50 protein-coding genes and 1 pseudogene (2 of these 51 only partly in view) are annotated in these 57,671 nt (G+C 41.5%); 35 read left to right on the plus strand and 16 right to left on the minus strand.

Annotated elements, in window-relative coordinates:
* Nucleotides 1–1,133, minus strand: the beginning of a protein-coding gene (locus A0128_RS02655) for a transglycosylase domain-containing protein (protein ID WP_069606113.1). The gene continues 1,306 nt to the left of window position 1, outside the view; the window shows 1,133 of its 2,439 coding nt (coding positions 1–1,133); it begins with the start codon at nt 1,131–1,133; the stop codon falls past the left edge of the window.
* Nucleotides 1,134–1,715: 582 nt separating this feature from the next.
* Entirely contained in the window at nt 1,716–3,572 is a 1,857-nt protein-coding gene (locus tag A0128_RS02660) for an OmpA family protein (RefSeq protein ID WP_069606114.1), read from the minus strand.
* A gap of 111 nt (nt 3,573–3,683) precedes the next feature.
* Between A0128_RS02660 and A0128_RS02665 the strand changes: the two genes are divergently transcribed.
* The 3 genes from A0128_RS02665 to A0128_RS02680 all read left to right on the plus strand — a co-directional run bounded on the left by A0128_RS02665 (nt 3,684) and on the right by A0128_RS02680 (nt 8,627).
* Nucleotides 3,684–5,318 (plus strand): ABC-F family ATPase, encoded by a 1,635-nt coding sequence (locus A0128_RS02665; RefSeq protein WP_069606115.1) that lies wholly within the window; start codon nt 3,684–3,686, stop codon nt 5,316–5,318.
* Between the two features lie 358 nt (nt 5,319–5,676).
* Nucleotides 5,677–7,917 carry an adenylate/guanylate cyclase domain-containing protein gene (locus A0128_RS02675; protein ID WP_069606117.1) on the plus strand — a complete coding sequence of 747 codons (2,241 nt, stop codon included), beginning with the start codon at nt 5,677–5,679 and terminating at the stop codon, nt 7,915–7,917.
* A 332-nt stretch (nt 7,918–8,249) separates the two neighbouring features.
* Nucleotides 8,250–8,627, plus strand: coding sequence for an LA_3696 family protein (locus A0128_RS02680; RefSeq protein WP_069606118.1), 378 nt, complete (start codon nt 8,250–8,252; stop codon nt 8,625–8,627).
* A gap of 13 nt (nt 8,628–8,640) precedes the next feature.
* On the opposite strand, the gene rdgB is transcribed toward A0128_RS02680, so the two are convergent.
* Both rdgB and A0128_RS02690 read right to left on the minus strand, forming a co-directional pair.
* Nucleotides 8,641–9,234, minus strand: coding sequence for an RdgB/HAM1 family non-canonical purine NTP pyrophosphatase (gene rdgB / locus A0128_RS02685; protein WP_069606119.1), 594 nt, complete (start codon nt 9,232–9,234; stop codon nt 8,641–8,643).
* A 9-nt stretch (nt 9,235–9,243) separates the two neighbouring features.
* Nucleotides 9,244–9,582 (minus strand): STAS domain-containing protein, encoded by a 339-nt coding sequence (locus tag A0128_RS02690; RefSeq protein ID WP_069606120.1) that lies wholly within the window; start codon nt 9,580–9,582, stop codon nt 9,244–9,246.
* 346 nt (nt 9,583–9,928) lie between these two features.
* On the opposite strand from A0128_RS02690, the gene A0128_RS02695 reads away from it, so the two are divergent.
* The 6 genes from A0128_RS02695 (at nt 9,929) to A0128_RS02720 (ending at nt 17,496) form a co-directional block, all read left to right on the plus strand.
* Entirely contained in the window at nt 9,929–11,038 is a 1,110-nt protein-coding gene (locus tag A0128_RS02695; RefSeq protein WP_069606121.1) for a catalase family protein, read from the plus strand.
* 25 nt (nt 11,039–11,063) lie between these two features.
* Entirely contained in the window at nt 11,064–11,948 is an 885-nt protein-coding gene (locus tag A0128_RS02700) for a hypothetical protein (protein ID WP_245667190.1), read from the plus strand.
* 69 nt (nt 11,949–12,017) lie between these two features.
* On the plus strand, nt 12,018–12,992 hold the full coding sequence (locus A0128_RS02705; RefSeq protein WP_069606122.1) for a class I SAM-dependent methyltransferase: 975 nt from the start codon (nt 12,018–12,020) through the stop codon (nt 12,990–12,992).
* Nucleotides 12,989–15,319: an FAD-binding oxidoreductase gene (locus A0128_RS02710; RefSeq protein ID WP_069606123.1), complete on the plus strand. Its 2,331-nt coding sequence runs from the start codon at nt 12,989–12,991 to the stop codon at nt 15,317–15,319. The genes A0128_RS02705 and A0128_RS02710 overlap by 4 nt, the downstream gene beginning before the upstream one ends.
* 149 nt (nt 15,320–15,468) lie before the next feature.
* Entirely contained in the window at nt 15,469–16,392 is a 924-nt protein-coding gene (locus tag A0128_RS02715) for an MBL fold metallo-hydrolase (RefSeq protein WP_083244035.1), read from the plus strand.
* A gap of 33 nt (nt 16,393–16,425) precedes the next feature.
* Nucleotides 16,426–17,496, plus strand: coding sequence for an NAD-dependent epimerase/dehydratase family protein (locus tag A0128_RS02720; protein WP_069606124.1), 1,071 nt, complete (start codon nt 16,426–16,428; stop codon nt 17,494–17,496).
* A gap of 171 nt (nt 17,497–17,667) precedes the next feature.
* Here A0128_RS02720 and A0128_RS02725 read toward each other — a convergent pair whose 3' ends face one another.
* The 3 genes and pseudogenes from A0128_RS02725 to A0128_RS02730 all read right to left on the minus strand — a co-directional run bounded on the left by A0128_RS02725 (nt 17,668) and on the right by A0128_RS02730 (nt 20,315).
* The gene (locus A0128_RS02725; protein WP_069609061.1) at nt 17,668–18,762 is read right to left on the minus strand and encodes an SH3 domain-containing protein; all 1,095 of its coding nucleotides are present in this window, start codon (nt 18,760–18,762) and stop codon (nt 17,668–17,670) included.
* A gap of 164 nt (nt 18,763–18,926) precedes the next feature.
* Nucleotides 18,927–19,046, minus strand: a pseudogene (locus A0128_RS22510) (hypothetical protein); the annotation flags it as partial.
* A 174-nt stretch (nt 19,047–19,220) separates the two neighbouring features.
* Entirely contained in the window at nt 19,221–20,315 is a 1,095-nt protein-coding gene (locus A0128_RS02730) for a sensor histidine kinase (protein WP_069609062.1), read from the minus strand.
* A gap of 498 nt (nt 20,316–20,813) precedes the next feature.
* On the opposite strand from A0128_RS02730, the gene A0128_RS02740 reads away from it, so the two are divergent.
* The 7 genes from A0128_RS02740 (at nt 20,814) to A0128_RS02775 (ending at nt 26,967) form a co-directional block, all read left to right on the plus strand.
* On the plus strand, nt 20,814–22,100 hold the full coding sequence (locus tag A0128_RS02740) for a phosphoinositide-specific phospholipase C-related protein (RefSeq protein WP_069609063.1): 1,287 nt from the start codon (nt 20,814–20,816) through the stop codon (nt 22,098–22,100).
* Nucleotides 22,101–22,618: 518 nt separating this feature from the next.
* On the plus strand, nt 22,619–23,920 hold the full coding sequence (locus A0128_RS02750) for a GAF domain-containing SpoIIE family protein phosphatase (RefSeq protein ID WP_069606127.1): 1,302 nt from the start codon (nt 22,619–22,621) through the stop codon (nt 23,918–23,920).
* Between the two features lie 135 nt (nt 23,921–24,055).
* Nucleotides 24,056–24,730 (plus strand): response regulator, encoded by a 675-nt coding sequence (locus A0128_RS02755; protein ID WP_069609064.1) that lies wholly within the window; start codon nt 24,056–24,058, stop codon nt 24,728–24,730.
* A gap of 210 nt (nt 24,731–24,940) precedes the next feature.
* On the plus strand, nt 24,941–25,378 hold the full coding sequence (locus A0128_RS02760; RefSeq protein ID WP_069609065.1) for a Spy/CpxP family protein refolding chaperone: 438 nt from the start codon (nt 24,941–24,943) through the stop codon (nt 25,376–25,378).
* Complete coding sequence (locus A0128_RS02765) at nt 25,368–25,919, plus strand: RNA polymerase sigma factor (protein ID WP_069606128.1); 552 nt, start codon at nt 25,368–25,370, stop codon at nt 25,917–25,919. The genes A0128_RS02760 and A0128_RS02765 overlap by 11 nt, the downstream gene beginning before the upstream one ends.
* Nucleotides 25,912–26,181 (plus strand): hypothetical protein, encoded by a 270-nt coding sequence (locus A0128_RS02770; RefSeq protein ID WP_069606129.1) that lies wholly within the window; start codon nt 25,912–25,914, stop codon nt 26,179–26,181. Before A0128_RS02765 ends, A0128_RS02770 begins: the two co-directional genes overlap by 8 nt.
* A 408-nt stretch (nt 26,182–26,589) precedes the next feature.
* Nucleotides 26,590–26,967 carry a hypothetical protein gene (locus tag A0128_RS02775; protein WP_069606130.1) on the plus strand — a complete coding sequence of 126 codons (378 nt, stop codon included), beginning with the start codon at nt 26,590–26,592 and terminating at the stop codon, nt 26,965–26,967.
* A 111-nt stretch (nt 26,968–27,078) separates the two neighbouring features.
* On the opposite strand, the gene A0128_RS02780 is transcribed toward A0128_RS02775, so the two are convergent.
* The 3 genes from A0128_RS02780 to A0128_RS02790 are packed head-to-tail and all read right to left on the minus strand — an operon-like array spanning nt 27,079 to nt 31,018.
* Nucleotides 27,079–27,951 carry an efflux RND transporter periplasmic adaptor subunit gene (locus tag A0128_RS02780; protein ID WP_069606131.1) on the minus strand — a complete coding sequence of 291 codons (873 nt, stop codon included), beginning with the start codon at nt 27,949–27,951 and terminating at the stop codon, nt 27,079–27,081.
* 2 nt (nt 27,952–27,953) lie between these two features.
* Nucleotides 27,954–30,260: an ABC transporter permease gene (locus tag A0128_RS02785; RefSeq protein ID WP_069609066.1), complete on the minus strand. Its 2,307-nt coding sequence runs from the start codon at nt 30,258–30,260 to the stop codon at nt 27,954–27,956.
* A gap of 29 nt (nt 30,261–30,289) precedes the next feature.
* On the minus strand, nt 30,290–31,018 hold the full coding sequence (locus A0128_RS02790; protein WP_069606132.1) for an ABC transporter ATP-binding protein: 729 nt from the start codon (nt 31,016–31,018) through the stop codon (nt 30,290–30,292).
* 136 nt (nt 31,019–31,154) lie between these two features.
* On the opposite strand from A0128_RS02790, the gene A0128_RS02795 reads away from it, so the two are divergent.
* From A0128_RS02795 to A0128_RS02815, 5 genes are all read left to right on the plus strand, one after another.
* Nucleotides 31,155–32,291, plus strand: a complete 1,137-nt coding sequence (locus A0128_RS02795; RefSeq protein WP_069606133.1) for a helix-turn-helix domain-containing protein — start codon at nt 31,155–31,157, stop codon at nt 32,289–32,291.
* Nucleotides 32,292–32,385: 94 nt separating this feature from the next.
* Entirely contained in the window at nt 32,386–33,276 is an 891-nt protein-coding gene (locus A0128_RS02800) for a YHYH protein (RefSeq protein ID WP_069606134.1), read from the plus strand.
* Nucleotides 33,263–33,823: a toxin-antitoxin system YwqK family antitoxin gene (locus A0128_RS02805; protein ID WP_069609067.1), complete on the plus strand. Its 561-nt coding sequence runs from the start codon at nt 33,263–33,265 to the stop codon at nt 33,821–33,823. Before A0128_RS02800 ends, A0128_RS02805 begins: the two co-directional genes overlap by 14 nt.
* Nucleotides 33,824–33,841: 18 nt before the next feature.
* The gene (locus tag A0128_RS02810; RefSeq protein ID WP_069606135.1) at nt 33,842–34,561 is read left to right on the plus strand and encodes an SCO family protein; all 720 of its coding nucleotides are present in this window, start codon (nt 33,842–33,844) and stop codon (nt 34,559–34,561) included.
* A gap of 278 nt (nt 34,562–34,839) precedes the next feature.
* Nucleotides 34,840–35,193, plus strand: a complete 354-nt coding sequence (locus tag A0128_RS02815) for a single-stranded DNA-binding protein (protein WP_069606136.1) — start codon at nt 34,840–34,842, stop codon at nt 35,191–35,193.
* Nucleotides 35,194–35,354: 161 nt separating this feature from the next.
* Here A0128_RS02815 and A0128_RS02820 read toward each other — a convergent pair whose 3' ends face one another.
* Nucleotides 35,355–36,299, minus strand: coding sequence for a bile acid:sodium symporter family protein (locus tag A0128_RS02820; protein ID WP_245667191.1), 945 nt, complete (start codon nt 36,297–36,299; stop codon nt 35,355–35,357).
* Between the two features lie 115 nt (nt 36,300–36,414).
* Between A0128_RS02820 and A0128_RS02825 the strand changes: the two genes are divergently transcribed.
* From A0128_RS02825 to A0128_RS22005, 9 genes are all read left to right on the plus strand, one after another.
* Complete coding sequence (locus A0128_RS02825) at nt 36,415–36,978, plus strand: phosphoribosyl-AMP cyclohydrolase (protein WP_069606137.1); 564 nt, start codon at nt 36,415–36,417, stop codon at nt 36,976–36,978.
* 57 nt (nt 36,979–37,035) lie between these two features.
* Nucleotides 37,036–38,052 carry an endolytic transglycosylase MltG gene (gene mltG, locus A0128_RS02830; RefSeq protein ID WP_069606138.1) on the plus strand — a complete coding sequence of 339 codons (1,017 nt, stop codon included), beginning with the start codon at nt 37,036–37,038 and terminating at the stop codon, nt 38,050–38,052.
* Nucleotides 38,053–38,378: 326 nt separating this feature from the next.
* Nucleotides 38,379–38,636, plus strand: coding sequence for a hypothetical protein (locus tag A0128_RS02840; protein ID WP_069606140.1), 258 nt, complete (start codon nt 38,379–38,381; stop codon nt 38,634–38,636).
* Between the two features lie 411 nt (nt 38,637–39,047).
* Nucleotides 39,048–40,472, plus strand: a complete 1,425-nt coding sequence (locus tag A0128_RS02850) for a sugar phosphate nucleotidyltransferase (protein WP_069609069.1) — start codon at nt 39,048–39,050, stop codon at nt 40,470–40,472.
* Between the two features lie 41 nt (nt 40,473–40,513).
* The gene (locus A0128_RS02855; RefSeq protein WP_069606142.1) at nt 40,514–41,551 is read left to right on the plus strand and encodes an NAD-dependent epimerase/dehydratase family protein; all 1,038 of its coding nucleotides are present in this window, start codon (nt 40,514–40,516) and stop codon (nt 41,549–41,551) included.
* The gene (locus A0128_RS02860) at nt 41,548–42,252 is read left to right on the plus strand and encodes a glycosyltransferase family 2 protein (RefSeq protein WP_069606143.1); all 705 of its coding nucleotides are present in this window, start codon (nt 41,548–41,550) and stop codon (nt 42,250–42,252) included. Before A0128_RS02855 ends, A0128_RS02860 begins: the two co-directional genes overlap by 4 nt.
* A 3-nt stretch (nt 42,253–42,255) precedes the next feature.
* Nucleotides 42,256–43,452 carry an AZOBR_p60025 family cell surface glycopolymer formation protein gene (locus tag A0128_RS02865; RefSeq protein WP_069606144.1) on the plus strand — a complete coding sequence of 399 codons (1,197 nt, stop codon included), beginning with the start codon at nt 42,256–42,258 and terminating at the stop codon, nt 43,450–43,452.
* Nucleotides 43,453–43,591: 139 nt separating this feature from the next.
* Nucleotides 43,592–44,347: a tetratricopeptide repeat protein gene (locus tag A0128_RS02870; RefSeq protein WP_069606145.1), complete on the plus strand. Its 756-nt coding sequence runs from the start codon at nt 43,592–43,594 to the stop codon at nt 44,345–44,347.
* A gap of 143 nt (nt 44,348–44,490) precedes the next feature.
* A complete protein-coding gene (locus A0128_RS22005) occupies nt 44,491–44,667 on the plus strand; it encodes a hypothetical protein (RefSeq protein WP_156781756.1) in 177 nt (58 codons plus the stop codon).
* Nucleotides 44,668–44,771: 104 nt separating this feature from the next.
* Here A0128_RS22005 and A0128_RS02875 read toward each other — a convergent pair whose 3' ends face one another.
* On the minus strand, nt 44,772–47,774 hold the full coding sequence (locus A0128_RS02875) for a DUF2339 domain-containing protein (RefSeq protein WP_069606146.1): 3,003 nt from the start codon (nt 47,772–47,774) through the stop codon (nt 44,772–44,774).
* A gap of 223 nt (nt 47,775–47,997) precedes the next feature.
* Here A0128_RS02875 and A0128_RS02880 point away from each other — a divergent pair, with 223 nt between their 5' ends.
* The 3 genes from A0128_RS02880 to A0128_RS02890 all read left to right on the plus strand — a co-directional run bounded on the left by A0128_RS02880 (nt 47,998) and on the right by A0128_RS02890 (nt 51,285).
* The gene (locus tag A0128_RS02880; protein ID WP_069606147.1) at nt 47,998–49,674 is read left to right on the plus strand and encodes an acyl-CoA dehydrogenase family protein; all 1,677 of its coding nucleotides are present in this window, start codon (nt 47,998–48,000) and stop codon (nt 49,672–49,674) included.
* Between the two features lie 694 nt (nt 49,675–50,368).
* Nucleotides 50,369–50,626, plus strand: coding sequence for a hypothetical protein (locus tag A0128_RS02885; protein WP_069606148.1), 258 nt, complete (start codon nt 50,369–50,371; stop codon nt 50,624–50,626).
* Between the two features lie 218 nt (nt 50,627–50,844).
* Nucleotides 50,845–51,285, plus strand: a complete 441-nt coding sequence (locus tag A0128_RS02890; RefSeq protein WP_069606149.1) for a proline and serine-rich protein 1 family protein — start codon at nt 50,845–50,847, stop codon at nt 51,283–51,285.
* 1,136 nt (nt 51,286–52,421) lie between these two features.
* Here the strand turns inward: A0128_RS02890 and A0128_RS02905 are convergent.
* The 3 genes from A0128_RS02905 to A0128_RS02915 form a co-directional block, all read right to left on the minus strand.
* Entirely contained in the window at nt 52,422–53,570 is a 1,149-nt protein-coding gene (locus tag A0128_RS02905; RefSeq protein WP_069606151.1) for an adenylate/guanylate cyclase domain-containing protein, read from the minus strand.
* A gap of 97 nt (nt 53,571–53,667) precedes the next feature.
* Nucleotides 53,668–53,976, minus strand: coding sequence for a 7(1) septoil knot domain-containing protein (locus tag A0128_RS02910; RefSeq protein WP_083244038.1), 309 nt, complete (start codon nt 53,974–53,976; stop codon nt 53,668–53,670).
* 67 nt (nt 53,977–54,043) lie between these two features.
* Nucleotides 54,044–54,358: a 7(1) septoil knot domain-containing protein gene (locus A0128_RS02915; protein ID WP_156781896.1), complete on the minus strand. Its 315-nt coding sequence runs from the start codon at nt 54,356–54,358 to the stop codon at nt 54,044–54,046.
* Between the two features lie 94 nt (nt 54,359–54,452).
* On the opposite strand from A0128_RS02915, the gene A0128_RS02920 reads away from it, so the two are divergent.
* Entirely contained in the window at nt 54,453–54,854 is a 402-nt protein-coding gene (locus A0128_RS02920) for a YvaD family protein (RefSeq protein WP_069606153.1), read from the plus strand.
* A 143-nt stretch (nt 54,855–54,997) separates the two neighbouring features.
* Nucleotides 54,998–56,557 (plus strand): SDR family NAD(P)-dependent oxidoreductase, encoded by a 1,560-nt coding sequence (locus tag A0128_RS02925; RefSeq protein WP_069606154.1) that lies wholly within the window; start codon nt 54,998–55,000, stop codon nt 56,555–56,557.
* A 374-nt stretch (nt 56,558–56,931) separates the two neighbouring features.
* Here the strand turns inward: A0128_RS02925 and A0128_RS02930 are convergent, their stop codons facing one another.
* A protein-coding gene (locus tag A0128_RS02930) for a UvrD-helicase domain-containing protein (protein ID WP_069606155.1) crosses the window boundary here: on the minus strand, nt 56,932–57,671 show its 3' portion. The gene runs 562 nt beyond the window's last position; 740 of the gene's 1,302 nt are visible here — the last part of the coding sequence; its start codon lies off the right edge, out of view — the gene reads right to left on this strand; its stop codon occupies nt 56,932–56,934.

The following is a 57,671-nucleotide window of genomic DNA, read 5'->3' on the forward strand; positions in this document are numbered from 1 at the left end:
ATTCCTTCTCTCAGAGATTTTTCGGCGGCGTCCTGCTTTTCGTAATCGAGGGTTGTGTAGACGTTCATTCCCCTTGTTTCGATATCGATTTCAGAAAAAGTATCCAGGATGTGTTGACGAATTCCGTAGTTGAAATCGGGGGCGAGGTTTACGGTAAAATCCTTATCGAATCCATATCTTGCGATATCGGATGAATAGAATTCTTTTTCTCCGTCTTTTGTGATTTCGATTTTATAAATTGCTTTAAACTTCTTGATATTGGATTCTATAAGATTTGAAAAATTCTTTCCTACTTTGGAAGGATTTGGATTTAATTGTGCGTTATCCGCCATCGGAACCAAAACCAACTTTTGTCTTTTTAGCGCGGTTTTGAGACTTCGAACCGGATTGTAATTGGAAGGAGCGGGAATGATTCCTACGAGCATCGCAGCTTCTTCCGGAGTGAGTTCGGCCGCCGCCTTGTTAAAATAATAACGGCTCGCTTCTTCCACTCCCGTGTTGCCTTCTCCCAAAAAGATTCGATTGAGATACATCGCAAGAATCGTATTTTTATCAAATTGGCTTTCTAGATAAAAGGTACAGTAGAATTCCGTAATCTTATTGAAGATATTTCTCGCGCCGAGATCGAGTGTGAGTTTTGCTAATTGCTGCGTAAGAGTGGAACCTCCCTGTTTTTGAAACGTGGTGAGATTGATGATCAAGGCTCTTAAGAGCGCGGTGTAATTGATTCCGTGGTGGTTGTAAAATTCTCGATCTTCGGAAGAGAGAAGGGCCCAAACGATATTTCCGTGTTCGGCGAGATTGTCCGTACGGATCGGTTTGAACTTTCTTCTGGAAAATTCTCCGATCAATTTTCCGTTGCGATCTAAGATTCGGATCGGACGAATCTGGTTTACCTCGTAGTAGTTTGTGACTTCATTCTTAAACTTATCGAGATTGGAAACGACCTCGTCTTTTTTTGTCAACCAGACCACGTAAGAGCCGCCGATCAAAAAGGAGCTTACGGCGAGCGCGGCGATTCCACCGTATCTTAGAATTTGTTTCCAGTGAGCCTTTGAAAAGAGGAAGAGGTTTTGAATACCCTCCTTAAGCGAATGAAAAATGGAAAATAATTTCTCGTTACCGGATGCCATCGTTTCCTCTTATCTGGATTGATCTCAGAGAAAGACAATAGAAACGATAGAATCCTTGTAAAGTATTAGAATTCTTTCCGATGAGTTTCCGAGGACTCGTGGCCAAAGTAAATCTTAGAATTTGTCAAATAATTTTTGGAGAATGGGGTTTTGTCGGAACTCCGACAAGGGTTGATTTAGAAAGCCGAACGTTGGATACTCTAAGATGTTCTGTGGGAACCTCCCTAAAAAACGGATTTTTGTTTTGAAACTTTGAAACAGGTCGGAACTCCGAGGATTTTGCAGAAGTCGACTTTGAAACAAACGGTAGCGAAATCTTAGAAATTTTCCGAATCCTTAGGAGTTCCTACATCTTCTTCCCTGCAAGGAGATGAATTCTTTGATAAAAACTATTTTGGAGAAGAACAAATGTGGGAACTCCACCAAAATTTACAATCTTGAGTGAAACTCGCGTTCAAATGTTCCTTTGTTTCGCTAAAAGGTGTATAAAATTGAATCCAAACTTTTGTGGGAACTCCCATAAAAGCCCATTTTCAACACAGATCCTTCGAATTAGAAATCAGTGTGGGAACTCCCAACTTCTCATTTCTTTTTCAAAATCGTAAAGTTCACCCTTCGATTCTTCTTCCGGTCTTCGTCCGAATCATTTTTATTCAAGGGAACGCTGTCTCCAAAACCGCGAGTCTGGATTCTTTCCATCGGAATCGAATGTTTTTTGGAAAGATATTCCGCGACGGCTAACGCGCGTTTTTCGGAAAGGAGGAGGTTGTCTTTTTTCTTACCTACGTTATCCGTATGACCTTCGATTTGAATTTCAATTTCGGGGTTTTCTTTAACGATCTCGGCCAGTCTGTCCAGTTCCGGAACGGATTCTTGAGCGATTTGAAAGCTCTTTGTTTCGAAAAATAAGTTATTGATTTGAATCGTTCCTCGTTCTCGGATCGGAGGCAATTGTAAGACGACTTCCACGTTTTCGGGAATTTTTTTCTTGGAGCTCAAATTTAGATTTTGGGAAACGGGAAGATATCCTTTCTTTTGAGCGTAAAAACCGTAATTCTCTCCGAAAGGGAGGACGATCGAAAAGTTTCCGTTGGAAGGATCGCTTTTTGCGCTTCCGATCTTCTCATGAGACTTTAAGGATTCGTAATGTATATCGGCCGAGAGAGGGTTTCCGTCGGTGTCTACGACCTTGCCGTTGATGACAACGACCTTATCGGGGCGCATCTCTTTCGGAAGATACGCCATAAACAACTGTCCTTCTTTGCTGATATAAGCCCAGTCGCTGTTTGCGGGAATGGAAAAGAAATTCACACCTTTTAGATTTTCAGAAACTTCGGTAGGTTTGGTCCATTGGTCCCATCCTTCTCCGATTCTTTTTGTCATATAAATGGAAAGTCCCTTGTGTCCGTCGCTGGAAAAGTAAAGAGTTCGGTCGTCGCTCGCAAGAAAAGGAGCCATCTCTTCGTGTTCCGAGTTGATCACTTCTCCTAAATTCATTCCTAGAGGAAAGGTTCCATCGGATAACATCTTACTCACGTAGAGATCCAACTTTCCCTTTGCGTCTTTGTGTTGCGAAGAATAGATCAAAATTCTTCCCGAAGAAGAAAGTGTGGAGCCGCCGAAAACTTCCTGGCTCGAATCGTTTTTCTTTCTATATAAATTATAAAAATCAGGAAATTTTAATATACTAGGCTTCGACCAAGATTCTTTTTCTTTAAAACTCTTATAAAGAGGAACTCTTCTTGTGATCTGTCTCGACTTGTCGTCGTATTCGTTTCTGAGTTCTTCGATTTTTTTTCTGTATTCGTTTGAGTTTTTGGAAGAACGCGCGGCCGCTTCTCCTTTGGATTCGAATTCTTTACCGAGTTCGTCCAACAATTCTTTTTCACCAAACGTTCCGAAGACGAATAATTCGTTTCCTCCGGGAAGCGCGGAGATCACAGCGGAAGGCATCTCGTTGTTCAGAGGAGAACCCATTTCTTTTCCGTCTTCCCAAAATCCTCTTTCGTCCAGTTTGGAATACCAGATCTTCTGAGTTCCGGACTTGCCCCGTTTGATATAAGCGGTCCAAAAAAGATGTTTTCCATCGGGAGAAGCGTTCGGATTGAACGCGAAAATATTATGATTTACGTAGTCAGGAATTTTTTTGATCGTCCATGGTTTGATCTCGCCCGAGTTGAGAAAGGGATAGATTTCGTATCGAATCGGATTGCACGTGGAACCTTTCATGTTGCAAAGAATCCGAACGGTCTTATCGTTGAGTTTGGAAAGTTCGGCTGTAATTTCGTTCGATTCGATCGGAATGAATGCATTCTCCGTGCTCAATAATTTTCCAAACTGCAGAATCTTTCCCGTAAAGATTTTATCTTCAGCCTGAAGGCCAGTTAGGAAGGGAAAACTTAGGATCAAAGGAAGAATGGATCGAAGTTTTGAACGCATACATTCTATTCTTCGGTAGAATTTCAAAACTTCTTAATTCTCCTTTTTCTTGGCAAAAAACCCTACCTTGAAAATCATGGTCATGATTCTCCCCCTGGCAGGTATTCTCAGATGATCAGCACTTCCGGATTAACCCTAAACTTTGGTAAAAAAATTCTTTTTGAGAACGTCACGGTTAAATTTAAGGAAAACTGCCGCTACGGATTGATCGGTGCAAACGGCTCCGGTAAATCCACCTTTATGAAAATTCTCGCGGGCTTGGAACAAGCCGCCAACGGCGCGGTTTCCATCGATGCCGGAGTCAAAGTTGGATATTTAAAACAGGATCACTACGAGTTCGAAAACGAAACCGTACTCAATACCGTGATCATGGGGAATAAAGATCTCTGGGAAGTTTCTAAGGAAAGAGATGAAATCTATTCCAAGCCAGAGATGTCCGACGAAGACGGAATGAGAGTTTCGGAACTCGAAGAAAAATACGGAGAACTCGGCGGTTACGAAGCGGAAAGTACCGCGGGAGAACTTCTGGAAGGTTTGGGAATTCCCACTCCGAGTCATACGCAGACTCTTTCTTTTTTGACCGGGGGTTTTAAACTCCGAGTATTATTGGCGCAAGTATTGTTTCAAAAACCGGAAGTTCTTCTTTTGGACGAGCCTACCAACCACTTGGATATCAAGACCATTCACTGGTTGGAAGAATTCTTAACAAACTATCGCGGCGTCGTCATCGTGATTTCCCACGACCGTCACTTTATCAATTCGATCGCGACTCATATCGCGGACTTAGACTACCAATCTCTTACGATTTATCCGGGAAACTACGACGAATATATGGAAGCTTCTACGATGGCTCGGGAAAGACTTTTAGACGAGAACAAACGTAAGAAAGAAAAGATCGCCGAACTTCAAGAATTCGTAACTCGTTTTAGTGCCAACGCGAGTAAATCAAAACAGGCGACTTCGAGACAAAAGCAGATCGAGAAGATCAAACTCGACGACGTAAAACCTTCTTCTCGGGTTTCTCCTTATATTCGTTTTAAAATTAAAAAACCTTTGGGCAAGGACGTGATTCTCGCGGACAATATTTCCAAAACCTATGATCGACCTATTTTTAAAGATTTTACAACCAACATCACAAAGGGCGAAAAGATAGCAATCATCGGGACCAACGGGGTGGGGAAGACCACTCTTCTGAAAACTCTGATGAAACAACTCGAACCCGATTCCGGAAAAGTTTTGATAGGAGATTCCGTTACAGCTTCTATCTTTCCTCAGGATCACAGAGAAGGAATCGTAGAAGACGCGGACACGATCGTGGAATGGCTCTATCGTTATGCGGATCCGGGAACGGAGATGGAAGAGATTCGCGCCATTTTGGGAAGAATGTTGTTCAGCGGTGATATGGCCAAAAAACCGACGAGCGTTCTTTCGGGAGGAGAAAAATCTCGAATCATCATCGGAAGAATGATCATGACCGGCGACAATCTTCTCGCGCTCGACGAACCTACGAACCACTTAGACTTGGAAACGATCGAAGCCCTGAACTACGCGTTATCCGTCTTTGAAGGAACCGTAATCTTTGTCTCGCACGACCGAGAATTTGTTTCCTCTCTCGCAACGAGAGTGATCGAAGTTTCCACCGAAGGAATTCGAGATTTTAAGGGAAGTTACGAAGATTTCCTCGAAAGAGAAGGTGCGGAATTTTACAAACGTTTGTCCGGCGGTCCTGTTCTCGCAGAAACCTGATTTTCTTCCTCGCACTCCGCTCGATTTTGAGATCTTAAAATCGAAAACAAAAAAGCCTATTTCGAAATATCGGAATAGGCTTTTTAAATTCAACTAGTCCGGATTCGTCTTAGATAAAACACACACTTTACATTCTTTGAATGAAAGGCGTTGTATATTTATAAGAATTAATGCGAACTGGAATCTGTTCAAAACTCATTTATAAATGCAGTCGCTTTTGTTTGAAATTTATTTACAATTCTTTAAAGATAGAAAGAACAAAGGTGATTCTTAAAAATCGATTGATAAAAGTTTACTCGAAATTGACGCCCCTCCTCTTTATCTTATTTTCTCAAAATTGGAATAAGAATTAAAAATAATGAATTCGAATCTAACGACTTTAAAACACAATCTACCATCGTGCGATTCTTTGCCTTGGAAGCGGAAGACAGACGGACGCGGAGTTTTTCAAATTCTATCGAGATATGTTTTAATACTTCTTCTTTCTTTTCTCGCACCGTTTATCCTAACGATTTCTTCTACGGAATTGAATGCCCAAGTGGAACTTGGAACACTGAAGATGGAAAATCCTGCTCGAGATTATTCGATGAACGGAAGGTGGTATTTTAAAACGTTAGACGACTCCGCTTATGCAAGACCCAACTATTTCCACACGCACTGGAATTTTTTCGAAGTCGCTAAGAGCTGGCATTTGGAAGGATATGATTATGACGGCGTAGGCTGGTTTCGGATGAACTTTATTCTCTCACCCGAATACGAAGGCAAAAATCTTGCGGTAATGATTCCTTATATCGAAAACGCTCATGAATTTTTTCTCAATGGAAGTTTGATCGGTAAAAAAGGGGAAATCTCCGAGAACGGTAATCTTCTCTCTTCCGACACGAGGAATGACGTTTATACGATTGATTCTTCCCTTCTTAAAATTGGAATTCCGAATGTGATCTCGGTAAGAGTCAGAAGCGCGGGAGGTTTAGGGGGTTTTGCACTCACGGATTTCTATATCGGGATGGAGCAGAATATTCGGAAAAAATTCAATCTGCATCTGATCTGGGCCTCCGTTCTATTCGGCTTTTTTGCGTTCAGCGGTCTTTATCACATTTTATTTTATTCAGTTAGAAGAACGGAAAAACATTATCTCTACTTTGGAATTCTTTGTCTTCTCGCAGGGATGCAAACCTTGGGATACAGGACGATTACTTATTGGTTTTATAACAACGCTTGGTTTAACCAATTCTTAAACGGAACGGGGATCATCCTGTTTTCAGTTTTTATGATTCTCTTTTTTCATAATTTTTTTAAATCCGGTCATTCGATTTTTTCCAGACTTTTTATCGGTCTTACATCCGCGATCTACCTATGTTTTGTTCTTTCTTATATTCCTATTCTTTCCGGTGAGAATTTATATTCTTTCATAGGATTCTTTTGGAGGAATCTGCTTCCGCTTTCTATCGTTAATATCTTCTTCTCAATTTTTTACGGCCTCTATCATACGGTTCGAAATCTAAGTAAAAATCGATATGAAAGTAAGGTTTTATTAGTCGGGTTTTTTATACTTCTTCTCTTTTTACTTCACGGCTTCTTTTCCTATATGGGTTATATAAATCAGAACTCGTTTATGGAGTTTGGATTTTTGTTGTTTCTTTTTTCCATTGCGTTTTCTCTTTCGATCCGATTTTCACAGATACATTCTAAAACGGAAACTCTGAACGAACAATTATACAATAAGAATGAGGAGTTAACAAAGCTCTACACTTCGTATGCTCGTTTTGTTCCTAAAGAATTCCTAAATAATTTAGGAAAACATTCCATTTTGGAAGTGAGTTTAGGAGATCAGATAGAAAAAGAAATGTCGGTTATGTTCTCGGACATACGCTCGTTTACGGAGCTTTCCGAAAAAATGACTCCGGAAGAAAACTTTAACTTTCTCAATTCCTATTTGAAAAGAATGAACCCGATCATCCAGTCGCACTCCGGTTATATAGATAAATATCTTGGGGATGGAATTATGGCGTTGTTTCAAGAAAGTCCCGAAAACGCCGTAGACGCCGCGATTGAAATGCAGAATTATTTGATTACTTACAACGAACATCGTGTTAAATCCAATTACAGACCTATCACGATCGGCATCGGGATACATTATGGAAAGATGATGTTGGGTACGATCGGAAGCGACGAAAGAATGGAAGGAACGGTGATCTCCGACGCAGTCAATGTTTCTTCGAGAATCGAAGGACTAACCAAGGTTTACGGTTCTAAAATTATTATCAGCGAACAGACGATGTATAGACTTCCGGACCCTGATAAATACAGTTATCGTCTTTTGGATACGATCACCGTAAAAGGAAAGAGCGATCACCTCTGCGTTTACGAAATTATCGACGGCACGGAGCCGTCTCTTTTAGAATTAAAATTATATACAAAACCTATCTTTGAGAAAGCCGTATTGGAATATATGAAGCATGATTATGAAACTTGTATCGAGTATATGAAGAAAGTTCAGGAAATCAATTTGAACGACAGGGCCACCCATCTGTACATTCTACGCTGCGAACAGGCAATCAATCAGGGTGCGCGTCACAGTTGGAACAATTCGGTATAAAAATTTCGTTTTTCAAAACTAAATGTAGGATAATTTTTTTTGGGGAAATGCGGTATCGACCTTCTAATCTATTCAATGGATTGATCTCCTTAGTTTATAGCTCGAATTGAATTTTTATATTTTTTGCGTCATCTTCGCGAAAAATATTCTCCATAAAATGATTCTCTTGGCGGAAAGAATTCTCGGTTTTCTTTTTTAGATCGAAGAATTTATTTTCTAAATTCTAAAAATAAATTCAAAAAATAGAATGTTTTCAAAGGACTTTGGAACCGTTCTTTTCGGGGAGAAGAAAAATTCTTGCCCGAAATTTATTTAAGAGGCATTCTATGGCTATGTCAGCTTTAGTTCAAAAGGTTCCCAAACGTTTGGGTGAGGTTTTAGGTCCGGATGGTACAGTTGAATTCGTGGATTTCCTGAATCATTCCTTTGGAAATAGTCAAACAAATACGATCGAAATCGTTAGCGATCGATTTGATCGTCGTCTCAAGGAAGAGACAAATCAAATTCGTATGGAAATGTCAGGTCTTCGTTCGGACTTTTCAGATCTTCGAGCTGATTTTGCCGATCTTCGGGCTGATTTTGCTGATCATCAATCGGAAATAAAATCGGAAATCGCGGAAATTCACAAAGCGATTTCTACTCAGACGAAATGGGTCTTCGGAGCGATCATCGGATTGATCGGAGCATTTTCGATTATCTTAAAATTCTAATATTCTAATTTGATCAGCTTGGATTGCTTTTCAGAAAGGAAAGAAGTCTATTAAGGGCTTCTTTCCTATGGGAAACTTGGTTTTTTTCGGAATCTGAAACCTGAGAAAAAGGTTTTTGAAATGCGGGAAAAATAAAAACAGGATCATATCCAAACCCGTAAGTTCCGATCAGATCATATTCTTCCGATATCGTTCCTTCACATTTTCCCTCAAACGTCTTTTCGGTCTTTCCGTCCACGTAAGCGATTACACAAGCATAGTAAGCGTTTCGATTTTGATTTCCTTTTAATTTTTCCAAAAGAAGAAGCGCTCTTCCTTTGTCGTCGAGACCTTCTCCTCCGAATCTTGCAGAATAAACTCCGGGGGCCCCTTCGAGTGCGGAGACACAAATCCCGGAATCGTCGGCTATGGAAGGAAGTTGCGTAAGGCGAAATAGTTCTCTGGCTTTGATCAATGCGTTTTCAGAAAACGTGGAACCGGTTTCTTCCGCGTCAAAAGAAACGTTCAGATCCTTTGGGGTCAGAATCTGAACGCCAAGCTCCTTGAGAATGGAGCCGACTTCTTTTACTTTGTGCGCGTTATTTGTGGCGAGAGCGAGTTGCTTCAAAGAGCGGAATTAACGATTTAGTTTAAATTCGTCAAAGGCGTCTTCAATGTTCGGGACTACTTTGAAAACTTTATCTAACATTGTAATTTCGAAAAGTTGAAGAAGATCTTCATCGTTTACTACGATGATAATATCGCCTTCGGCGCTTTTGAATTTCTTTTTATAGGAGACAATGATGCCTAACGCAGTCGAGCATATATGGCTCACTTCGGTTAGATCAATAATGATCTTTGGGCTAGGGTCAAAATTGTGTTCACTCAGGTTTCGGTCTAATTCTTCACTGTCGGATTGAAGGATCGATCCGGCAATTTTAATGATATGAATATCGTCTTGTACGGTTATTTCCATGGGTGTCCCGTTACTTCTGTGGCTGTTTGGTTTCGCTTTTTCAACTAAAAAACCAAACCGGAATGGGATTTTTGATGCGTTTTTTATAATTTCGCCGATTTCTATGTCACTTGAAGAAGAATCCGCGTTTTTCTTCTAGAACTCGTTCCGCTTTGCGGTTTTTTTATTATATTATCAATCCGAATAGGAACCCGCAGTGAAATCCGGAGGTCCTCCGATCTTTTGAAAGTTTAGAATCTAAATTCTTCGGAAGATAAAAGTGGAAATTCTTCCAAAATAAAAGAGAAGAATTTCTCGAAATTTATGATTCGATCCTCGGGACTATTTCAGTCGGTCGGAGCAAATGATGTTAAAGAAGATCGGATTTATAACAGTTGGAATTTTATTCTTACTCGTTTTGTTGTTTTGGATCGGGCAAGGGCCTCGGGTCGCGATTCCAAAAGATACACAACCTGGTGCGGAGTTCGTATTCCCAGGCGAAGAAAATACTACACAGGATACGCTCGCACTTTTGATTTCCTCGTTGAAAGAAAAATATCCGAAAGGTTCGGAAGCAAAGAGGGACGCGCATCCGTTCGCTCACGGTTGTGTGAAAGGTAATTTTACCGTTTCTTCCGAAATACCGGAAGAATTCAAATTTGGTATATTCAATTCTCCTAAAACGTTTCCGATTTGGATTCGTTTTTCAAACGGTTCGATCACAAAGAAACCCGACTTTGAAGGGGACATTCGAGGAATGGGAATCAAGTTGATGGGAGTGGACGGTCCTAAGTTGGCCGAAGACGAAAAAAGGACGCAAGACTTTCTTTTGATCAATCACCCAGTTCTTCCCGCAGGCGCTCCCGAAGAATATCTTTCCTTGTTCAAAGCGGCATTCGCCAAAAAGCCGATGTCTTATTTTTTCGGAGGGTTACCTTGGAATTGGAAACTCACTGCTTTGAAAGAATCCATCTCGATTCGGGGAAAAAAAATTCCGGACGTATTAGAAATTCGTTATTGGAGTACAACCCCTTATCGATTGGGAAAAGAATCGGTTGCCGTGAAATATTCTGCGAGACCTTGCGAAACCAAAGTGCTCAAAGCTCCGGATTCTCCCGCTGAAAATTATCTGCGTCAAACTATGATTTCCCACTTAAAAGAAAAGTCGGCTTGTTTCGAATTTATGATTCAAAAACAAGGAAATCCGATCTCTATGCCCGTGGAAGATCCCGCGGTTCATTGGAACGAAACCGATTCTCCTTTTGTTCCCGTTGCCAAGATCGAAATTCCGATTCAAGAATTTGCGACTTCCGAACAGGATCAATTCTGCGAAAATCTTTCTCTCAATCCTTGGCATAGTTTACCGGAACATCGTCCGTTAGGCGGAATCAATCGTGTGAGAAAACTCGCTTATGAAACGATTTCAAAATACAGAAGAACTCAAAACGGAGTTACTCCGATCGAACCTACGAAATGATTTTCCAAAGAAAGGATAAAATTTTATGAAAATGCATAAACAACAAAACGATTCTTTGATTCACTCCATTCTTTTTAAGAATGGAGTTCGGTTTAATAAGAAGATTCTTTTTTTGTTCGTTTTCTTTTTGAGCGCTTCTTTGTTTTCTCAAGCCCAAGGCGGTTATTACAATCTTGTCTATTCCAAGATGGGCGTGATCGGTTCGATCGAATTTAACGGGATGACAATTCTTCCCGAATCCAAAGCCGACGACGTGAGCGGCCAGATAGATCTGAACGTTTGGATTCTTCCCGGCGTCAATAAGATCAAAGTCAAAGGTCTGAGAAAGAAAAAGGAAGATGAAATCGCTCCTCGCATTCAGGCGATTCTTTATCTCGGACAAAAAGGACAGTTCCCGGATGAAGGTCAAAAAATTTCCGGTTATGAATGGAAGGAGGGGGAGGAAACTCAAAGGAAGCTTCCTTTCGAAGAAGAGATCAGCTTTACTCCTACGGAAATTCCTCCGTCCGAACTCTGGAAGATCGCGGAAGAAATTCAATGGAACGCGGATGATAAGGAAAAAATCCAAAAGTTGATTGCGGATTTATACAACGGCTTTCAAAAGAAAGACGAGAAGAAACTTCTTCAGTTGATGGAATTTCGAACTAAAGAATTTGCAAGAGCAAGATACATTTCTCCGGATGAGGAAATTAAGGATCTGAATAAGGGCGTGAAGAGTATTTTGAAAAGTGTCGGAGGTAAACTTGATAAGTTGGAACTCGGGGATTTACAATTTCAATTGATTGCCGATAAAAAAGTAATTTCCGTTCTTACAAAGACTGGAAAAAGCCCGATTGAAAGCAAGAAGATAGGTTTTTCGGTCCCGCTCTTTTTGTCGAAGATCCAAGGAGAATGGGTGATTTCACGTTAGCGATATCGACTTGAGTATTTTCAAAATTAGAATTGTGTAAAATATTTAGATCTTTCAGTCTGGCGGACGATGAAAGATCTAAATAGAAAGCAGTTTCTAAAATCCTTTTTTTACTTATTCTTAAGCGGACTAAGCTTCGATCTCCTTTCTAAGGATAGGAATGGAAATCTCAATTCTCCTCTTTTCGATGAAAATTCCAATTTCAAAAGTGTCTATTTGGATCCGAAGCTGAGAGAGGAATTTTTTCTCTTTCTCAAAAACGTATATCATCTTTATCCGGAAGAAAATTTTCACAAACTTATATTCGAACTTTCTAAATCAAAACGAAACGATCGCGAAGTCTACGAGGCGATTCTCGGAGAACTTCCTCATATCAAACCTTTTGCCGGAATCATCACTTACGCCCTTCCGGCTCTCAAAAAACAAAAGATCGAAATCTCGAAAGAGGTTGTGGAAATTCTGGGCGAGGGAAGTCGATATAACGGTTATCTTGAAATCGGAACGACGGGAAGATATGTAAAAGGTCTCAAAAAGAAAATTCATATCGAAGGCGACGTTTTTATTTTAAACGATCAAGAACCCAAGTTCAATCCCGAAGATTTAGTGGAAAGGGGTCAGATCAAGAAAGCGGGAAAGTTTGTCCCCTTGGGAACCTATGATCCGATTTTAGAAAATTCGATTCCGTCCGAAAGTCTGGATCTGGTTACAAATTTTATCGGATTTCATCATTCGCCGTCCAATCGTCTGGATGGATTTATCGAGTCCATCGTTCGAGTTCTCAAACCGGGTGGAAAACTCGTATTGAGAGATCACGACGTAAATTCAAAGGAAATAAAACGTATCGTTGCTCTGGCTCACGATGTGTATAACGCAGGTTTGGAAATCCCTTGGAAAGAAACCTCGGTTCAGATAAGAAATTTCACTTCTGTGGAAGAGATAGAAGAAAGATTGAGCCGATTCGGACTAAAACCTTTGGGCAAATATATTTTGCAACCAGGCGATCCTACTAAAAATACTCTTATGGCTTTCGTAAAACCACAATGAAAAAATTTATTCTTCTACTTTTTGTTTTTGTAAGTTCTTCTTATGCCGACCCGACTATCGTAAACGACGTTACTCAGATCAATCCGATCGCAGTAAATCAAGTCGTTACACCGGTGAGTATCAGCGAAATCCAAGAGTTGGTCAAAAATCATTCCGGACCGATTTCGATCGGAGGCGGAAGATTTTCCATGGGTGGTCAGATCGCGACCGAGAACGCCTTGTTCATCGATACCAGAGAGTTCAATCGAATTCTTTCCTTTGATCCAAAGACAAGATTGATCACGGTAGAACCGGGGATTACTTGGAGAAAGTTACAAGAAGCGATTGATCCTTTCGATCTTTCGGTTCAGATCAAACAAACGTATTCGAACTTTACGGTCGGCGGCTCGTTGAGCGTAAACGCACACGGAAGATATGTCGGTTACGGGCCGATGATTTTATCAACACGATCGATCAAAGTTGTTTTGAGCGACGGAAAATTAGTAGTCGCAAGTCCGATAGAAAATTCCGAAATTTTCTATTCTTGTATCGGAGGTTACGGAGGGATCGGCGTCATCGTAGAAGCGACTCTGGAGCTCACGGAAAATAAAAAAGTAAAACGATTTGTAAAGAAAATGCCAATCACCGAATACAAAAAATTCTTCTTTGAAAACGTTCGGAATAATGCGAAGGCGCAGTTTCATAACGGAGATATTTATCCTCCCGCTTATGAAAACGTAAACGCCGTTACTTGGGAGGAAACCGAAGAGCCACTGACAGTTCCCGACAAGATCGTTCCTATCAAAGAAAGTTACTGGCTGGAGAATCTGATTTATTTTTGGTTAACGGAACTTCCATACGGAAAAGAATTAAGAGAAGCCGTTCTCGATCCTTTGTATTATCGCAAAGATAGAATCGTCTGGAGAAACTACGAAGCCAGTTACGACGTTCAGGAATTGGAACCGCCGACGCGAAAAATCAGCACTTACGTATTACAAGAATATTTTGTTCCGGTCGAGAAGTTCGACGAATTTTACCCTTTGACGAGGGCCATTTTTCAAAAACACGACGTGAACGTGATGAACATTTCGATACGTCATGCGAAACCGGACTCCGGATCTTATCTGGCTTGGGGAAGAAAGGAAGTCTTTTCGTTTGTGGTCTATTACAAACAAAGAGTTTACGAAAGCGCCAAAAAGGAAGTCGGTGTTTGGACTCGGGAATTGATCGACGCCGTTGTAAGCGTAGGCGGCGCGTATTATCTTCCTTATCAATTGCACGCGACGGTTCCACAATTTGAAAAGGCATATCCGAACGCCGAACGTTTTTTCGCGCTCAAGAGAAAATTGGATCCTCAGTATAAATTTCGAAATAAACTCTGGGACAAATATTATTTTCACAACCCGGATGACAGAAAGATCCGCCAAGATCTGGATTCTTTAAAGGATTATATTCGGAATGAAGATCAGACCTTTTTAACTCTTCCGGAATGGTATATCGTATTTAGTTCCGATGAATATGCGGAATTTCTAAAACATTCTCCGCCGAGTGCGTTTCCTTATTTCAGTAGTATCGCGCAGTTTTGGAAAATCTACGGGCGAGTTTTCGGAAAAACCTGGGCCTCTTACGAATTCAATTGGGGTTATCATCTGATGATCAACGTGATCGGTGTCAGTTATTCTACTGAACTTCTTCTCAAAGGGCTTTATGAGAATTCGATCGGAAGAATTACGGAGATCTTTTCCGGCGGCAAAGCGCCTAACGAGGCAATGAAAGTAGAAGCGTATATGCAGAAAGTCGCCGAGGAATATACCGACTTCGTTCGTTTGCGTCCTTGGTACGAATATCCTTTCTATACAAAGTTTAAGGAATTTTGGAGAATTCAAGACGGAGAGAATACGAGTCGGGTTCGGAGATTTGAAAGAAGAATATTTTTTTCTACTGAACTTTTGGCAAAAGCGGTTTACGGAAAGTTAATCGGATTGGGGACGGAGGGCGTCTACGCTCCTGAAACTTTTGAGATCAAGGCTTGGGTAAAACAAAACGACGGTAAGAATAAGATTCTTTCCATTCCAAGATATGAGGCGTTTACTCAGGCCGTTCCCGAACTCGTTAGAAAAAAAGTTTCCTTTGTTGAAATCGCAGGCAATCGCCAAATTCTTTTGACGCTTCGTGTTCCTAAGGACGTCGATTTTCAAGACTCGGAGAATATTTTGTATCAGTGGGAAATTCTTACCGTACCGAATTGGAAGCGGGTAGCCTTGATCGCTCCGGTCAAAAGACTTCATGAAATTCTAATGAATGCTGACAAAAACGGTTATCAGGTGGATCACATTTTTGATTATTGAATGATAGAAACTGGAAGGCGATTGAATGGTTTGTTAAAAACGGAATTGGTTCCCAAAAAAAATCCTTTCCTAAATTTTTGTTTCCGATTTTTCATTAACCGTTTTTAAATTGACCTTGCTCATTTCGCTTTAATTTGAATTCTAAGGATATGAAATATATCTTTAGAATTTCGCTTCTTTTCTTTATCATTTCCTGTTCTGTGACTTCTCACCAATCCAAGCAGGTTCAACTCGGCAAAACATTTTCTTTACAGAACTTGAATCAAGATGCAAAGGGGCCGATCGTCTTTCAAAAATTCGTTGCTGCGGATTGGGAAGTGGAACGTGCCGGATTGATCAACTTGAACGATCCTAAGGCCGCGGGTTTAAAACCCGGTCCGGAACCGATTCAGATTTACTTTTACGTTATCGATCATCCTAAGTTCGGAAGATATGTGATCGATACGGGCATCTCCAAAGCCTTTCGTAAAGATCCTAAGGAATGGCCGATTTCTTCCATCGTAGCTTCCGCAATGAATACGGCGGCTCTGAAAATTAAAATCACCGTTGACGAATGGCTTAAAAAAGATCCGAAGAAAGTCGAAGGAATTTTTTTAACTCACATGCATCTCGATCATATCATGGGAACGAAAGACTTTTCTTCCGGTCTTCCTATTTTTGTCGGGCCTAAAGAAACCACCGGAAAAAGATTTATCAACATGTTTGTCCAGGGAACCACGGATGATATTTTGGGGGAGAATCCGAATCTTTCCGAACTTGCGTTTGAAGAAACAAACAATGCTCCCGGTGTTCTTGATTTCTTTGGAGATCAATCGCTTCTGATCTTTCATCTCGAAGGTCATACGCGAGGAAGTCTTGCATTTCTGATTAAAAGTTCGAACGGCGCTCAGCTCGTTTTAGGAGATTCTTGTCATACGAGTTGGGGATGGGAAAACCAAGTTCCGCCCGGAGATTTTACGGAAAATCAGGAGAAGAATGGAGAGGCTCTGGCGTTTCTAAAAAAGATCGCTTCTAAATTTCCAGGAATTCAAGTTCACCCCGGACACCAAAGTATATCAGGAAATCGTAATTAAGTTTTTCTTTGAGAAAAAATTTGGAGAATTTATATGAAAGAAATCGATCGTTCTAAACCAGTTCTTGTCACCGGAGGCGCCGGATATATCGCGTCTTGGGTGATTCAGTATTTACTCGAAGACGGGCTTTCCGTACGAGCAACGGTAAGAGACAAAGGAGATTCTAAAAAGATTTCCCATCTTCTCAAGCTCGGAGAAAAGTTTCCCGGAAAGTTGGAATTCTTTGAAGCGGATCTTCTCAAAGAAGGTTCTTTCCTGAATGCGATCCAGGAAAGAGGCGGAGTTGAACTGATCATTCATACCGCATCTCCGTTTCTTAGAGACGGAGTAAAAAATCCTCAAAAGGAACTCGTGGATCCTGCTGTGTTAGGAACCAAGAACGTTCTTTTATCTGCGAATCAAAGCTCATCGGTCAAAAGAATCGTTTTGACTTCGAGCATTGCGGCGGTAATGGGCGACAACAGCGACGCGTCCAACCATCCGGAGAATCGTCTTTCAGAAGCGGATTGGAATACGACGAGTAGCCTTTCACATCAACCGTATCCTTATTCTAAAACTCTCGCTGAAAAAGAGGCCTGGAAGATCGCCGGAGAGCAATCGCAATGGGATTTAGTAACGATCAATCCTTCGTTTGTGATGGGACCTTCTCTTTCCGAAAGGGCGGACGGAACAAGTGTAAACTTTATGCTCTCTATGATTAACGGTAAGTTTGCTTCCGGGGTTCCGGATATGATGATCGGTTTCGTGGATGTGAGAGACGTCGCACGCGCACATATCTTAGCCGGATTTACCCCTTCCGCGAAAGGAAGGCATATCGTTTCTTCGGAGACTTTGAAATTTTTAGACGTTGCCAAAAAGATTCAGGAAAAATTTGGAAATCGTTTTCCGGTCCCTAAAAACGCCATTCCAAAATTTCTTACTTATTTGATAGGACCGTTTTTCGGACTTTCCTGGCCTTACATTTCGCGTAACGTAGGAATTCCGTTTGCTCTCGATCACACGTATAGCAAAAAAGATTTAGGACTTACTTATAGACCGATTGCGGAAACCTTTGCGGAACACATTCAACAAATCGTTTCTTCTAAGATGTTGTCAAAAAAATAAGCCGAGGTTAGAAGATGCGCGGATTCTATGAAAATCATTTTAATATAGAATCCGAATGTGTTAAGAATCTTAAATTTCTCTTCCAATATTTAAGCGGAGGAGAAATTTAAAGGATTCTTTTCTGGATTTGTATTCCCTAAAAAAATAGGAAGTTTTTTCGGTGGAGAGTCGCTAACAAGCGTCGCCGCCTGATAAAAATAAAGTCTGTAATTGCCCGTTTGTTATTTTTGCAAACTCGTTTATATAACCGTCGTAGCCGTTGTGGTGGAGAATCAAGATCGGCGTTCCGTTTCCGTCCAGATCAAGTGCGTCGATAAAATGATACTGTCCTCCGTAGACCGCTTGTTCGTTCATTAGAACATCAAATTTTTCGAATATCTTTTTTCCCAGGTCCTCGTCTTTGAATTCGTAAATTGCGGAGTAATAAGATTTTTCTTCGTATTCTGTTTTGATCGCATAACGGATAAAAATGTAATCTTTTCCGGGAGAATGAATCGTATACAAATCTCCCCTTTTTAAGAGTTTAAGCTCGGCCGCCTTCGGGTGTTTCTTTTTAAAAATCGAATTTGCGGAAGCGTCCAAAATTTTGGAAATTTTTTCAGAAGGTGTATAACGATCCGATCGAACCTGATCGCCGATCTTTGAGCCGAAAATCGCAAAGACTGAATCATGATATGTATCGATTTTTCGAAACGCGTTGAAGTTTCCTTTAAGAACTCGAACTTCCTGACAACCGGTGATTTCCTTTGTTTCCGGCGTAAATTCTCCGGCAACGTTTGTGCGTTCATAGGCGATCGCTTTTTCCTTTTCTTGAATCTTCTTCTTTTCTAAGAAATAAGTTTCCGCAGAATAGTCGCTCGCCGAGAACCACTGGTTTTTGATTCGAATCGCCAAAGAGCGAAACCAGGATCCTTCCGTTCCGGATTTAATGGACCCGAATAACTTTGCGTCCGACAGGTCTTCCGGTTTTCTTTTGCTCAGGAACTCGGAGGCGGCAAATCCTTTTGCTCCCGTTTTTGTTTTGATTTCCTGCCATTCTTCAAATTGAGAATCTTCTTTGATCCAGACGCTTTCTCCCTTATCCAACTGAAAAAGAATCTTTCCGTCTTTCGGCTTCTCTCTGACATTCAGTTTTCCATCTGAAGTGAGAACGTATCGAGGAGAGAGTTTCTCTTCCGCGGAAAGGGAATTGAGCAAAAATAGAAGAAGAGCGGCTAACGCGATTTTGGAAAATACGAACTGCGATTGTTTAGGTATTCTTTGCATTTGAAGAAACTGAATCGCAAGTCCGTATGTTTTCAAGAAATTATTTTTTGATTTTCGCGTCGGAGAGTGACATCGCTTTTTTTGCCGATCGTTCTCCCATTCCCCGATAAAAAGGATATTACCGGCTTCTCCAAAAAGAGTTCCTTTGCCGTTTCTTTTCTCGTTTAACCGTTCTCCAGTATATCGAGAACCGTCGTCGTAGATTGCATTTCTTGGTCTAAGATTCCGTTTTTGTATTCTCCTATAAACTCAATACCGTTTGGAAGAATTAAGATTCCTTTTCCTTCTGGTTCACCGTTAACAAAATGAGTACTTAATTTGGTTTGATCCGGCCAAACGAAGACGCCTAATTTTCTTCGTCAGTCGAAATGAATGTTTATTTCGGCAAGAGGCAAGTTATAAAATATTACTTTAAGAATCAGCCGTAAGGATGGCTTTGGCGCTTGGGACGCGGCCCATTAAACAAAAATCATATTCGCGGAAGTCCCTCTTCCTTTCTCGCTTTCCAGCAAAAACTCGGCTTCGGTAAGTTTTGCAAAGTCTCGACAGAGTTTGATTCCGAGTCCGGCCCCTCCTTCGTTTAGGGTTCCCGGAGAAGTAAAGGATTCTTTTGAGAGAACTTTTTCTAATTCTTCCGCGGACATTCCGATCCCTTCGTCCAAAACGGATATTATGTTTTTATCATCTTCTGTTTTGCGCGCCCGAAGAGTGATCCTTCCTCCGGGTTTTGAAAACTTGAGAGCGTTTACAAATAAGTTTCGAATGATCACTTTAAAGATTTCTTTGTCCGCGCAGATTTTTAAGGTCTCGTCTAAATCAGTCTCAATGTTTATGGATTTGAGTTTTACATAGTCGTTGTACAAAGCTACCAATTCCTGTATGGTCTCAGTCGGAGAAAAGGTGATTTTGTTTGTCGCAATACTTTTTGAATTTGCCTTTACCCAATTTAACGTATTGTCGATCAAATCGATCGTTAGATACGTTTGTATATTCAGTTTTGATAAATAAGGATAGAGTTCCGCCGCGGAAAGATCTTCGTCTTTAAAGAGTGCAATTAAAGAGATGATTTGGATCAAGGGTGTTCTTAGATCGTGCGCGAGAATGGAAAGTAACTGTGTTTTTGTGGAATTTGTATGAGTGAGTTCAATGTTTAATTTTTCTAGATCGTCTATGTCCTGGAAAGCGACGGCGTTTAATTCTCCGAACTCGGTGCTCCGAACGTGAAACCATCTTTCTCCGTTCGTTTTCGTTAGAATTTTTGTTTTCATCGAAGCGCTAGGTTTTCCGCTTCTCCCCCCGTGGTTGACTTCCAAAAACCAATCTTCTCTGACTGTCTTTCTATAGGTTTCATCGGGATAGGCTTTTAAGAACCATTCTTCAATGGTTGGAATCTCCTGGATTCTATAACCTATCATTTCCCGAAAACTTCGATTGAGATAGAGTGTTTGGAACTGATCTCCTTTGACTTGTGAAAGTAAAACCGGACAAGGAATGAATTCTACAAACCTAATTTTATCTCCGATGTTGTCTAAGGCTTCCTGGATCAATTCCATTTTTTTAAAATCCGCATTTAGATTCGGATTCTTTTCCAAATCTATCTAATATAAAGAATATCTAATAGTATACTGCGCAAAAGATTCTCCAATTAAAAAATATTTCTTTTTCCAAAAAGCAAAAGCGTTTGTGGCAAAAGTCTGTCATCAATATTCAATAAACATACTTTATCTTTCTATTTGATCCAGCGTGGGAGGAGAGATAAGTGAGTCTTCGCTCGCCTTTTCCATATTTTACGATTAAAATATATTCTAAGTTTAGAATATTCGACAAATGCTTTGATTTAATCTTTCGAGATTCCTATTTTCTTCTTTTGAGTCCGGATGTGGAGTTTCGTTCGGAAATTGTTCTCGGAGTTTGCATATTTTATCTTTGTAGGTTTAAAAAAGAATTCTTTGTAAGCGGGATATAAGTGGGTTTTGGAACTCTTCCGTTACTATCCTCTTTCAGTGAAGACCTCCGTTTGGAGGAAAGCCAAATATACAAAGGTGAAACTTATGAAGAGAATTTTATCCATTCTCATCTTCTCTCTTTTCTTGGGAACGATGGGAAATCTTTATGCGAGTCGCGGAGCCGTTGTGGAAAATCCGATCGACGTTTTTGAAAAATCTTTCGAAAACAAAGTCCTTTCCATTCAAAGAAAAACCCAGGTAAACGAGAACCTTCCGGTTCATCGGGCCCTTTTTTATGGAACCCACAATTCATATAACAGCAAGTCATACGCCGGGCCGTTTTTTTCTTACGCATTCCCGAATCAAAAATATTCCATCGGGGAACAACTTCGTCTCGGAGCTCGTTTTATCGAGTTGGACGTGCACTGGGCTCTAGGAACTCACGCTCGTAAGGAACTCCTTCTTTGTCACGGACAGGATAACCACGTCGGTTGTAACGTCTTTGATCGTCCTTTCTATAAAGGTTTGCAAGAAGTCCGTGATTGGGTTTCCAATTCCGCAAATCGCAACGAAGTTTTAGTTCTTTATATCGAAGATAAGTTCGACGGTCATTCTTCAGAAGCGCTCCAGACTCTGAAAGATTATCTTGATCCTTGGTTGTATCGTTATTCAGGAAGTTGTTCCGATATTCCTTCTCCGGAGAATATGCCGAAGTTAGGCGATATGGTCGCTTCTAATAAAAGAATTCTTCTTATGAGCAACGGTTGTTACGATTCTCAGTGGAGCGGTTACTTCAAGAAAATCTTCTTTGGCGGTTCTACCGGAAGTCCGAAAGAATTCAAAGGTTACCCGGATTGTAATTATTCCAGAGCGACTTACAATTCTACTATGGTTCGTTTTTTTAACGATACCACAAACTACTTCGGCTTTTACGACGGTGTGAAAGAAAGCGGTTCTTTTACGGATGCAAACATTCAATCGATGCTTGCTTGCGAGGTGAACGTTTTTGGTATCGATCAGTTCGATCCAGACTTTGCAAAAAAAGCGATCTGGTCTTGGAACGCTTCGGAGCCGAACAACTGGGCCGGAAGCGAACACTGCGCCGTCGTCTGGTCAAACGGAAGATGGAACGATCTTAATTGTTCTTCTTGGAATCGTTTTTCTTGTAAGGATTCTTCCGGTAATTGGTATGTGACCGCGGGTGGAGGATCTTGGTCTTCCGGAAATTCTCAGTGTTCTTCGGAGACGGGTGGAAGATATAAATTTTCCGCGCCTTTGACTCCGTATGAAAATAGAAAATTATTAGAAGCTAAGAATTCAGTCGGCGCCGGCGATCTTTGGATCAACCTCACCGATCAGGCTTCGGAAGGAAACTGGCTCTTGGGCAATTGATTCTTCAGAGCAACTCTTTTAAAAATATTTCCTGGGACGGATATTTCTTCCGTCCCTTTTTTTTATCCTTTTTCACGATGGGCTTTTCTCTTCGAAAGCCCATTCGCAGGCTCGCACTGAGTTCTTTCTTTTTATTTCCATTCCTTTATTAAGGTTTTGCTTTGGTCGGAACTCCGGCAAACACTCCGTTTTCTGGTCGATCTTCCTTTTCGATTCGAAGGCATTTCCGATCTTGATTCTTCTCTCCCTCGAATCAGTCAACTTTCTGTAAGAATGTCTCTTTCTTTCCCGTCTTTCGTTTCTGGATGCATTGCGGAATCCAGATTCTTTTATAAGAATCGGGACTTGTAAATAATTGATTTATAAGGACAAAAATGAATGGAATTTTCCTATTTTTGTGACAATCTGAGCACCTGAATTTCTAAGGTTTCAAGCGAAACGGCTTTCTAATCAAATCGATGCTACCAAATACGATCCAAACCAAGGAGGAAACCTTACGTCGCTTTAATAGGGAATTGATGTCCCTGGCCAAAAATCCGGTTTTGGATAAAGGCGATTTGAATCCTGCGTTACACGTCCTTACGGAATCGATTTCAAGAGCCTTGGATTGTGAACGTTGTAGCATCTGGTTTTACAGTGAGACAAAAACTTCGATTCAATGTCTCGATCTCTTTATACTCTCCGAAAATTCTCACAACTCCGGAATGGAACTCCTTCAAAAAGACTATCCTCGTTATTTCGAAGTTCTCAAAGAAGAACGTTTGATCGTCGCCGACGACGCGGTTCACGACGACTCCACAAAAGAGTTTGCTCCGAATTATCTCGTTCCTTTGAACATTCTTTCGATGTTGGACGCTCCGATTCTTATGGATGGAAAACTTCTCGGAATCATCTGTAACGAACATGTGGGCAAACGCCATGCTTGGACCCTTGAAGAACAAACCTTTGTGGGTTCTCTTGCGGATATGATTCCAAGAATCTTTCAAGCGGTGGAAAGAAAGAAGGCGGAAGAAGAATTAAGAAAAGCGAATGAACGTTTGGAATATACGGTTAGAACAAGAACCAGAATCATTCTAAGTCAAAAGGAGGAGCTCGAACATCAAATCAAGATGGCAAAAAAAATTCAAGGAGCTCTTCTTCCCGCAACTCTTCCAAAATCAAAATATCTGGATCTTCAATATCTTTACGAACCTATGATGGAACTCGGCGGGGACTTTGTGGACTTTCTCTACGACGAGGAAAATTATACGCTTGGATTTTTTATCTGCGACGTTTCCGGTCACGGAGTTTCCGCGGCATTGCTCGCTTCGATGGTTAAGATGTCTTATTCGAACTGGGGGTCGTTTATTCAAAATCCTGAATTTGGAGTCGTTCATATTTACGAATCCCTTGCCGGAAAATTTGCGGGTCATTTTATCACCGCGATTCTCGGAACTCTAAACGTTAAAACCGGGGAAGGAAGAATGACCAACGCGGGTCATTGCCCGCCCGTTTTGCTTCGCAGAGGAAAAAAGCCACAGGTCTTTAATCAAACCGGAGCTTTGCTTACGGATTTAATTCCTTTAAAACTGGAAACCGTTCCCTTTCACTTGGATCCCGGAGATCGTCTGGTTCTTTATACCGATGGGATCATAGAAGCTTTTAATTCGAATCGAGAAATGTTTTCAGAGGAACGTTTGCTTTCCAATTTGGATTCTTCCGAAAACGAAACCCTGGATGGGCTTTGTCAGAAAGTTTTTTCTGAAGTAAATCGTTTTATGGGAGTGGCCCATGAGGGATTTTCGGACGACCTTACGCTTCTTGCTCTAGAAAGAAAATAAACTTTCGTTAGACGACTTCTTCTTATTTTCGAAATGATTTTTAAGAATAATCAATCATTCTTATGAAATAAATTGTTAAAATACGAAAGTAAACGAAAAGTGTAACGCTACTCTTGATTGGAGATTACGGAACTTATGAAAATCGCAGCTAACTATTCCATTCTTCTTGCGGAAGACGATGAAAGCAACGCAGAACTTCTCATTCGTCATTTGGAAAGATTCAATTTCGAAGTGGAACACGTGGTGGACGGAGTCGCGGCTGAAATCAAACTGAGAAAGCAACGTTATGATTTGATCATAACCGATAATAGAATGCCGAAACAAAGCGGACTCAGTCTTTTGGAAAGAATTCCGGAAACAAATCGTGCAACTCCGATTATCTTTTTAACGATAAGCAACGAAAAAGAAACGATCATTCAAGCGGCGCATAACAAAAAACTCATCGCCTATCTTTTGAAACCGGTAGATACTCAAATTCTACTGGAAAAGATTTGCCAAGGTCTTGGAATCCGAATGGATTCTCTCATTGATAAGAAAGCCTTTCCTTTCGAGATGCATCCTTTTTCAAACTCCGGTCACGGAGTAGGGATCGAGTTGAAGGGTTGTCCTTACGGTAAGAGCATTGAAAAACTCGTTCAGGAAATTTCTTTCTTTTTAAAGGAACTTCCAAGTTTGCGCAGTATTGTGATCAAGGTGAATCCTGAATTCTATTATTATAAGAATGGTGAACAATTGCTTTCCACTCTCAGAGACCGTCTTGCGATCAAATACGAAATCAAAAAGGAAGATATCAGCATTCTAAACGAATGAGAATTCTTTGGTAGCTTTCTATACGCGAGCTTTGGATCGAAGACGAAAAACGCTTTTATCCGTTCGGGAATCGTTACTTCGGAAGTCTTAAATTCTTTTTTCGCGAAAGGTTTCCATTTTTTTAATCAGAACGCGAAAAATTCTCCGTAAAAAAATTGGAACCTGAGTTTGGCGTTTTGGTCAGAGGATTAGAAAATGGGAGGAATCCAAATGAAAGGATTTTTTAAAGTTTCCGGTCTGATTCTTTTAGTCGCGGCGTTGTTTGTTGGGGGATGTAGATTTTATAAGTCTCCTGAAAAGAGAGCCGAGTTTGTTGTAAAAAAGATCAGTTCGGAATTGGATCTGAACGATTCTCAAAAGAAAGAACTCAACCGTATTAAGGACGAGGTTCTATCGAAAAGAAAGGAACTGAAACTGGAAGGACCAAGAATTCCTGCGGAAGCCCTTGCAGAGTTTCGTCAACCGACCTTGGATGAAAAAAAGATAAACAAGTCTTTTGAAGTAGAGATGGGAAAGATGACTGAGATGAGACAATTCATGACAAAAAAAGCGCTTGAGTTTCATGCGATTCTAACACCTGACCAAAGAAATAAATTTGTGGATTTGATTACAGAGTTTCAAAAGAAACATCATCACCATGATGACTGAGTCTGAATTTACAGATATCGTTAGTTCCACTAGGGACATTGTCCTCTCTGCGATTGAAAAAAACCTCGCAGAGAGGTTTTCTTATGCCATCGACGACGTGGCGCAAGAAACCTATTTTCGCGCGTACAAAGCCTTAAAAAAAGACCAGTTTCGCAAAGAATCAAAACTGAGCACTTGGTTGTATGCGATCGCCAGAAACGAATCCTTGAGAATGAACGATAAACTGAAAAGAGAAGAAGAGCGCGCGGATAAGTTGGCTCGCTCAAAAAAACCGGAAGACTTTATTACCGGGAATTCTAACTTAAACGGAAAGTCGGGTGATGCGGAGATTAATTCTCAGGAAGTGATCGGATTACTGCGTTCACTTCTGGTTAAAATTCCAGATAAATACAGAAGGGTTTTAGAATTCTACCTGGCGGGTTATACGGAAAAACAAATCGCGGAGACGATGGGAGTAAAACCGGGGACGGTAAAATCCAGGGCCGCGAGAGGCAAAGAGATGATGAAACGAGTTGGAACAAAGGAGAAATTTTATGAATAATCATAATTCCTCTCCTATGAAGGGAGAGATTTTAAAAAGAAAGCAGAATCAAGATTGGGTGAAACAAATTTCGTCTAACGTGGTTCGCAGGGATAAAAGAGAAACAAGAAACAAAAGAATCGTCGGCGCATCGTTGGTTCTCTTTTTAGGTTTGAGCGCTTACGTCGGTTTTTGGTTTCAGGATTCCATTTTGGATTCTCGAGATCAAGATCTTTTGAGCATCGGTGTTTTTGAAGAATTGGAAGAAGCGTTCAATCGTTAAGTTCGGAAGAAACTTCTCATTTTCTATGACCACTTCGCCTTAAGCCGGATCTTTCCGGCTTTAACTTTTTTTCCTCAAAGATCCAAACTCTTTTTAAATTCAAAGTAGATAAATTCAATATTTAGAATGTGTTTTTGATTCTTTTTTAAATTTTGTTTTTCTTTTAGATCGCAAAGATTCAAGAATTTGAGGAAAGTTCGCCGAACATATTCGAGAAAAAAGTCACTCCGATTTCAGACTGAAACGGGCTTTAAGTCCGAATCCATTCTTTTTTTCGGTAGAAACTTTGTTGGAACAAACAAAGCCGACGTTTCAAAAGATTCTTAAAAAAATCATTTTTGATTTCTTATGGGCAAAAAAAACCAGGGATTTGGATCCTCTTGCGTCTTCTTTCTCGAGGAGAATTCTATGTTTCATTTTTTGAATCGAATCGGATCGCTCGACACGGAAAGAAATAAAACTTCCGAAGTTATAGAAACGGCGGACGGAGGATGGGAAGGAGTCATTTTGGTCTGTTCCCAGTGTGCAGCTAAAATTCCAGGGGAAAGTTTTTTAGGAAAGAGTAGGATCAAAAATGAACTAAAATCTCTCATCCGATCCGAAAAAATCGTCGGAGTAAGAGTTCTCGAAGTTTCTTGTTTGAACGTCTGCGAAAAAAATAGAATCGCGGTTGCGAATACGTTTTCTTCCGAACCCGGTAAGAAGATCGCGATGGTTCCTGCTAAAACGAAGGCGCAACAGATTCTAAAATTTTTTGAAATCGCAAGAGAGGACTCCAATTTTTGAATATTCGAAGCTTTCTCTTTGCGAACTTTCGGCCCGCTGCGGTTTATTCGTTAAATTGCTAATTCATAAATCATAATTTACTAATGTTTTATTTTACGATGGCTCGATTTTTTATCGAATCTTTGCCCCTTCTTGAATTCCTTCTCCCGGATACAAAATCACCTCGTCGCCTTCTTTCAGACCTTCCACGATCAGAGCGTTTTCTCCGCTTCTGGCTTCCATCTTGACCTTGGTTTTTCTGGCCTTATTTTTCAACACCTGAAAGACAAACCAGTCTTCTCCTTCACGAAACAAAGCGGCGGTAGGGGCGATGATCTGATTTTCTTTTTTATCACTTATGATTTTACAACGAACCTGAAATCCTTCTCCCATTGCAGAAGGGGGAACAAAGTCCACAATCGCCCTGACCCTTTGTTCTTCCACTCCCAACGAAGAGATTTTTGTAAAAGCGGCGGGTTCGACCAAGCGCAAATTTCCTTCCAACTTTCCTCCTCCCCAGCCTTCGATTTCCACGGGATTTCCGCGATGAAGATGAACCGCTTCCTGCGTAAGAACCTCGGCCGCGATTTCCAAATGATCGGTATTGCCGACTTCGAGAAGAGGGGCTCCCATTTCGATCGGCCCTTCGCTTTCTCTTATCACCTTGAGCACCTTACCGCTGATAGGCGAATTTACGGATCGATCATAGTCCCACTTTACGATCGCAAGAGTTTCACCTTTGTTCACGGATTCTCCTGCGTGTTTATGAATTCTTTTGAGAACTCCACTTACCGGAGAGAAGATCGTAAATTTTTCCTGGACCCTGGTGATTCCTTCTTCCTCTACGATTTGTTGATAGGTTCCTCTGACTACCTTTGCGGTTTCGGAGACTACCGGTTTTGGTCTTAATAAAAACCATAAAATTAAAACGAGAATTCCAAGTCCGATTCCGATTTTGAATTTCCGATTCGAAATGATTGTCTTCCAGTTTTCTTTCCAATTCATAACTATTCCCTTATTTTAAGGATCGATAGAAGATCCATAGTTTTGATTTTCGAATACAAAATAAAATAACTCAATACGGAAGTTCCCAATGTCATAAGAATCGCGACCGCGTAAGTGCGATACGAAATGATCAGAGGAATTTTGAATCCTTCGGTTTCCACGGTGGTCATCAAAAGATAAGCAAAAGAATATCCTAATACACAACCGATCGGGAGAGAAGCGACGATCTCGACTCCTAATTCTCCGGCTAATATTTTAAAAACCTCTTCTCTTGTAAAACCGAGAATTCTCAGACTTCCGAGTTCGAAAATTCTTTCGGATAAGGAGATCATCGCGGTATTATAGACGACGCCGATTGAAATGACCGAAGCAAATATAAAAAGAATGACGGTTGTTGCAAGCGTGCTTCGTGACATCGTGTCCGTAAATACTTTGAGACTTCCGGCTCGAGTGGAGATTCCGGAAATTTTCGGAACGTCCTTCAGTCTGGACAATAAGGCGGCTTCTTCCTTTGCGTCAGTTCGTAAGGCGATGAGATTTACACTTTCTCCTTCACCTAACAACTGATTGACGGAGTAGAGATCCATATAAGCGCCTTGTCCTAATAGTTCTTCAACCAATCCATCCACTCGAACGGTTATCTTTTTTCGATTTCCTTCCAAGACTTCCATTTGAATTTGGGAACCGGTTTTGATTTTCATCTTCTCAGCAACTCCGGAATTTAAAAAAATTCCCGAGCTCGGAGGTGTGAGAATATTTCTTTTTTTTCCTACAAGTCTTCTTAACTCGGCCTTGTCCGGAATTCCTTGCAGAGCCATTTCTTTGGAAAGATGTCCGACTCGAATTCGAATCGGAATCATCCTGTAACCTTCCGCCGATAATACGGCCGGATCCTTTTGAAGATCGTCGACTGCGGTTTTGGAAACAGGTCCCAAAAAAGAAACGGTGATCGATTCCCTTTGGAGAAGGTCGAATTGAATTTCGATCATCGCATTCACCGCGTCGCGCGAGAACATTCCTAAAACCATGATCATTACCGAAGTTGAAATTCCGAGAATCGCGATCAAGGTTCTTGCCGGTCTTCTCGTTAAGTTTCTCAAAATCATTCGGGTTTGTGTGGAAAGTGTCTTTGTATACGTTTCGATCCAATTTTTTTGAAAGCTCATTGGAACGGGCGGTCGCATCGCTTGTGCGGGATCCAGTTTGAGAACTCTGAAAATCGAGTAAGTTGTTCCTAACGCGCCGGAAAGAATTCCGATCAAAATTCCCAATAACCCCAAGGAAGGATTGAAAATAAAAACAAGATGAGGAAATCGATAATACTCGGAGTAAAGATTTCTCATCGCGTCTCCGAGCCAGATTCCCACCAAAACTCCTAAAAAAGAACCGAACCCGCTGATCAATGAAATGATTTTGAGATAATGAAGTGCGATTTCTATATTCGAATATCCTAATGCTTTGAGAGTGGCGATTTGTTCCCTTTCTTTTGAGATGATTCTTGTGGAAACGATATGAAGTAAGAATGCCGCGACTCCGAGAAAAATCATCGGCAGCGAGTAGGCCATCGTTTTGAGCTGTTTGAATTCGTCTCTGAGAAAAGAATGAGAAGGAAGTTTGTCCCGGTCATAGGCGCCGTATCCGCCGTAAGGTTCCAAAATCTGATCGATTCTTTTGAGGACGGAAGTCCTCTGCGCTTCCGGTGCGAAGGTAAAAACCGCGTCGTTGAAGGCGCCGACCATTCCGAAAGCATTCTCCATTCCCTTTCGATCCATCCAGAGAATTCCGAAATGTTTATCGTCGGGCAAAGGATTGGTTCCTCGAAAAATATAAACGTATTCCGGCGAGAGTGCGATTCCGGTTATGGTAAGAATTTTTTTCTCCCCTTGTAAGATGCCTACGATCTGATTTCCGGGGACTAATTTATTTGCGAACGCGAACGCTTCGCTTAACAAAACCTCGCCGTCTCCTTTGGGCAGTCTCCCGGAGCGAAGGTTCGGAATGTTGATCCCTTTCGATAAGGATACAAATCTTCCGGAAGTGGGAAGAGTTTCATTCGGAATATCTAATACTGCTTCTTGAACGATTCTGGATCGGATCGTTCCGATTCCGGGAACGTCGGCAAGGTTTTGAAGAACGGATTCCGGCGCTCTCTTTAAGGAAACAAATCCTTGCGCGAAGTAAGAGGAAGAATAGAATTTCTCTCGCGCCGAAAAAAGGGAATCGTATGCGCTTCTGGATGCGACAAAAACTCCGACTCCCGCGGCGACGACCAATGCGATCGTAATTCCTTGGGCTTTGAGAGATCTCATTTCCCGAAAGACTTTTCGATCAAGGGTTTTCACCAGTTCAGTTCTTCCGTCGTTTTTTTACGGGAATTCTTTTTGTTGGAAATGATGGTTCCGTCTCTCATTTCTACGATTCGATCCGCCATCTGCGCGATCGTCGCGTTATGCGTGATTACAACGGTGGTAGTTCCCAATTCTAAATTTACTTTTGATATCGCATCCAAGACGACCCTTCCCGTTTTGAAGTCGAGGGCTCCGGTCGGTTCGTCGCAGAGTAGGACGTCCGGTCTTTTGGCGATCGCTCTTGCAATCGCGACTCTTTGTTGTTCTCCGCCGGACATCTGCGCGGGGAAGTGATCCTTTCTTTCGAGAAGTCCTACGAGCTGAAGCGCTTCTTCGGAAGTCATCGGATGAGAACTGAGTTCGGTCACTAAGGAAACGTTTTCAAGAGCCGTGAGGCTCGGAATTAGATTATAAAATTGGAATACGAATCCTACGTGATCTCTTCGATAGAGGGTCAGGTTTTCGTCGTCGTTTGCAAATAGATCGTGATCCTGAAATCGGACCTCTCCGGAAGTGGGAGTATCAAGACCGCCTAAAATATTCAGCAACGTGGATTTGCCCGAACCGGACGGCCCCAAAAGAACTACAAATTCTCCGGAGCGTAATTCGAGATCTACGTCGTGAAGCGCGGGGACTTCAATTTCTCCCATCTTGTAGATTTTTCCGATTTTTTTGGCCTCGAATACGATCTCTGATTTTTTCTGATTCTTTTGGGTCATCGTAGAAGGCCATTCTGTTCTTTTTTCGGACCTAAGAAAAGAAAAATAATTTTCTTAGGACTTGATTTACATCATCGGATTTTTATTCTTTCCGTAATTCAATCCGCTGTTTAACAAAAAGGAAATATTTTATTCTATGCCTCCCGTTGGTCCGCCGCATCCGCCGCCAGGCTTTCCCATTCCCCCGGTCGCGTTGACGATCACCGTCTTTGCGATTTTTGTCCTTTGGTTTAAAAGACATCGATTTTCCTTTGATCGATGGTTCGTCTTTTTCTTGTTAGCTCTGAGTTGTCTTCACTTTGCTCATCTCTTGAGAAGAGGTTTTGGAAGATCGTATTTTGATTTTTTTCACATTCCCCAGCTTCTATTGGGTCCTCTGTTTTTTCTCTATTTAAAAGACATCATCGGTGTCGGAGTGAGAAAGAAAGATTGGTTTCATTTTCTTCCGTATCTTGTTTTTGTTTTTCTCTTTTTCGGTTTTAGAATCTCGGAAGAATCGCGTTGGTTGTCCGATCTTTTTTTCGGTCCGGAAGGTTGGGTCTTGAAGAGATCTACTTTTGTATCCCTGCTTTTGTATTCCATTCTTAGTTATTATCAAATTTACGGAGCTGAAAAAGAACCGGTCAATCCCGTAATCGAATCTCTTCAATTCGGATGGCTCAAGTTTATGATCGTCCTTGTGTTTTTGATTTTGATCTATCAAACTATATTCTTTTTTTGGAATGAGTTTGCGGATTCTTCTTCCGAAAGAATTTTACCTCAGATTCGAGGATACGATATTCTTATCTTTACGATTCTATTCTCGCTTTTTGGCGTTCGTCAGAGTATGATCCATTCGGCGTGGCTTCTCGGGCGTAATGATTCTTATCCGATCGTTAAAAAGAGAAAGTACGAAAGATCGGGTTTGGAATCTGAAAAGTTAAACGAATACGCGACCGCGGTAAAAGAATTTATGGATCTCAAAAAACCGTATCGTGACAGCGAATTTTCTCTGGATCAATTGGCAGAAGAATTGAATCTTCCCAGAGCTCATATCACACAGGCCTTAAACGAAGTCTTGGAAACAAATTTCTACAATTTTTTGAACGAATATCGTGTTCGGGAGTTTATAGAGCTTTTGGATTCTTCCTCGGCGGAAAAAACTTCGGTTCTTCATCTGGCTTTCGAGGCGGGTTTCCATTCGAAATCTACGTTCAATCAGTCGTTTAAGAGAATTATGGGAACAACTCCTTCCCTCTATATATCCGAAAAAAAGCAAAAAAATGAGTCTTAGCCGATTGGTTCGGTCGACGATTTTCGTCCACTGGGTTATACTCAAGTGCCATTGAGGAAGCGTCCTCGTACGCTCGAAAAAAAAAGGAGAAAATATGATTCAAAAAACGATTCTTATACTTATGCTTAGCCTTTCTTTTCTACTTTGTAAAAAAGAAGAAGCGAACAACGATGTTACGATCGCAACTTTAGGCTTTATTGCCGCGACGGGATTCTGCAACGGAACTCTCGCTACTACCGGAACTGGGGTTTCCAAAGCGACCGCGACGATCGATTCTTCTTCCGGCTGTGTAACGGGTGTAACTACGTGTATGGACTCGGCGCTGCCGTCCTGGATCAAAGACAATTTTAAATGTTCTACGGCTTACGTTTCCGGTTCGAGTTACGTATTCAAATCTCAGAATGTTCCGAACACAAAGAGCTACTACTACGGTTCCACTTCTCCTTTGTTTGAAGCTCTTCCGGGAGGCAACACTCCGGCGGGAACCAATTCTATCTCCAGTCAAAAATTGGTTTATGCGATTCCTTCCACTCCTACGAAAGGAACCGGAACCGTGAGCACTCAAGGCGGACTCGTGTCCATCGGTATTACCGTAAACGGTCTTGCGATTTTCAACAACGCCGCGGCTCCTCCGGATAATCTTTCGGTCGAAGCGCTGACCTTTGACAACTTCGGCGGTCACCCTCAAAACCAAGGTGTTTATCATCACCACGCGGCTGTTACCAAGGTCAGCAATAACGACGCGAATTTGATCGGAATCATTTTGGACGGTTATGCGATTTACGGTGAAAAATGCGACAATGGAACCGCTGCAACGGGAGACGATTTCACTCCTACATTAGATTCTTTGCATGGACATACCGCGGCTACGGTTCACTTTTCGACTCCTACCTATCACTATCACTACGTTCTGGACGCGACCGCAACGATCAAAACTCTAATGGGTTCTTACTTTTACGGTACTATAGGAAGTGTTTCTAACTAAGACGCTTTCGATCTTTTTCGTTTTCTTGACGACCTTCTTTACGATCGGTTGTCAAGGAGGCGATACGATCGAATATTCCGACCCGAACCTTGCCTTATTTAAGGATAAGGTTTACTATAAACAAAAACCTTTCAACGGCCTAATCCGAAGGAATCTTCCGGTATTGGATGAGATTCAAACGACCGAGTTCAAAAACGGGCTCGAAGACGGAGAATATATTTCACAAAATGGAAGCGGACGTGTTTTGGAAAAAAGGACTTTCAAAGAAGGACTCAAAGTGGGAGTTCACCGCTCTTGGTATCAGAACGGGAACAATCGTTTTTATGCGGAATTCAATTCCGGTAAATATATCAACGACCACTGGGAATGGTATGACAACGGTAAGCCGTCCCTCTACGAGAAGTTCGACGAGAACGGCAAATTGGTCGTTGTGAAAAAGTGGAATCGTAACGGACAGATCTATATGAATACGGTGATCGCGAGCGACGGAAGTTCCGTCGGATTACCGGGAAGTAAGATTTGCGAACCGATCAAAAAAACGGATTAGAAATATTATGAAAGTATTATGAAAGTATTATGTATTATCTTGATTTTTTTCTTTTTAATTTCCTGCGATGAAAAGAAGGAAACATTCAATCCGGAGTTGACGTATTCTTCTTCTCCGAAGGATGGAATTCTCCCGTATTTCAAAAGTGACGTGATGGATCCGTTTTGGCCGGAAACAAACGAGGCATTGCCTTCCGATCTCAAAAGGGTTCCGGAGTTTTCCCTTGTTTCACATGAGAATCAAGAATTTAATCTCAAAAATCTTCGTGATAAATATACGTTAGTCGTCTTTTTCTACGCGAAGTGTCGGGGGATCTGTCCCATGATCACTCGAAATATGTTGAATTTTATTCCTAAGATTGCGGATCAAAAGGACGTCCAGATCGTTTCCATTTCGGTAAATCCTGAAATCGATACGGTGGAGATTTTGAAAAAATTCCGTTCTCTGTATAAGATTTCCCAGAGCCAATGGACCTTTCTCACCGGTTCTAAAAAAACAATTTTCAATCTCGCGAGAAATCAATTCGGAGCTGATATAAAAGTCATTCAAGGAAAGGACGATCTCAACGATTTCGTTCATACGGAAAACGTCTATCTAATCGATCGTAAGAATTATCTTCGAGGAGTTTATCGCGCCAAGGGTTCCGGGGATTTGGAAAGACTTTTGATCGAGTTAAACACTTTAAAAGAAGAGGATCGGAAGAATTCTCCCGTCGCAGTTTCAAAGTACGGCGCTTAAAAATGAAATTTTGATTTTTTAGACAGGGACATTTTTTTTCGTATTCTAAATCGAGCGGACTTGAAGTCCGTTTTCAAGCTTTTTTACAGATGAAACTTTGTCGTAAGAAGGATTCTAAAATTCTAATATATCTAACAGAGAAAAAATGAAACTGAAGAACTTCGAAAAAAAAGAATTCCTTCTAAAAAAAAATTCTAAAATTAGCTCCGCTCCGATCGGGCCTGGAACCGTAAGAGGCGAGGGGGAAAAACTGCCCCCTCGATCAGAGGAGAAAATCAATGAAAAACCTATCGCATATCATTCTGGACGGAAATCTCACCGCCGATCCGGAACTAAAAACTCTCAACAGCGGAAAGAGCGTAGCAACGTTTACTCTGGCCGTGAACCACGATTACAAATCGACCCCGGATCATCCGAGCGAGGTCTCGTATATCGAGGTGGAAGCCTGGGAGAAGCAGGCGGAGAACTGCCACGAATATCTCAAGAAGGGGAAAAAAGCGACCGTGATCGGAGAACTCAGGCAGGATCGTTGGAAGGCCCAGGATGGAGGCAACCGAAGCAAGATGAAGGTCGTCGTTCATACGGTCCGTTTTGACGGCTTACCGGGTAAAAGGGAAAAGGAAGCGGCTTAAATTTCTAAAGGGGAGAATCGAAAGATTCTCTCCTGCGGTCCGAAGCGCAGATTCAAATTAAAATTCTTGTGATCCTTGATCTCGTTAAAGAATTCGCTTCCTTATCGCTGAAACTTTTGTATTGAAGAATAAAAACCATTTCAATAATCGCTACATCTCAATCAGATCGAAACATTCTTCCAGCGTCTCCAAAAAAGGGAAGCGGGAAACGCCACTATATACATAAGAAAACCATAAAGTAGGATTGTGATTAGAACTCTGGGATCTCCCGTTTGTTCGTTCGCCAAGAGGAGAGCAAGAGAAAGATTTCTGATTCCACTCACGATTCCGATGCTCCGTCTGTCTTCAGGTTTCTCTCTAAATAAAAAAATTCCACTCATAAAAGAAAAGCCGGTCACGAGAACGATCGTGATCCAGATCGGAAATCCGAATTCTAAGATTTGTTCCCAGTATTTAAAAGCGAGATAGAGAATGGAAAATCCCAGCGCCAAGTTGCTGATTCGGAGGAGATAGGGAGAAATTTTAAGAGCGATTTCTTCTTTTCTCTTTCGAATCCACAATCCGATTCCTAAGGGAAGTCCAAAGAAGACGATTCCGATCGCCAATAATTTGGGGAGGACTCGAAGAGCTTTTTCGAGTTCGGAGAAAGAACTTCCGGCATAAAGCGTTATGAGAACGGGAGCCGTAAAGAGGCTGATAAAATTCAAAAGACTCAACATGGCCGCGCCGGTTCCGGGGGCTCCCTTTGCTTTTAAGATAAAAAGTCCCGCGGAGGCGCCTCCGCCCGAAGAAGCGCAGAGAAAGATTCCCAAGCTGATCGCCGGAGAGAGTTGAAAAACTTTGCAGAGGATAAACGCAAAGAGAGGAAGAAGGAGGAGATTGATAAAACAAACTCCAATTCCGATCTTAAACATTTTCTTTGTGGAATTCAATTGCTCCGAAGTGAGTTCGAGCCCGAGAGAACTCATCGAAGATAGGGCCAGAAGAATGAGCGCGGCTTCTAACATGGATTCTCCGTAGTATTTTTTCTTTCTATAAATTGCAATCAAAGATGCGGAAGTAGATTCTCCCGAAGTCCAAGAAAAGGAGGAGTTCCTACTTTTCAAGAAACTACGATCGAATTCGGTCCTCGCCGGAAGGGGAATCTAAAAATTTCTGTAAAGCTGGACTGGAACCGAATTCCGAAAATCCTGGTTCAGAGTAGAATCTCTCGAAAAATATATGAGTTCCCGCAAAATTACAGTTCTCAAAGTAAAAAGTCCCGAAAGAACGATCTCATCCCTCGCTCGCTTTTCCGAAGAAGAATTGGATCCTTACAGAAAAACTCTTCCTTCCGGAACTCGGGAAGAAGTGGATTGCGACGAGGATACGATTCTTTTTCTCCATCCCAGCTTTGATCCCCTGGAATTTCAGAAAACGAAGGAGGTCCTACATCTTCCGGATGGAGAAATGATTCCCGTGGTTGCGATCGATCCGAACGGAGAAATTCTTATGCAGGCATTTGGGAACGAGGAAAGTCAGAGATTGACCTTGGAAACCGGATTCGCCCATTATTTTAGCCGTTCTCGGAATCAGCTCTGGAAAAAAGGCGATACCTCCGGACATACTCAGAAAATTCTTCAGATTCTTTCCCCAAAGGACCGTTCCTTTTTGGTCTATCAAGTCGAGCAGAAGGTGGCGGCCTGTCACGAAGGATACTACAGTTGTTTTTTTAGAGAAAGAATGCCGGGAGGAGAATGGAATCCGCTTCCTGTCCCAAGAAATTTTCTTCCAGAAAAGAGCTAAAATTGCATTCTGACCTTGAACTCTCTTAAATACCGGTCGAAGGAAATATAAGAACTTATGAATTTTAAAAAACTTTTGATTTTCGCGGGACTCTTTGTAGGAGTTCTTCTTTTGATCGCGGTTACGACTTTTTTTGTCGTCGATGAACTCAAGGGAGGAGCCGTAGGTTCCGGCCAAACAAAGTTGGATCTTCTCATCGAATCCGGAGATACTCCGGGGAAGATCGTAGAAACTCTTTCCACTCACGGGATGATCAAGTCCTCGAAATACTTTCTCTATCTCGTTCGTTTTACAAGAAGCGCAGGAAAGATCAAACAAGGTCTCTATGAGATTAACGATGGAATGGATTCTCGAAAGATTCTCCAAGTGATCACCGAGGGAAAGGTAAAACTCGTAAACTTTACGATTCCGGAAGGTTATAACAATCGTCAGATCGGAGATCTTCTTACTTCCAAAAAGCTCATCTCGAAACGTCAGGATTTTTTACTCGCTGCGAGCGAACCCGAACTCTTGAGAGAATTTAAAATTCCTGCGACTTCTGCGGAAGGATATCTTTTTCCAGAAACATACAGCATTCCTATCAACTTTCCGGTGGATAAGATCGTAAGAATGATGATCAAAAGATTCTACGTTCGTATTCAAAAAATCGAAAAAGCTAAGAATCTTTCTCCCGCAGAACTTCATAAATTTGTAATATTGGCTTCGGTCGTGGAGAGGGAAGCTAAGAGAAACGAAGAAAGACCTCTGATGGCGGGAGTTTTTAACAATCGTCTGAAAAGAGATATGCCTCTCGAATCCTGCGCGACGATTCAATATCTTTTTGACAAACCTCACAGCAGAATTTTTGAAAAAGATCTAAAGATAGTTTCTCCCTACAATACCTATTTGAACAAAGGTTTTCCGCCGGGTCCGATTTCAAACCCAGGTTTTCCCGCGCTCGAAGCCGCGTTTTATCCAAAAGAATCCGAATATCTTTTCTTTCTCTTAAAAGGGGACGGTTATCATTACTTCGCTAAGACCTTGAAAGAACATTTGGAAGCGAAGAAAAAATACATAGACGTTCTGTACGACTGAGTAAAGAAGAATCATTCTTCAAGGCCAGCAATCCGTCTGGGAGAATGATTCTAAAAAGCCTCCGAATCCTTTTAAAATTTTTTTGAAACCGATTTTGTTTGAAGAAGAGGAAATTCTTTTCTTTATGAATTTGCAAAGTAGGGCTTTTCCGAAATTGTATCTCAAACGGACTTCAAGTCCGTTTGCAAGCTTTTTTCCGAAAGAACAATTTGTAGGAACAATCTGTGTGGGATCTCCTAATTTCGAGAGATTTGAAGCTCAGACTCTAAAATTCTTCTGTACAGAAAAGGAATTCTCAGGCCGAATTAAAAAGTAGGGAATTCAAAATGGCAACTCCTGATTTAGAAATCAAAACAGTCACTCAAGAACTGATGGAAGTTCAGAGGGCTCTCAATGTATTCCGAGAAAAACAGAAGAATCGCGAATCCGTAGATGACGCGGCGATTGAGTTCGTAACAAAGGCCGATTTGGTAATTCAGAGAGCTGAGAGAAAAGAAATCTTTTTGACGGAAGACCAAAAGAGAAAGATCAAAAATAATCTTCTTCGCATTCGGGCTTCTCTCGTTCGTAATCAGGCTTCGTAAGAAGTCCTTCTCTCCCAATCTCTCCATTAAACTTCGAATCTGAAGAATAGAATTTACCATTCAACGGAAGAAGGATCCGAGCAAAAAGATGCAGGAGTTCCTACAAAACGGGGACTCACTTTCTTACTTGCAAAGAAAGCATTTCTGTGCTAAGGAACGTTTTGGCAAAACTTCCCACGAAGCCCACCTCCACCACCCTAACTCGGGCGGGGGCGCGCGACTTTCACGGAAGAGCCGTCGGAGTTACGACAAAGATTTTCCGGAAATCGATTTGCTTTCCTTTCGAAATTCTTATCCTTTCTTTAAGTCCAATTCTTTCGCCCCATTCTCGAGAATCTCCCCTCCAAATCCTTTTTGACACCGCAAGCCTGTAAAAATAGCCTATCTCAAGTGGAAAAGATTGAAGTTGGCGTGATCGCGGCGGCGGGTAAGGGAACCAGGGCTTATCCTAGGACATCCTACATTCCTAAGCCCTTATTTGAATTTCAGGGAAAGAGCATCCTGGAAAGAAACGTGGAACTCATGCAAACCACTTTCCGGGTCAAAAAGATTTATGTCCTCGTCGGCCATCTCAAAGAAATGGTCGTCTCTGAAATCGAAAAGATCCAGAAGAATCATCGAAACGTAGAAATCATTCCTTCTCCTTGGACGACCAAGGGACTCGCGAGCGATATCGCAAGTTTAGAATCTCAAATCCATTCTCCTTTTATCACGATCTTGGGAGATGAGTTTTACTTTCATCCCGATCATAAGAAATTCTTAAATACGCTTCAAAAACATCCGAAGCTCATCGCCTCCATCGGGGTTCAACAGACTTCTCTTCTTTCTCGAATTCGTAAAAACTATTCCGTGGAACTCAAAGGTGATCGGATTCTGGAACTCGTAGAAAAACCTTCCGATCCTCCGAACGATCTCCTCGGTCTCGGAAGTTATCTCTTTACTCCCGCTTTTTTTGAATACTTTAAAAAAACTCCTCCTTCTCCTAAGAGCGGCGTCATCGAAATCACGGACGTCATCGACTTCATGGCGAAGGACAGCGGAAAGGTTTACGCAACCGAATTGGACGTGGAATACTTTAATATCAATTCCATGCAGGACTATCATCACGCCGTCTATGAAATCCGGAACGAAGAATTCGCCCGTTTTAAAACGACATTGATCATTCCCACAAAAAACAACGAACGTTCCATCGCGGACGTCATCGTGGATTTTAGAAAAAAAGTGGATGAGATTCTTGTAGTCGACGCGGGATCTACGGATAAAACATTAGAAATCGCTAAAAAAGAAAAAGCTAAAATTCTTCACTGCGACGCGGAAGGCGCCTCCGACGTTTTCGGAAAACAGATTCAAAAAGGAATTCATTCCGCGTCCGGAGATATTACGATCATCGTAACCCCCGACGGTTCTTATCGTTCCAAGGATTATCCTAAGTTATTGGAATATCTGAAAGATTCGGACATGGTCATCGGCACTCGTACGACTCGTCAGATGATCGAGCAGGGTTCCAATCTTTTACCCGGAGTTCGTGTCGTAAATCTGATTCTCGGAAAACTCATAGAAGTTTTTTGGTGGGGAATGGAACCGCGTTTTACGGACGCGATGTGCTCTTACTTCGCGATCTGGAAGGATTCTTATTTTAAGATTGAAGAACGTCTGGAAATGAAAGATCAGAGAATCATTCCTGAACTCATGATGGAAACAGTAAGATCATATATGCGTTGTATCGAAATTCCGATTTCTTATTATCGCCCGATCGAATCGATCAAAAAAAAGATAGCGCAGGAATTCCTCTCTATCGTTAGGCTTATGATCCGAAAAAAGTGGTTTAGCAATTAATTTAGAATTTTGTAATTATTGAATATAGAAAAGGGATATTTATGGCAAAGAAAGTTTTAGTAACCGGCGGATGCGGATTTTTAGGTTCTCACGTTTGTGAATTATTTCGTAAACAAGGCTGGGACGTGATCAGCTACGATAGTATGACCAAATACGAATTGAAAAGAACCGGTTACGGCACCGAAGCCACGAGAGAATACAACTGGAACTATCTACAAGCGCTCGGAGTTACGATGGTAAAAGGGGATATTCGAAATCTCGAACACCTCCTGGACCGAACCACCGGTTGCGATTTTATCGTTCATACCGCGGCTCAACCCGCGATGACGATCTCTTGGGAAGATCCCGAATTAGATATGACGACTAACGTTGTAGGAACTTTTAACGTTCTCGAAGTCGCACGTAAAAGAAATATTCCCGTAGTCAATACGAGTTCGATCCACGTCTATGGAAACTCGATCAACGATTCTCTCAAAGAAGGAGCGACTTCTTACGAAAGAACTCCCGTTGCAATCGGTGAAGATCAGCCGGTGATGGTGGGGGAAATTTCTCCTCTTCACGCTTCTAAGATGAGCGCCGAACACTACGTAAGAACTTACGTGGACATGTATAAAGTAAAAGCAGCGTCTTTTCGTTTTACCGGAATTTACGGTGAACGCCAGTTTGGCGGAGAAGATCACGGCTGGGTTGCGAATTTTGCGATTCGTTCCGTCTTTGGTTGGCCCTTGAGAATTTTTGGAACCGGAAAACAAGCTCGCGACATTCTCTATGCTGCGGATGGGGCTGAAAGTTATCTTCGTTGGTTTGAAAATCCTACTCCGGGAGTTTTTAACATCGGAGGCGGACCGGATCATAAAATTTCTTTATTAGAATGTATTCATCTGATCGGAGATATCCTGGGTAAAAAACAAGAGATCCAATTCGACGTGGAAAGACCCGGCGACATGCGTTACTTTATCTGTGATATCACAAACGCAAAAAAATTCGGATTCAATCCAAAGTTCAAACCGAAAGAAGGTGTGGAAAGATTGATTCGCTGGATCGAAGAAGATAAGTCCGTATTCGAAGTTAAAAAATGAAAAACCTCGTCGTAATTCCGGCATACAATGAGGAAGAAACCATCCGAGAAGTCGTGGAGCGCGCTCTCGCTTATTCGGATGTTCTCGTCGTAGACGACGCTTCGAAAGATAAAACTCCCGAGATTCTAAAAGAATTAATCAAGAAGAATCCTAAAAAGTTATTCACCATTCGTCATGAAAAGAACACTCATATTCCGGGTGGAATTCAGGACGGAATGAAGTTCGCCGTTGAAAAAAAATACGACTCCGTGGTCACTATGGACGCGGGTCTTTCCCACGACCCGGATAAACTTCCGGAATTCATTCAAGCGGACGCGGACCTTGTGATTGGAAGCCGCGTAACCTCGGACGGGGTTCCACTTTACAGAAAACTAATATCCTTTATCGCCGCGAAGGTGATGAACTATTGTATTTCCCCCGGGTTTTTCGATCTTTTTGGATATCGTTTGAAAGACTGCACTTCCGGTTATAGAAAGTATTCCAAAAGAGCCTTCACTTGGATCGCAGAATCCAAGTTGGAATCCATAGCATTTGATTTTCACATGGAAGCTCTTTCCATCGTTGCAAAAAATCGAGGAACGATTTCCGAGATCGGAATTCACTACGTCTTCTCCAATTCTTCCTTCAATCGAAGAGTATTGAAACAAGCGATTCGATTCGCATTAAAACTTCTCAGAAGAAAACTAGGACTGGCTGGTTAGAATATGAAATTGGAAACCTGGCTCCAAAAACTGGATTCTCCCTTAAAGGGACTTTTCATTCTTACTTTTCTCTACGGACTCGTGACGTTCGCGCTCTGGTCCCGTTACGAATGGAATCCTTCTTCGATGGTCAACTTCGGAGAAGAGTTTATCAAGAAGAATGAAGCGGAATCTCCGAGTGGAGTTGTGGCTTTCAAAGGAAAAGAAGGCGACCTAGGCGCCGGTTACGACGGACAAATCTTTTACTATTATTCCAGATCGATTTCCAATTTGAGTTTCGAATGGCCGATAGGTTTCGACGCAACTTACAGAGCCCCGAGAATCGGTTATCCTCTGCTTCTTTCCGTCTGGGGAATTTTTGGAAAGTGGGGAAACATCGCGGGAATGTATATTCTCAGTCTTTCTCTTCTTTATCTTTCTTATTTAGCGTTACGCGTCCTTTTAAAAGAAAAATCACACTGGGCGATTCTTTATCTGATTTCCCCTTTTACTTTAGCTAGTTATTCGGTTCTTGTGAGCGATACGATCATGGTTTCTTTGATCGTCCTTGCGATTTATTTTTATCAAAAGGAAAGTTATATTCCTTTTTACATTCTTTCCGGTCTCGCCTTGGTGACTAAAGAACCCGCGTTATTCTATCTTTTCTCCTTGGGACTTGCGGCATTATCTAAAAAAGACATTAAGAAAATGTTAATCGTCGGCTCAACTTTGCTCGTTCCCGTTCTCTGGCAAGTGTATCTGAAATATACTCTGCCGAATTGGACTCCGACTCGGCTCGCCGTGTTTATGATTCCTTTTGAGGGAATTTTTAAATATCTTTTGGAGTTGGCGGGAAGTTTTACGAGCGGAGGGGGATTGAAACAGATCGTTCGGTCTTTTTCCAAATTTCCTCTCGTCCTCCAGTTTCTGACGATGTTTTTGATCCCTCTCACCGGATCTTGGAAGAAGGGGACCTTCTACAAGGTTGGATTTTCTTTGGTGGTGTTGATGATCGCGATCGCGAACCACTATCACTTCTGGTCCGAGTATATCAATACGATTCGTCTTTTTACTTTCGCGATTCCATTCTATCTTTTTATCAAAGCCGAAGACGAGAAGATTCTAGATCGACCGTTCTTGATTCTTTTCTTTATCAACTTGGTTTTGATCCTTGCCAGGCTGACGGTTCTCTACAAGGTCCAGGACTACGTAATCCGATAATTCTTTTTCACGTTAAGAATTCCTTTTTGACAAAGAATTCTCAGGGTGAAAATTGAGGTCCTAAATTCTAACAGATTGAAAGACCTGAGCTCGTTCGGGCCGGGTCGAAAATGAATTCAATTTTGTTAAAGGGACATCTATGGTAAGATTTCGAATCATCGCAGTATTCATTTTACTTTTTTCTCTCTCCGAAACGATTTTCGCACAAACTCCTTCCAACAAAGACGCGATCAAAAAGAAAGATCAGTGCGCCGAATTCTACAATCAAAGACAATTCGAAAAAGCTCTAGAAGCATGTGATAGAGCGATAGAATTGAACCCGAAGGACGGGAATGCTTATGATCTCAGAGGTTGGATCAAAGTAAATCTCTACAAATACGAAGACGCAATCGTCGACTTTAACGCCGCGATCCAACTGGATGCAAAGAATGCACAAGCGATCTTTAACCGCGGTTATACGTATTATTATATGAACGAATACAAAAAGGCTTTAGAGGATATCAACGAATCGATTCGCCTCAATCCCGAGTTTAATCGTTCTTATCTGATGAGAGGAAAGATCGGAAACGAATTGCAGGCCTACGAAGAAGCCATCCAGGATTTGAATCGTTGTATCGAAGTGGATCCGAATTGGGTGGAAGCATTGGTAGAACGCGGGATCGTGTATATCAAGACGAGTAAATTAGGAGAAGCTTATCAAGATTTTGATAAAGTAGTCCAGCTCGATCCGAAGAACGCGAGGGCCTTTTACAATAGAGGGATCATTCTTGTTTCGGTGGAGAATCCGGAATTTAAGAAGAATGGATGTTATGATCTCTATCAAGCTCACAACCTCGGTCATGAGAAAGCGATCAAAGCTCTGGACCATTTTTGTTCCGAGTTTAAAAAGAAATGATTTCAATAAGAATTTAGTTTTTCAGAAAGGGCTTCCCTTTCTCCGATTCTAAGATGGTCGAACAATCCGGAGTTGATCAAAGGTTTTAATTTTACGGAATACATGCCTTTCGAATTGGAGAACAACGTGGAGAACACCAATTTTTGGCCGCCATGTTGTTGTTAGGCGCGATGTACGAACTCATATACGAATACAAAAACGGGCAGGTAATTCTTGCGTCTTCGATTATATCCACCATTCCCTTGTTGAGTTCGGAAGAACACAATATCGAGTTTGAACACACGATGTTGATCTTAAAATCGATCCGACTGACTCAGTAATCTTTTACCTTTTTTAAAAAGGGAACTTTAGTCGCTCATTGAATGAAATAGAGAAATGATCGGCATTTCGCCCGAACGCGGTCGAAGTCCGCGTCCGGGAATATTTACGCCTTAACCGTCTTAGTACGAAAAATTCTGTAAGTCAAAAAGACCAAGATCAGAATTCCTAAAAAGAAAAAAGCTCGGATGATCCAAGTCGAAACCGGAGGTTCTCCGATCGAATATCCGAAATTCTCATTTTCTTTTTCCTCTTTGATAAAAACTTCTTTTTGAAGGGAAGTTTCCGTAAACGTCTTTGCAAAGTCGAACTCGGGTGGCTGAGCGTACGGATTTCCGTAATAGATTCTGATCGTTTGGGAAGTAAGATTTTCTTCTTCCTCGATTTCCAAAGGGAATACGATTTCTTCTTGAAGAATAAAAATTTCCACACGTTCGACCGTTAAGGAAGGATCGTCTCCGTCGAAGATTTCAAATTTCAGTTCCGAGGCGATCGGATCGGTGAAGATGAAATTTGCTTCGGAAGGAATATTCGGTTTTTTTAAAATAATATTCTCGGTTAGAAGGCTGAATTCTTTGGAGTTGTCCTTGAAAAATACTTTTACGTTTCGATTGTATTTTTCCTCTTTTAAGTGAAGGACGACCCTGTGAATCGGAACTTTCATCGGATTTTTATAATAGAACACTGTGGATCTCGTATCCGGGTTGAAACCGAATTCTAAATCGGATCTTTCTAAATCTTTTTTAAACTCAACTCTTTCCAGTATCGGTTTGTAAATCGCTTTTGGAAATGTAAAGTTGGCTTCCGAATCCGTTTCAATACGAACGTAAGTTATCTCTTCGTCGGATTCGAATTGAATCTGATTGGAGGCTTCTCCTCCTTGATAACTGTAAATAGTAAAACTCGATTCGGTTCCTCGGTCTTCCGGATTCTTTCCTAAATAAATCGTTCCTCTTACTTCGTATTCCGGAGGTCCAAGTGCGAGAATCGTAGTGTAGTGAGTTTTCGCCGGAGCCTTCGGAAGTTTTAATACGTAGACGTTGCCTGTTTCATTCTTAACTTTAAAAAGAAGTTTTGCAACGGATTCTCCGCCTTCGCTGGATGCTTCGATCGTATTCCGAGTGATAAAGGGAATCGTTTTGCCGTTTTGAACAATCCTTCTGTCGTTGACTCCGGAATGTCTGACGATGTCTTCGTCTAACTTTATCTTTCCGTAGAAACCTGCTTCTTCGTCTTTTTGTTTTTCTATCTTCGGTATTTGAATGTCTTTATAATATTTATAACCCTTTGTGTTGATCGATTCTGCGGAGAGCGGCGTAAGCGAAGAAGAAACGCCGATGGCAAAAAGAATCAGCGTCAAACCCGTAAAAGTTTTTGCGATAGAGAGTTTTTCCTTAAATTTCTGATAAAAAAGGCTCACTAAAAAGAATCCGACTCCGAGCGTAAAACCCGCGATGATTCTTACGATGATGCTCATCGTCCAAATATCATAAAAATATAATTTTGCAACCAGGACGGACGCGACCGCGATTCCGACGATCCGGAAGGATTTGAAAGAATATCGAAATCCTACAAAAAGAAAGACCGACGCGTAGAACGCGAGAACATAAGAAAAACCTAAATTTCTATAGTGTTCGTCGTGAACCGCGTAGTGAACGTCGATTATAGTTCCCCAAATTAAAGTGATAATTCCCATATAAATGAATCCTCTTTCGAACCAAAAAACGGTTTCGCTTTTTCGAATTTGATACGTTGCAAAAAGAAATAAAGAAGCAAGGACATAGAGCGCGAATCTTTCGTTGAGAAGAAAGATTCTATCTAAGTCTTCCATCTGATTTAGAAAGTAGAGTTTGAACAAGGCTACGAACCAGATTCCGATCGAAATAAACTGAAAGGATGTCTTCTTCAAACTTACTCCCAAGATCGAGACAATACCCGCGAGCATGATCCAGGAAAATGTCAGCCAACTTCCTTCGGAGAAGTCGGTCAAAGAGGCGAATGTAAATCCTAAAAGAAGACAAAGATTGATCGTCTCGAAATTGTCCCGGGCACGTGCCGATAAGAGGTCTGATTTTTTTCCGTAACGATCGATCATGATCGCAAATAGAAGTGCGCCAAAAAGAAAAAAATGAGCCGTTAGATTCGGATAAAATTTATTCAATTGATTGTATCCGCTATAACCGAAGAAGAGGGCGTTGGTCACCTGGAAAAATAACATCAAGATAGAATTTAGATTTGGAAAGACACTTCCCGATTCTTCCATCCGATCGAGCAACCGGGGAAAGAAGAAAAAATTCCCATAGAGAAAAAGGAAAAACGAAAAATTGATAAATAAAAACGGAATTGTGAAACCGCTTTGGTAAATGTTTTCCGCGGACCAGAAGGTATAAAGAGTGAAGTTTGCGATCAACAGCACAAAGGAGGAAATGATCCAGGGCGACTTTCTAGAAATTAACAAATGCAGAATATTCAAAAAGAGTAAATATCCAAAGAGGAATTGATAGGAATTCTCACCTTGAGAGATTAAAACGGGAGACAATACGGATCCGATCAATCCGAAAATGTAAAGAATTTCTTTACGGATCCAATAGGCCAGTCCGGAAGAAAAGACGCTCAGAAAAGTAAGATAGATAAACGTTTCCGAAAGAGTAAAAAGATCGTAGTAGTGATACGCGCCGAACAGACTCAGATAGACGATCGAAAATCCGGTTCCCAAAACCGATTCGGGTAAAATTCTATATCCCTTGACGTTGAGTCTGAGCCCCGTGAAGGCGATTCCGAATCCGATCGACATACCGATCAAGATTCTTCCCGACTCGTTGACCCAGCGGTTATCAAAAGCGTATTTGATAAACCAGATCGTCGCAAGAAGAATGGAAAACAATCCTGCTTTTCCTAATAGATTGCCTCCTAAAAAAAGTTCCCATTCGGGGCTCCTCTTTTTCTCAACCGGCTTTTCTATCTTTGTTTCGGAAGAAGTTTTTTGAAGGGGAGGCTGAATCGTTTCCCCTTCGGTCGGATTGGAGGAATACGTCGCGATTTCTTTTTTGAGAGAAACGACTTCTTCTTCGAGTTGATCTAAACGTTTTTTTATTTTCTCGATATCCAAGTAATACCTTCCATCCGAAGCATTCCGATAATTTCGCTAATTCCTCCGATGGAAAGCAAAATAACAATTTCTCTACTGTCTTTCTGACATAATGAAGTTTCGACTTTGATCTTAAAGTCCTCTTCGGTTCTTGAGATTGTTCCTCAAAAAGCAAATGACAGGGGGAGAAGTTGTGATTTTCTAGTTATCAGATTCGAATTTTTTACATCAGGATTAAAAACCCATGAGCGCAACCAAGACCGCCGTTGATCAAGCGACCGCGAAAAAAACTCTTTCCATCTCCGCAGGTGTGATTGAGGACGTTACGAAAGCCCTTGCTGCACGTTGCAGCGTAAACGGAAAAGTTTCCGTTGAGAAGATGGACGCAAATCAGCTCGTCCAGTATCAAATCGCATGGCTCACAGCCGAACAAAAGATTGCAGAGAAGTTTGTTGATTACGCATGGGATTCTTCCCTTGGAACCGGAGATCTCGAACAAGAGATGGCGGTCGTCTTTGCGGCTGAAACCGTAAATCACATTCGTTCCGAAATCAGTTCTCGTCCTTCCGAATACGGAATTAAATCTTCCGATTTAGTTTCCAGAATTTTTAACGATGAAATCAATAAGTTTCTCGAAGACGCTATGGCGATCGAGAACTACAATGAGATCGCGGATAAGATCGTTTCCAAAGGTCACTTTGGAGCCTACGGTCTTGACGACGATCACGAGATGTTCCGCGAAACGTTTAAGAAGTTTGCGGAAGACGTTGTGATGCCTCATGCAGAACACGTTCATAGACACGACGATATCATTCCCGAAGATATCATCGGCGGACTCAAGGATATGGGATGTTTCGGTCTTTGTATTCCCGAATCCTACGGTGGAATTCAACCGAACGATAGGCCGGACAATCTTTCCATGCTCGTTGTTACCGAAGAACTTTCCAGAGGCGGTTTAGGAATCGCAGGTTCTTTGATCACTCGTCCCGAGATCATGTCCAAGGCTCTCCTCAAGGGTGGAACGCAGGCTCAAAAAGACAAGTGGCTTCCTCTTCTTGCAACCGGAGAAAAAATGGCGGGCATTATGGTAACGGAACCGAACTACGGTTCCGACGTTGCCGGTGTTTCCGTTACCGCAAAGCCGTCTAACGGTGGTTGGGTGATCAACGGTGTTAAGACTTGGTGTACTTTTGCAGGTTATGCAAATCTCCTTCTCATTCTTTGTAGAACCGAATCGGATCCTTCTTTGAAACACAAAGGACTTTCCATTCTTCTCGCGGAAAAACCGAGTTTTCCTGGACACGAATTTACATATACCCAACCGGAAGGCGGGAAGATCGAAGGAAAAGCGATCGGAACAATCGGTTATCGTGGTATGCATTCCTTTGAAGTTTCCTTTGATAATTACTTTGTTCCCGCAGAGAACCTGTTAGGCGGAGAAGAAGGTAGAGGAAAAGGATTCTATTTCCAGATGGAAGGTTTCGCGGGTGGAAGAATTCAGACCGCGGCTCGCGCTCACGGTGTGATGCAAGCCGCTTTGGAAGCCGCGCTTCGTTACGCTCAAGAAAGAGCCGTTTTTCAAAAACCGATTTTCGAATACAATCTTACCAAATACAAGATTGCGAGAATGGCAGTGATTCTTCAGGCTTCTCGTCAGTATTCGAATCACGTTGCAAAACTTCTGGATGATCACAAAGGACAGATGGAAGCGACTCTGATTAAATTCTACGCTTCTAAGGTTGCAGAATGGGTTACCAGAGAAGCGATGCAGATTCACGGCGGAATGGGATACGCAGAAGAATATGCGGTTTCCCGTTACTTCGTGGATGCGCGCGTGTTCTCGATCTTTGAAGGCGCCGAAGAAGTAATGGCTCTGAGAGTAATTGCAAAATCTCTTATGGACCAATACGCGGCCGGTTGATTTGAAAAGATAAAATCGAGAAAGTCCATTCAAAAAATAGAATGGACTTTGAGGATAAAAAGGCGGAGTGATCCGCCTTTTTTGTTTTAGAATCTTGAGAATTTTGAGAAGGGCTCCCTTAATTGTGGAAGAGGCCAGAAATTTTCTATGGCTCGCCTTCGATGATCGCGGTAAGGTTTGAATTTTTTGCAAGATTTGATTTTGTCGTAGTTCCTACAAAATCGGATTGCAAGAATTTAACTTGAAAGAAAGTGATTTTTCTGATAGAGAAGAGCCTCCCGCTTTTTCCCACGAGCCCACCACCTCCACCCTAACTCGGGTGGGGGCTGCCTTTTTTTACGGAGGGAGTTCGTTGACGAATTTTCTTCCTCTGTAGAAGTCATTGGATCTGAAATCGATTTTGATTTAATCTCAAGAATTTTGATTCAAGTCCATTTTTAAGTAACAGCCTTCTCCTCTTTTTAGATTTGGAAAGCGAAAGGATCACTTTTCGATTTCTAAGAACCGTTGCCCTTCGGAAATCCTTTTTGCTCCTTTTTTGAACTTCAAGTTATCTTTTGATAAATGTATTTCCAACGAAATCGTTTTGAAAGTTATAGCATGAATTCTTTTTAGTGAGTATTATTTACGAAAACTTGTGGATTTTTCAATTTTGATTCTTATATGTGGTTAAAAATTTTTAGAGAAGGTGGGTATGAAATTTATTTTTACCATTAGTATATTATTAATATCTAATTCAATATTTCCTGTAGATATTGTAAACAAGGATAAGGTTTCTTACAGGGTTATTTATGACGACGCGGGGACACAACATAATGAGATCATCAATCCCGGTAAAAAGTTGAGTAGTATTTGCGGGGAATGTACGGTTCGTATTTCCGGCTTGGGGAGTTTTCAGGCGGCAGGAAGTGATAAAATCGTAATCCAAAATGGAGAAGTGAAAGTCGAGTAGCTCGATTCGGTCGCTGAGAAAAGCTTTGTAGATAACACTTCTTATCATTCGTTATCCGTTGTTGAGTAGGAAAATGGATTGAGAATAAAAAAATTGCTCGGCGCAAATCGTCGACGTTACGTCTGAATTAACATTTATAACCTCAAGTTTTTGACTTCGCACTTTTAGAATCGAGAAATCGAGTTCGTTGGAGATTCTTGAGAAGAAAGGAGAAAGATATGTTTGCATTTAAGAATTTAGCGATTGCTACTTTTGTATTTTTTAATTTTTCGATTTTTGCTACCGGACACGGTTTGTTTACGAACATTAAAAGCAGAGTCGAAAAGGAAGGTTTTAGTGATCGTAAGTTAGCGATTTTAAAATCCGAAGCGTCAAGAACGACTTTTACTGCGGATCAGGTTGCGGAATTGATGGACCTTTTTAGTTTTTCTGCGGATAAAATGAAAGCTCTAACCTCGCTTCGGAATCGAATCGAAGATCCTGAAAACGCATATGTGATCGTGGAGCGTTTCTCCTATGATGTGGATAAGAAGAATGCCGCAAGTCTATTGGATGGGATCGAATCTGCTCTTCCTAAACCGCCTCGTATGAGCAAACGTACGGTTTGTTGGGGGGACGGTCCGGGTCGCTATTGTTACACGGAATACATTGAACAATAAAAAGTCCCGGTTCATTCACGAAAGAATCGTATGCATAAGAGATTGGTCCATAGATGCGCGATTCTTTCCTTTCGTTTGATACAATGAGAAGCTTCTTTGCAAGTATATCCCAGGTCTCAAGCTTTAAGATTCGGGGGATATTCTTCATGGTCTTGGGTGGAGAGAAAACCGATAGAGACTTTCCTTTATCATGAAATTCTAATTCTACAAGCGTAAGTTTTTCTTTTCTTTTGTAAGAACTCGGACGAAATGCTTTTCTGTGAAGATTCTCATTTTAGTGCCTTCGTTCGCTTTGAGGACAAAAATCTCTGTTTCGGTAGAGAGAGTGAAGTAGGAATACCGACCGAGGATTTTTCGCGCACAGATTGTATGATTCTTTCCGGAGAAATTCCAGCTCTTTCATTTCGTCGCAATTACAACAAAAAATAATCCATTGATTTTCGTTCTTTTACTTGTTAGAGAAACCGGTTTCGATAATATGAATGATCGATTTAGATTTTGTTGTTATCATGAACATTATACCCGATAAATTAACAATCAAGAGAAAAAGAAACAAAGTCGTCTATTCTTACGATCGCTTTCAATACATATCTTTATTCAGAATTTTTATCTCTTTGTTTTTTATTCTGACAATTCTTTCGGACTTAATTGATTTTAAAATTTCTGAAAATCCGATTTGGCTGATCCCCGCTTTGTTTATTCCGGGATATATACTTTATACTTCGATTCACTATTCATTCAATTCTACGAATATTTTAATCAATGTCCGATATGTTATCATCTATTCTTCCCCGATCCCTACGAAATGGAAAAAATGATTCGTAAGAAAGATCTCAAAAACATATTTACCAAATCGATTCTTGTATCTTCTTCGGATAGTTCTTCCGAATATAATACCTATTCCGTTTGTTTTGTAATTAGGTGACGGAAAAGAAATTGTAATTCTGGATAAGATCGACGATTTTGTTCACGCGAAAACGATCGAAAGACTCTTAGATGAAGAATTGAAGACAAACTCAGACCGCGTTTCCGGCGCGATCTAATTATTTCGTGAAGACTTTTAATAAAGAGTGAATACCTCAAAAAGTGAGAGCCCGGATGTTTGGCCGAGATCGGTTTCGCGGATTTACGAACTCTCACTCCTTCGGTGAAAAGATATTTCTTTCTCCCGTAATTCCTTTTAAACTTCTTGCTCCCAGAAATTCAAACTGATCCTTCCCGATTTTTTCGGCAAAGATTTCCGTTGTTAAAATGCTCTTTCCAAAATCCTTGCAAAGAGATTCTACTCGAAACGCTTGATTGACCGCATTTCCGATCACGGTAAAATCCAAACGATCTTTGGCTCCTACGTTTCCGTAGACTACGTCACCCACGTTTAAGGCCATTCCCAAATAAATCGGAGTATCCGGATTCTCCTCATTCCATTGTTTCACGGAGCTTTTAATTTTTATCGCCGCATTGAGCGCAGACAAACAGGCTTGATGAGGATCTTCTTTAGCGGGAAAAATTGCAAGGATAGCGTCTCCTATGAATTTTAGAATCTCGCCTTTCTCTTCTTGAATCGGTTGCGCGGTCAACTCAAAGTAGTGATCCAAAATTTCTACGATTCTTTTTGGAGGATTGTTTTCACTCAATGAAGAGAAGTCTCTCAGGTCTGCGCAAAGAATCGCGGCATAGATGGATTCTCCAGTTCCTCTTCTGAATTCTCCGGATAAAACTCTTTTGGATGCGTTTGGTCCGAGATAGACTTCTAAGAGTTCGTTCACCGCAAATTTTCTGGATTCTAAATCCAAACGTAAGGACAATACGCTCAAGATGGATCGGAAGGATTCTATATGCTCTTCGGTAAATCCTTCCGGCGCGTGAGTCGTCCAAGAAACGACACTTCCCACATTGAGGCTAAAGGTGGCGGGGAATATGCAGTAATCGGTAGCGCCTTTTTCTTTTAAGTCGACACAGATCGGATACGAAAGATCGGCTTCCGGTCCCACTAATTTACAACGTATGAATTCTTTTTTCCCTTCTCGGATCAGGTAAATCGGACTATCGATGTATTGCGGATCGCTCAGAGCGCCGTGAGGAATTAAGAGCATCTGAGTTTCCTCTTCCTTTGTCCAGATGATGGATCTTACCATTACTTCCGGGTGCATGGTCGGGATGCTCGTAAAAAATCTAGAAACCGGAATTCCCAAATGGATGAGTCTTTGATTGAGTTCCTCCAATAATTCTTTTGTTTCTAAGTTTCTGGATTCCGCGCCGGATAACCAATTGATGATTTCTTTCATTCTAATCTCTTTTTCTATTTCTATTTACGATTTTTGTTTTAGACCGTTCTCTTTGACCTTTGGATCCACAAATAAGCGAACGAACGCAAGGTTACGCTTATCTTTCTCCCGGCGCTGAAGTTACGTATTCGATTTTTATATCCGGAAACGAATCTGTCATCTTCCATTCTCCGCAAGAATCCGCAAACGAATCCACGATCTTTACTTTTATGTCCGGAAAATGATCTACGACTTGGACTCGTATATCCGGAAAGTTTTTGACTATTTTGATTTTACCGTAAATAGGTTTGCCTTGGAACGTACAAACTCGATCGATCTTATTTGCGTCGATGGACGTTCCGATAAGATGGAAACTGATAAGAATTGCAGAGGATAGAATTTTAGAAAGTGAAAGGAAATATTTCATGAAATTCGATTTACAGAGAAATTGCTCGCTCTGTAAATCGAAATCGGATTCTTAAAAACTTAGGCTTTTAATTTTCTCCGGGAAAGCTAGTTACATACTGAATTTTTATATCCGGAAAGCTGGTCACGATCTGAACCTTCGTGTCGGGAAACGAATTTACGATTTCCCATTTTCCGCAAGAATCAGGAAACGAGGTTACCTTCTGCACTTTTAGATCCGGAAAGGAAGTGACTTCCTGTACTTTTACGTCCGGAAAACTCGTTACGATTTGAATCTTTCCGTAAAGTTTTTTCCCGTTAAAGGTACAACCGGATTGAACGTTGCCGGCGTAGATAAAACCGGCTCCTATCGTCAGACAAATCAGAAAAGCTAACATCAACATTTTCTTTGTCATTTGGATACTCCTATTGTTTCAGAATCAAATCCTGGAAATTTATTATTGAAACTATTTTTTTAGAATTAGAATCAAAATAGCAATGAACAACTTACTCCCCGGTCTTTTTCTTTTTACGGATATCGCCTTTATTCTCTACTGGATGATTACTGGTTTTCACTGGATTCCGGAATCCTATCTCTTCAAAGACTATCACAATCCGATTCTTATGGATTGGAATTGGTCCTTTTTGCCTTTGGATCTATTCGTTTCGATCACCGGGTTTTATAGTCTTTATCTCCGAAAACGAAATCGTTCCGAGTGGGAGAGGGTCGCGTTGATTTCCCTCGTTCTTACGAGTTGTTCCGGATTGCAGGCGGTCGCTTTTTGGGGTTTTCGAATGGACTTTGATCCTTCTTGGTGGATTCCCAATCTCTATCTTTTGTTGTATCCGATTTACTTTATCCATCGACTTGCTTTCGCGTCTTCTTCCATCAAAGAGTAAAAAAGAATTTTAGAAGAATTCTTAAAAAGAAGGAATCACTTTTTCTCTTGAAATTGAGTTGCTCAATCGACTGTTTTTTTCGGTATAGTTGAAAAGAGGACAGGAAGAATCCGGATTCCTTTTTTTAATCAACGCCATCATTTATGAACGAATCCAAAGACAACTCGAATACAAATCCAAGCTCGGAAGAGATACAACGTTGTATTCGTCTTTTGGAAACACTTGCTGAAAAACCGGAACTCCTCACTTCGATTCCCGAAGAAGAAAGAATCGCATTGATGATTGTCTCCGGGAAAATTTCCCGTCCCGATCGAAATGAAATTCGGATTCGAAACAAGACCATCAAACGTTCCAGAAGAAAGGAAACCGTAACCCAAGAAAAAAAAGCAAGGGCGCTTACCGGAATTCGAGTCGCGAGAACTGCGACCGTCTTCAAGGCGCCTCTACAAATCGCGGATCAGACCGATATCTGGAAGAGCAAGGACGCTCCGGAACTCACGTCTCCTCGGAACTGTTACGTCTGTAAAAAGGAATATACAAAACTTCATTTCTTTTACGATTCCATGTGTTTGGAATGCGGAGATCTGAATTACAAAAAGAGATTTCAGATCGCTTCTCTTCACGGTCAGGTCGCGTTGATTACGGGTTCTCGATTGAAGATCGGATATCATTCCACTCTGATGCTTTTGAGAGCGGGAGCAAAAGTAATCGCAACAACTCGTTTCCCAGTGGATGCGGCTCTTCGTTTTTCCAAGGAATCCGATTTCAAAGATTGGTCGGATCGACTCCAGATTTTCGGCTTGGATCTGAGGCACACCCCGAGCGTCGAACTTTTCGCAAGTTATATAGAAGAAACCGTCGATCGACTTGATATTCTAATCAACAACGCGGCGCAGACCGTAAGAAGACCTCCGGGTTTTTACGCGCATCTCATACAAGCGGAACAGATGAATTTTCAGGATTTACCTTCGGATGCGCGCGATCTTCTGAAATTACACCAAGACTGCAAAGAGCGTCTAACGTCATTCGGAGGCCCGAATCTTGCCAATGAAACCGCGCTTCCCGTGAGCTGGAACGGAAAAATTCCAGGAGTAGGAATTCGTTCTTCCGCTCAACTTTCTCAGATTCCGTATTCTCACGATAATTCTTTCGAACTGGAAACCGTTTTTCCGGAAGGACAGATGGACGCGGATTTACAACAGGTCGATCTCAGAAAGACAAACAGTTGGAGACTGAGGTTGGGTGAGATTCAGACTTCGGAAATGCTCGAGGTCCAACTCGTAAACGCGGTGGCGCCTTTTGTCCTCTGCAATCGTCTGGTTTCGATTATGCGAAGAGACAACACCGGTCAAAAACATATCGTGAACGTTTCCGCGATGGAAGGAAAGTTTCATCGTTTTAAAAAAGAGGACAGACATCCCCACACGAATATGGCGAAGGCCGCGCTCAATATGTTGACTCACACTTCGGCGAGCGACTTTGCAAAAGACGGGATTTATATGAACGCCGTCGATACCGGTTGGGTTACGGATGAAGATCCGGTCGAACTTTCGCAGAGAAAACAAGACCTTCACGATTTTCAACCTCCGCTCGATATCGTGGACGGAGCCGCGAGAGTCTGTGATCCGTTCTTTGACGGAATTCTAACGGGAAAACACTGGTGCGGAAAATTTTTAAAGGACTATTTTCCGATCGATTGGTGATTCTTTTTATGATAAATGCAAATTTTAGAATATTCTAAAATAGTATTTCCCACCCACTTCCATTCCTTTTAGAAGGCGGCCCTTTTTTTGATCGAATTCATTTTTGGACCCGTCCGAATACCCGTCGAACGCCAATAGAAGCGAGACGCTGAGTTTCACAAAGATGTAGGAACTCCAATAAGAATCTGATCAGTGACCTATTGGAAGTTCGTCAACCGTTAAAGGGACGTAATCTGTGGGAACTCCTTCGTTTTTAATCGGAGGAACTATTTTTCGAAAAGCGAAAGATCGCGAATTGTAAGACTCTTGTAGGAACTCTTACAAAATTTCGATCATAAGATTCCGAAACGAGTTCCATTTTCGAAAAAAATAGATCATTGTAAATCTTCCGGATCGATCGTTTTCAGTTTTTTAAAATAACGAAAGAATTCGTTTTCAATCGTTTCTCTTCGAGAATTCTTAGCGGCGCCTAATATAAAAAGGCGATCTTCCGCTCTTGAAAGTCCGACATAGAGAATTCTTCTTTCCTCTTCGATCGTTTCTAATGGAGAATCGGGTCTCGCATTCCAGCCGTCGGAAAGATCCACGAAGACGGTATGAAATTCTAATCCTTTGCTCGCGTGAATGGTCATGAGATATTCTTCGGGAATTCCGGCTCGGACATATTCTCCGATTCTAAAATTAGAACGGCATAGGATTTTTACGTTTTGATTGGAAGAAGGAATCGCCCGGATCAGATAGGGAACAAGGTCTGCTGTTTCTTCCATCAAAATCTTTCCTACGGATCCTTTTCCATTTCGAAAAGGAAGGACTTCCTTCTCGATACGATTTTGATTCCTCTGAATCGGAATGTCCGAAGTCCGTATAATTTCCGGAAGAGAGCGATAGTTCGTGCTTAAAAAATGAAGAGCGGCTCCCGAAAAGAATTCTTTGAACCTTAAAAAAGGTTCTAACGTCGCTCCGCGGAACGAGTAGATACTTTGAGCGTCGTCGCCTACGACCGTAATCGAAGCGCTTTCCGATAAGGATTGTAAAAAAGCGAGTTGTTCCAAATCCGTATCTTGAAATTCATCGACTAAGATTTTTCGGATATTTTGTTTTGCGGGGAATGTCC

The sequence above is a fragment of the Leptospira tipperaryensis genome (assembly GCF_001729245.1).
Lineage (GTDB): Bacteria > Spirochaetota > Leptospiria > Leptospirales > Leptospiraceae > Leptospira > Leptospira tipperaryensis.

What these genes read in the sequence shown, in the direction of transcription:
- A0128_RS02660 (WP_069606114.1), bottom strand. Translation starts at nt 3,572, where the DNA reads ATGCGTTCAAAACTTCGATCCATTCTTCCTTTGATCCTAAGTTTTCCC.
- A0128_RS02665 (WP_069606115.1), top strand. Translation starts at nt 3,684, where the DNA reads ATGATCAGCACTTCCGGATTAACCCTAAACTTTGGTAAAAAAATTCTT.
- A0128_RS02675 (WP_069606117.1), top strand. Translation starts at nt 5,677, where the DNA reads ATGAATTCGAATCTAACGACTTTAAAACACAATCTACCATCGTGCGAT.
- A0128_RS02680 (WP_069606118.1), top strand. Translation starts at nt 8,250, where the DNA reads ATGTCAGCTTTAGTTCAAAAGGTTCCCAAACGTTTGGGTGAGGTTTTA.
- A0128_RS02690 (WP_069606120.1), bottom strand. Translation starts at nt 9,582, where the DNA reads ATGGAAATAACCGTACAAGACGATATTCATATCATTAAAATTGCCGGA.
- A0128_RS02695 (WP_069606121.1), top strand. Translation starts at nt 9,929, where the DNA reads ATGTTAAAGAAGATCGGATTTATAACAGTTGGAATTTTATTCTTACTC.
- A0128_RS02700 (WP_245667190.1), top strand. Translation starts at nt 11,064, where the DNA reads ATGAAAATGCATAAACAACAAAACGATTCTTTGATTCACTCCATTCTT.
- A0128_RS02705 (WP_069606122.1), top strand. Translation starts at nt 12,018, where the DNA reads ATGAAAGATCTAAATAGAAAGCAGTTTCTAAAATCCTTTTTTTACTTA.
- A0128_RS02710 (WP_069606123.1), top strand. Translation starts at nt 12,989, where the DNA reads ATGAAAAAATTTATTCTTCTACTTTTTGTTTTTGTAAGTTCTTCTTAT.
- A0128_RS02715 (WP_083244035.1), top strand. Translation starts at nt 15,469, where the DNA reads ATGAAATATATCTTTAGAATTTCGCTTCTTTTCTTTATCATTTCCTGT.
- A0128_RS02720 (WP_069606124.1), top strand. Translation starts at nt 16,426, where the DNA reads ATGAAAGAAATCGATCGTTCTAAACCAGTTCTTGTCACCGGAGGCGCC.
- A0128_RS02725 (WP_069609061.1), bottom strand. Translation starts at nt 18,762, where the DNA reads ATGCAAAGAATACCTAAACAATCGCAGTTCGTATTTTCCAAAATCGCG.
- A0128_RS02730 (WP_069609062.1), bottom strand. Translation starts at nt 20,315, where the DNA reads ATGGAATTGATCCAGGAAGCCTTAGACAACATCGGAGATAAAATTAGG.
- A0128_RS02740 (WP_069609063.1), top strand. Translation starts at nt 20,814, where the DNA reads ATGAAGAGAATTTTATCCATTCTCATCTTCTCTCTTTTCTTGGGAACG.
- A0128_RS02750 (WP_069606127.1), top strand. Translation starts at nt 22,619, where the DNA reads ATGTCCCTGGCCAAAAATCCGGTTTTGGATAAAGGCGATTTGAATCCT.
- A0128_RS02755 (WP_069609064.1), top strand. Translation starts at nt 24,056, where the DNA reads ATGAAAATCGCAGCTAACTATTCCATTCTTCTTGCGGAAGACGATGAA.
- A0128_RS02760 (WP_069609065.1), top strand. Translation starts at nt 24,941, where the DNA reads ATGAAAGGATTTTTTAAAGTTTCCGGTCTGATTCTTTTAGTCGCGGCG.
- A0128_RS02765 (WP_069606128.1), top strand. Translation starts at nt 25,368, where the DNA reads ATGATGACTGAGTCTGAATTTACAGATATCGTTAGTTCCACTAGGGAC.
- A0128_RS02770 (WP_069606129.1), top strand. Translation starts at nt 25,912, where the DNA reads ATGAATAATCATAATTCCTCTCCTATGAAGGGAGAGATTTTAAAAAGA.
- A0128_RS02775 (WP_069606130.1), top strand. Translation starts at nt 26,590, where the DNA reads ATGTTTCATTTTTTGAATCGAATCGGATCGCTCGACACGGAAAGAAAT.
- A0128_RS02780 (WP_069606131.1), bottom strand. Translation starts at nt 27,951, where the DNA reads ATGAATTGGAAAGAAAACTGGAAGACAATCATTTCGAATCGGAAATTC.
- A0128_RS02785 (WP_069609066.1), bottom strand. Translation starts at nt 30,260, where the DNA reads ATGAGATCTCTCAAAGCCCAAGGAATTACGATCGCATTGGTCGTCGCC.
- A0128_RS02790 (WP_069606132.1), bottom strand. Translation starts at nt 31,018, where the DNA reads ATGACCCAAAAGAATCAGAAAAAATCAGAGATCGTATTCGAGGCCAAA.
- A0128_RS02795 (WP_069606133.1), top strand. Translation starts at nt 31,155, where the DNA reads ATGCCTCCCGTTGGTCCGCCGCATCCGCCGCCAGGCTTTCCCATTCCC.
- A0128_RS02800 (WP_069606134.1), top strand. Translation starts at nt 32,386, where the DNA reads ATGATTCAAAAAACGATTCTTATACTTATGCTTAGCCTTTCTTTTCTA.
- A0128_RS02810 (WP_069606135.1), top strand. Translation starts at nt 33,842, where the DNA reads ATGAAAGTATTATGTATTATCTTGATTTTTTTCTTTTTAATTTCCTGC.
- A0128_RS02815 (WP_069606136.1), top strand. Translation starts at nt 34,840, where the DNA reads ATGAAAAACCTATCGCATATCATTCTGGACGGAAATCTCACCGCCGAT.
- A0128_RS02825 (WP_069606137.1), top strand. Translation starts at nt 36,415, where the DNA reads ATGAGTTCCCGCAAAATTACAGTTCTCAAAGTAAAAAGTCCCGAAAGA.
- mltG (WP_069606138.1), top strand. Translation starts at nt 37,036, where the DNA reads ATGAATTTTAAAAAACTTTTGATTTTCGCGGGACTCTTTGTAGGAGTT.
- A0128_RS02840 (WP_069606140.1), top strand. Translation starts at nt 38,379, where the DNA reads ATGGCAACTCCTGATTTAGAAATCAAAACAGTCACTCAAGAACTGATG.
- A0128_RS02855 (WP_069606142.1), top strand. Translation starts at nt 40,514, where the DNA reads ATGGCAAAGAAAGTTTTAGTAACCGGCGGATGCGGATTTTTAGGTTCT.
- A0128_RS02860 (WP_069606143.1), top strand. Translation starts at nt 41,548, where the DNA reads ATGAAAAACCTCGTCGTAATTCCGGCATACAATGAGGAAGAAACCATC.
- A0128_RS02865 (WP_069606144.1), top strand. Translation starts at nt 42,256, where the DNA reads ATGAAATTGGAAACCTGGCTCCAAAAACTGGATTCTCCCTTAAAGGGA.
- A0128_RS02870 (WP_069606145.1), top strand. Translation starts at nt 43,592, where the DNA reads ATGGTAAGATTTCGAATCATCGCAGTATTCATTTTACTTTTTTCTCTC.
- A0128_RS02880 (WP_069606147.1), top strand. Translation starts at nt 47,998, where the DNA reads ATGAGCGCAACCAAGACCGCCGTTGATCAAGCGACCGCGAAAAAAACT.
- A0128_RS02885 (WP_069606148.1), top strand. Translation starts at nt 50,369, where the DNA reads ATGAAATTTATTTTTACCATTAGTATATTATTAATATCTAATTCAATA.
- A0128_RS02890 (WP_069606149.1), top strand. Translation starts at nt 50,845, where the DNA reads ATGTTTGCATTTAAGAATTTAGCGATTGCTACTTTTGTATTTTTTAAT.
- A0128_RS02905 (WP_069606151.1), bottom strand. Translation starts at nt 53,570, where the DNA reads ATGAAAGAAATCATCAATTGGTTATCCGGCGCGGAATCCAGAAACTTA.
- A0128_RS02910 (WP_083244038.1), bottom strand. Translation starts at nt 53,976, where the DNA reads ATGAAATATTTCCTTTCACTTTCTAAAATTCTATCCTCTGCAATTCTT.
- A0128_RS02915 (WP_156781896.1), bottom strand. Translation starts at nt 54,358, where the DNA reads ATGTTGATGTTAGCTTTTCTGATTTGTCTGACGATAGGAGCCGGTTTT.
- A0128_RS02920 (WP_069606153.1), top strand. Translation starts at nt 54,453, where the DNA reads ATGAACAACTTACTCCCCGGTCTTTTTCTTTTTACGGATATCGCCTTT.
- A0128_RS02925 (WP_069606154.1), top strand. Translation starts at nt 54,998, where the DNA reads ATGAACGAATCCAAAGACAACTCGAATACAAATCCAAGCTCGGAAGAG.